Source organism: Cribrihabitans marinus, assembly GCF_900109035.1.
Classification (GTDB): Bacteria; Pseudomonadota; Alphaproteobacteria; order Rhodobacterales; family Rhodobacteraceae; genus Cribrihabitans; species Cribrihabitans marinus.
Window position 1 is genome coordinate 224,216 of sequence record NZ_FNYD01000007.1, and the last position, 44,401, is coordinate 268,616.

Consider the following 44,401-nt stretch of genomic DNA (forward strand, 5'->3'; position numbering starts at 1 on the left):
CGTGCCGTAGAGCAACACCTGGACCGCCTTGGCCAGAAGCACCTGCATCGAGGGCGAGATGTCCTCGTTGCGCTTGAGCGCGGTGCCGGTCGCCTGCGTGACCAATCGGGCGGTCGTCAGCAGAACGCCGATCAGCAGCGCCGCCTTGAGGATGCCCAGAATCGAGATATGCAGCGTGCCGATTTCCAGCGCGACGCCATCGAGGAACGAGGCCACGTCGTCCACCAGGTCCAGCGCCACCAGCGTGGCGTAGATCCACATCGACCACTTGAACAGCAGGCGCAGCGTGCCGTTGCGCACCAGCCGCGCCAGGAAGGCGATCAGCAGCCAGGCGGTGGCCAGGGTGGCCACCACGCCGATGATGTAGCTGCGCGAGGGCCAGGTCACCTGCTGCATCACCAGGTAGACCAGCCAGCACAGCACCATGAAATAGATCAGCGTCTGCCGCCTGAGGCATTGCACCAGGATACGCAGCCGCCATTTCGGCCAGCCCGCCCGGGCCCGCGCCCAATTCTCCCAGCGGGTCTCGGTCGCCTTTTTCAGCAGCCACGCCAGAACAAGAAGGCCCAGCACGATCAGCAACTGGTATTGCCGCCAGCCCGGCGTCAGGACCAGTTCGGCGATCCGGTCCGCGCGCTCCAGGAACGCCGCGATCACGTCCCAGATGGTCTCGGGCAACAGTTCTTCGGTCATTCGCGTGCCTCCCGGCCCCAAGAGACCGCTTTCCCGAAAGGATGGCAAGCACCGCACCCCATTCCCGCCTTGATCGGCAGGCGGCGGCGGGGTATCCCAACCGGCATGACAAACGCCCATACCCCGGATTTCGGACTGCAGGACCGTGCGCGGCTGCGCGAACGGTTCTACGGCGCCGCCCATTCGGTTCTGGCCCGCCCCTGAGGCGCGGCCACCCCTGAACAGCCAATCTCACAGCCCATCGGGAGAGGACCTCATGTCCCCCAAGACACTCTATGACAAGATCTGGGATGCCCATCTCGCGCATCAGGCCGAGGACGGCACCTGCCTTCTCTATATCGACCGCCATCTGGTGCACGAAGTGACCAGCCCGCAGGCCTTCGAGGGGCTGCGCATGGCCGGGCGCACGGTGCGCGCACCCGACAAGACCATCGCGGTGCCGGATCACAACGTGCCGACCACGCCGGGCCGCAACGACCCCGAGCAGATGCCCGAGGACAGCCGCATCCAGGTAGCCGCGCTGGACTCCAACGCGCGCGAGTTCGGCATCCACTACTACCCGGTCAGCGACATCCGCCAGGGCATCGTGCATATCGTCGGCCCCGAGCAGGGCTGGACATTGCCGGGCATGACCGTGGTCTGCGGCGACAGCCACACCGCCACCCACGGCGCGTTCGGTGCGCTGGCCCACGGCATCGGCACCTCCGAGGTCGAGCATGTGCTGGCCACCCAGACGCTGATCCAGCGCAAGGGCAAGAACATGAAGGTCGAGATCACCGGCCAGCTGCAGCCCGGCGTGACCGCCAAGGACATTACCCTTGCGGTCATCGGCGAGACCGGCACGGCCGGCGGCACCGGCTATGTGATCGAGTATTGCGGCGAGGCGATCCGGTCGCTGTCGATGGAAGGCCGCATGACCGTTTGCAACATGGCGATCGAGGGCGGCGCGCGCGCTGGCCTGATCGCGCCGGATGAGACCACGTTCGAGTATGTGAAGGGCCGCCCCCACGCGCCGAAAGGCGCCCAGTGGGAGGCCGCGCTGGCCTGGTGGAAGACGCTCTATTCCGACGACGACGCGCATTGGGACAAGGTCGTCACCATCCGCGGCGAGGACATCGCGCCGGTCGTGACCTGGGGCACCTCGCCCGAGGATGTGCTGCCGATCACCGGCACCGTGCCCAGCCCCGAGGATTACGAGGGCGGCAAGGTCGACGCGGTGCGGCGCTCGCTGGACTACATGGGCCTGAAATCCGGCACGCCGCTTTCCGAGATCGAGATCGACACGGTGTTCATCGGCTCCTGCACCAACGGACGGATCGAGGATCTGCGCGCGGCGGCAGAGATCCTGAAGGGCAAGAAGGTCAAAGACGGCCTGCGTGCCATGGTCGTGCCCGGCTCGGGCCTGGTGCGGGCCCAGGCCGAGGAAGAGGGTCTGGCCGACATCTTCAAGGAGGCCGGGTTCGAATGGCGGCTGGCGGGCTGTTCCATGTGCCTGGCCATGAACCCCGATCAGCTCAGCCCCGGCGAGCGTTGTGCCGCCACCTCGAACCGCAATTTCGAGGGCCGGCAGGGTCGTGGCGGACGGACCCACCTGCTCAGCCCCGCGATGGCGGCGGCGGCAGCGGTCACGGGACGTCTGACGGATGTGCGGGAACTGATGTAGGCTGCCGACATCTGTCGGATCTTCAAAGGAAAAAACCATGAGCGACTGGCTGAAACTGCTTCTTCTGGGACTCCTGTCCATTGTCTTCGGCGTAATTGTCCTGGCGGCGCCGGTCGTCGCCTCGGTGGCGATCACTGTCCTGACCGGCATCCTGCTGCTGATCAGCGGGGGCTTGCAGGCCATCGGCGGCTTCACTGTCGAGGGCGCCTTGAACAAGGTCCTGGGAATCGTGATGGGCCTGATCATGCTGTTTCTCGGCTGGTCGTTCCTGGCCCACCCGCTCGAGGGCACGCTGACGCTGGCCACGGTGGTGATGATCCTCTTTGCCGCGGGCGGCATCGCGCGGATCATCCTGTCCTTCCAGATGCGCGACACGCAGTTCTTCTGGCCGATGCTGATCTCGGGCGCTCTGTCGCTGCTTCTGGCGGGATACATTCTGGCCAATGCCGGCGCGGGTCTGGCGCTCAGCCTGCTGGGCATCCTGCTGGGCATCGAGATGCTGTTCAACGGCTTCGGGCTGGTCTTCGCGTCACTCTTCATGCGCAGCGCCTCGCGGTAGCGCGGGCGCCGCGCCTCAACCTCATCTGGCCGACACGGCCAATCGCCTGCGCATCGCAGGCCGGAAGCAGGAAAGCTCACATGGAAAAGTTCATCAAGCTCACAGGGGTCGCGGCGCCGATGCCGCTGGTCAATATCGACACCGACATGATCATCCCCAAGCAGTTCCTCAAGACGATCAAGCGCTCGGGACTGGGCATCAACCTGTTCGACGAGATGCGCTATGACGACAATGGCGACGAGATCCCCGATTTCGTCCTCAACAAGCCGCAATACCGCGATGCGCAGATCCTGGTGGCGGGCGACAATTTCGGCTGCGGCTCGTCGCGCGAACACGCACCCTGGGCGCTGCTGGATTTCGGCATCCGCTGCGTGATCTCGACCAGCTTTGCCGACATCTTCTACAACAACTGCTTCAAGAACGGCATCCTGCCCATCGTCCTGCCGCAAGAGGAGGTGGACAAACTGATGGACGACGCGGCGCGCGGCGCGAACGCGGTGCTGACCGTCGATCTGGAAAACCAGACGATCTCGGGCCCGGATGGCGGCACGATCGGGTTCGAAGTCGATTCGTTCCAGAAGCATTGCCTGCTGAACGGGCTCGACGATATCGGCCAGACTCTCGAAAAAGGCGCCGCCATCGACGCGTTCGAGGCCCAGGCCGCCCAGGCCCGCCCCTGGGTCTGAAATTTCCGTAGCGTCAAGTTTGGGTCGGCGGTTCTTCGCCGACCCGGCCTGTTTTGGGGCGGGCGGCATCCGATCCGCAAGATCTTGCGACAGCCTCTAAACCTGCCCCGACCCCGCGTTTTCAATGATGCAAGATCGCACCAGTTTCGCCATGTTTTCGCCTGAAATCAGGTATTTCGTGAGTCGACGACTTGAGCGAATGGCTGAATGACGGCACAAATGGGGCCAAAATGAGGCATTCGTCCCTGGGGGACGGGTTCAAGTTGGAACAAGGGTTCGGCGACGTACCGGCCTGTCCAGTTTGAAGGGATCGGACAGTGATTACACGGATCACGGGCGCAATATTGCGTGGTGTCTTGGTGGCCGCAATGGTTGCCACCCCGGCATTGTATTTGCCGGGCTACCTGACGAATTCGTCGGAGATCGTGGTGCTGATCGCGATCCTTGGCTTCATGCTGACATTCGCCGAATACAATTCGACCTTTCCCAGCTTCATCGAGTTCCGTGACGCGCCGCCGTTGAACCGCCTGCGGTTCATCGCGCTGATGTCGATCGTCACGATCCTGACGCTGATCGCCAAGCACGAGTTCGAGCCGACCAACGTGACTGCCCTGTTCGAGGGCTTCGGCCTGTTGCTCGCGCATGTGGCCGATTTCCCCTATTCGCCGGTGCGCCTGGTGCTCTTGATGCTGCCCGAGCACGCGCCCTTCGAACTGATTGCGATGGTGCGAACCGCCGCAAGCGTGGCCTATGTGATTGCCCTGTCGGCGATCCTGGCCTTCTGGTTCGCGGTTCGCGTGCGCGGCTGGCCGACCGGCAACGGCGCGTTCAACGTCTGGATCAACCTGCCGCTCTTCGACCCGACCACCGGCGGCGACGTGGTGGCGCGCTTGCAGCGCGACGGCCGTATCAACACGATCATGGGCGTCCTGCTGCCCTTCATGATCCCGGCCCTGGTCAAGCTCGGCTCGGGCCTGATCGACCCGATGCTGCTGCAGAACCCGCAGACCCTGATCTGGACCATCAGCGCCTGGGCCTTCGTGCCCGCCAGCATGGTCATGCGCGGCCTGGCGATGCTGCGGATCGCCGATCTGATCGAAGAGAAGCGCCGCCGCGCCTATGCCAACGCCGAGACGATGATGGTGGCATGATCCGCGCCCTGTGGCTTGCGCTTGCGCTGGCCACGACCGGCGCGCAGGCCGACACCATCCGCATCGCCAGCTTCAACGCCGAACTGCATCGCGACGGCCCGGGGCTGCTCCTGCGCGACATCCGGTCGGGCAAGGACGCCCAGGTCGAAGCGGTCCTCGAGGTGATAGCCGCGACCGACCCCGACATCCTCGCCCTGCAGGGCGTCGACTGGGATCTGGAGAGCCGCGCCCTCGGCGCCCTGGCAGAGCGGCTGGCCGAGGCCGGCACCGCCTATCCGCACCGCGTCGCCCGACAGCCCAACAGCGGGCTGGCCACCGAGCTGGACCTCGACGGTGACGGCCGGACCGGCGGGCCGGGCGATTCCCAGGGATGGGGCGAATTCACCGGGCGGAACGGCATCGCCCTGCTGTCGAAATACCCGATCGAGACCGATGCGATCCGCGATTTCTCGGAACTGCTGTGGCGCGACCTGCCGGGTGCGATGCTGCCCCAGCGGGATGGCGCGCCGTTCCCGTCGCCGGCGGCGCAGGCCGCGCAACGTCTGTCCTCGACCGGGCATTGGGTGGTTCCCATCGACCTGCCCGGCGGCCGGCTGCACCTGCTGACCTTCCAGGCCGGGCCGCCGGTCTTCGACGGCCCCGAAGACCGCAACGGCCTGCGCAACCGCGACGAGATCCGGTTCTGGCCGGTCTTTCTGGACGGCGCGTTCGGGCCGCCGCCCGAGAGCCGCTTCGTGATCGCCGGTGGCGCCAACCTGGACCCCTGGGACAGCGACGGGCACGGCGCGTCGATCCGTGACCTGCTGGCCGACCCCCGGCTGCAGGATCCGCGACCCCAAAGCCCCGGCGCCGCCCAGGCCGGATCACAGGGGCACCGTACGCCCGACGCGCTGGACACGGTGGACTGGCCTCGGCCGGGCCGGATGCGGGTGGATTACGTGCTGCCCTCGGCCGACTGGACTGTGGCGGCCGCGGGCGTCGTCTGGCCGGCCCCCGGCGAACCCGGGCATGACGCGGCGATCCGGGCCAGCCGGCATCGCCTGGTCTGGGTCGACCTGCGCGTGGATTGAACGCGATACGGGTAAGTTGGCGGAATCTGCGCCCCCTTGCGGCCGGTCGTCGTTGACCCCCCATGCGCCACGCGCTAGGGCGATGGCAACCCAACGCAAGGAGTCCCGCTGATGTCCAACCCCTCGCTCCTCATCCTGCCCGGCGACGGGATCGGCCCCGAGGTCATGGCCGAAGTGCGCAAGATCATCGACTGGTACGGTGCCAAGCGCGACCTGGCCTTCGACGTGAGCGAGGACCTGGTCGGCGGCGCGGCCTATGACGCGCATGGCACGCCGCTGCATGAGGACACGATGGCCCGCGCGCAGGGGGTGGACGCGGTGCTTCTGGGCGCAGTCGGCGGCCCGAAATATGACAACCTCGATTTCAGCGTGAAGCCCGAGCGCGGCCTGTTGCGTCTGCGCAAGGAGATGGATCTGTTCGCCAATCTGCGCCCGGCGCAGTGTTTCGACGCGCTGGCGGATTTCTCGTCGCTGAAGAAGGACGTTGTGGCCGGGCTCGACATCATGATCGTGCGCGAACTGACAAGCGGCATCTATTTCGGCGAGCCCCGGGGCATCATCGAGGAAGGCAACGAGCGGGTCGGCATCAACACCCAGCGCTATACCGAATCCGAGATCGACCGGGTGGCGCGGTCGGCCTTCGAGCTGGCGCGCAAGCGCGGCAACAAGGTCTGCTCGATGGAGAAGGCCAACGTGATGGAGTCGGGCATCCTGTGGCGCGAGGTGGTCCAGAAGGTGCATGACGAGGATTACGCGGATGTCGAGTTGAGCCACATGTATGCCGATGCCGGCGCCATGCAGCTCTGCCGCTGGCCCAAGCAGTTCGATGTGATCGTGACCGACAACCTGTTCGGTGACCTGCTGTCGGACGCCGCCGCCATGCTGACCGGCTCGCTTGGGATGCTGCCCTCGGCCAGCCTTGGCGCGCCGATGGCCAATGGCCGGCCCAAGGCACTCTACGAGCCGGTGCACGGCTCGGCCCCCGACATTGCCGGCCAGGGCAAGGCCAACCCCATCGCCTGCATCCTGAGCTTTGCGATGGCGCTGCGCTACAGCTTCGACCGCGGCGACGAGGCGACCCGCCTTGAAAAGGCGGTGGAGACGGTGCTGGCCGATGGCCTGCGCACGGCCGACCTGCTGGGCGAAGAGGGCGCGACCCCGGTATCGACCGGCGAGATGGGCGACGCTATCGTCGCGGCGCTTGACGCGAGCCTTTGAGGCACTGCCCCGGCGGCGGCGCGCCAGCCTCCGCCGGATCGCCACATGATGCCTTTACCCCGGCCGCGCGATCAGAAATGATGGCGCTAACACCATTCGATCGCAGCGGACATCCATGACCAGACCTCAGTCCTCCGGCAACCTGCAGGGGGCGCTTTTCGCGCTCCTGGGCTTCGGCATCTTCTCGACCCATGATGTCTTCATCAAGTTCCTCGGGAGCAGCTACTCGCCGATCCAGATCCTGTTCTTCTCGGGGCTTCTGGGCTTTCCCCTCGTGCTCCTGATGCTGATGAGCGACGCGACCAAGGGAACGCTGCGGCCGGTTCATCCCGGCTGGATGGCGCTGCGGTGCCTGGCGACCATGACCAGCGCGCTTGGCGCATTCTTCGCGTTCTCGACGCTGCCGCTGGCTCAGGTCTATGCGATCCTCTTCGCCTCGCCGCTGCTGATCACGGTCCTGTCCATCCCGATCCTGGGCGAGACGGTGCGCCTGCGCCGCTGGGCCGCCGTACTCGTCGGGTTGGTCGGGGTGCTGATCGTGCTGCGGCCCGGCCAGGCCGAGCTGACCTTCGGCCATCTCACGGCGCTGCTGGCGGCGATCGGCGGCGCCACCAACTCGGTCATCGTCCGCAAGATCGGTCGCGAGGAGCGGTCGGTGGTGATGATGGTCTATCCGATGCTGTCGACCTTCCTGGCGCTGGCACTGGCGCTGCCCTTCGTCTATCGGCCCATGCCGATCGCGGATTTCGGCGCGATGGCACTGATTGCGGTGCTGGCCTTCCTGGCGATGCTCTGCGTGATTCGCGCCTATCGCGCCGGAGAGGCGGTGATTGTGGCGCCCATGCAGTATTCCCAGATCCTCTGGGCCACGCTCTACGGCTATCTGTTCTTTGGCGAGCGCCTGGATGCGCCGACCGCCTGGGGGGCCGCCGTGGTGATCGCCAGCGGGCTCTATATCCTGTTCCGTGAAAGCCGCGGCACGGCCTCGCGCAACCGGCCCGTTCTGCGCACGCGGACGCGCGCCGGCGAGACCCTGCGCGTGGGCGCATTCCTCAAGCGCAACATCGGAGCCGACAGCCGAAACGGCGAGCCGGACGGGCCGGCAAAATGACGTTCCGCGCGGCAAATTTCCTGCGCATCGCTCTTGCCAAGCCGCCGGGTTGGAGTTAACCCAACCGTCACGGTCGGAGTGTAGCTCAGCCTGGTAGAGCACTGTCTTCGGGAGGCAGGGGTCGTGAGTTCGAATCTCGCCACTCCGACCAGATCATCCAGATATCCACGCGGGTCGGTCGATCAGGCAGCAACCGGCCTGTGGCAACGGCGCGATTTGCGCTAGGCTTGCCCCGAACGCAATTCGGCGGAAGGAGCGGCCCCATGCAATCACGCCTCAGGGATGGCGAACGCACGGTCGAGGCCCCGGCGTCCGACGATGCCGGGCTGCATTTCATCGGCCGCATCCGCACCCCCTGGACCCGACGCGCGGATTGCCCGCGGCAGGGGCGGCAGGACGGGCCCGATTGCCGGATCGAGCTGTTCGACCCGTGGGGCGATGCGCTTCTGGGGATCGAGGATTACGACCAGTTGGAAATCCTCTACTGGCTTGACCGGTCGCGGCGGGATCTGGTGATCCAGAACCCCAAGAACGACGGCAAGCGCTTCGTCGGCACCTTCGCCTTGCGCTCACCGCAGCGGCCGAACCCGATCGGCACAGCATCGGTCCGGCTGATGGGCGTCGAAGGCCATTGCCTGATCGTCCGCGGCCTCGACTGCCTCGACGGCACACCGCTGGTCGACATCAAGCCGGATCGTTGCGACTTCTCCCCCGAGGCGCCCTGGAAGGCAGCGGACCAGACGCCGCCGGAATGACCGGCGGGCCGACGCGGGGGTCTAGCGACCGTCCCGCACGTCAAGGTCATTCAGCAGGTCCAGCAGGGCCTCGTAGCGTTCGGCGCCCATGCGGTCGCGGATCTCGTCAAGCAGGGCCAGGCTGGTCTGGAGATTGTCGCGGATCACCTGCTCTCCCTGGTCCGAGATCCGCACGATCTGCTTGCGGCGGTCATCGGGGTCGGCCTGACGCTCGATCAGGTGCTTGCTTTCCAGCTTCTGCAGGATCCGCGTCAGGCTGGGCAGCAGCAGACAGGCCTGCTCGGCGATGCGGGTCGGATCTTGCGGCCCCTCTTCTTGCAGAACCCGCAGGACGCGCCATTGCTGCTCGGTGATTCCCACATCCGCCAGCATCGCGCGAATCGGCCCCATCACCCGCTCCCGCGCCCGCAGGAGCGCAATAGGGAGGGACCGGGAGGTGCGCGGCAAATCACTGGACATGCGCCATTTTCGCGGAATCATCGGGAACCCGCAACCGCCGCCGCGACGGGAGGGGATTGACAGGGTCCTAAAAACTTCACATGTTAAGTAAAGGAGGAGACGATGCCGCATGTGATCCTGGACTATTCGGCCAATATGGAAGAGCGGATCGACATGGGCGCCCTGTGCGACACACTGCGCCGGGCCGCGGCCGAAACCGGGGTCTTTCCGGCGGCGGGCATCCGGGTGCGGGCTTTGCGCGCAGATCACGTCTCGATCGCCGACGGACACCCGGCGCATGGCTATGTCGACATCTCTGTCCGCCTGCGGGCCGGGCGCGACCTGGAGACACGCAAACGGGCGACGGGGCATATCTTTGCCGCGGCCGAGGCCGCGCTGGAACCCGCGATGCGCCGACATCCCATCGCGCTGTCGCTGGAAATGCGCGACATCGACCCCGACCTGTCGCCCAAGACCGGAACCATCCGCGATCACCTAGGAAAGGGACCGCCCGATGACTGACCTGGCCACAAATCTTGACACGCTCGCGCGCCATCTCGACCGCTACCGCGGCGCGGGCATCGGCAACCTGATCGGCGGCGAAACCCGACCCGCCGGCCAGGGCGCGAGCTTTGAGACCCGCTCTCCGGTGGATGACAGCCTGATCTGCACCGTCGCCCGCAGCGATGCCCAGGATGTCGACGACGCCGCGCGCGCCGCGCAAGACGCCTTTGCCGGCTGGCGCGACATCGCCGCGACCGAGCGGCGGGCGATCCTGCACCGCATCGCCGACGGGATCGAGGCGCGTGCCGAGGAAATCGCACTGTGCGAATGCTGGGATACTGGCCAGGCGCTGCGGTTCATGTCCAAGGCGGCGCTGCGCGGGGCCGAGAACTTCCGGTTCTTCGCCGACCGCGCCCCCGCCGCCCGCGACGGGCAGGCGCTGCCGTCACCCACGTTGATGAACGTCACCACCCGCGTGCCCATCGGCCCGGTGGGCGTGATCACGCCCTGGAACACGCCGTTCATGCTGTCGACCTGGAAGATCGCCCCGGCGCTGGCCGCCGGCTGCACGGTGGTGCACAAACCGGCCGAGTTCTCGCCGCTCACCGCCCGCATCCTGGCCGAGATCGCGCATGAGGCCGGTCTGCCCCCCGGCGTGTGGAACCTGGTCAACGGGTTCGGTGAGGATGCCGGCCGCGCACTCACCGAACATCCAGCGATCCGCGCGATCGCCTTTGTCGGTGAATCCAAAACCGGCTCGATGATCATGAAACAGGGCGCCGATACGCTGAAGCGGGTGCATTTCGAACTGGGCGGCAAGAACCCGGTGATCGTGTTCGACGACGCCGATCTCGAGCGCGCGCTGGATGCGGCGATCTTCATGATCTACTCGCTGAACGGCGAGCGCTGCACCTCCTCCTCGCGCCTGCTGGTGCAGGAGAGCATCGCCGAGGACTTCGAGGCCAGGCTGACGGAAAGGGTCAACAACATCCGTGTCGGCCACCCGCTCGATCCCGATACAGAGGTCGGGCCGCTGATCCACAAGGTGCATTTCGACAAGGTCACGTCCTATTTCGACGCGGCCCGCGCAGATGGCGCGACAATTGCCGCCGGCGGCGATCGGGTCGGCGAGCAGGGCTGGTTCGTGCGCCCGACACTGTTCACCGGTGCGCGCAACAACATGAGGGTGGCCCAGGAAGAGATCTTCGGTCCGGTCCTCACCGCAATCCGGTTCCAGGACGAAGACGAGGCGCTGCACATCGCCAACGACACCGAATACGGCCTCACCGCCTATGTCTGGACCAACGACCTGACCCGCGCCTTGCGCTTTACCAACCGGCTCGAAGCAGGGATGATCTGGGTCAACAGCGAGAATGTCCGGCATCTGCCGACCCCCTTCGGCGGCGTCAAGGCCAGCGGCATCGGCCGTGACGGGGGCGACTGGTCATTCGAATTCCACATGGAGCAAAAGCACATCGGTCTGGCCAAGGGAAGACATCCGATCCCACGCCTCGGCGCCTGATCTTCCTCTCGCGTCAAATACCTCGGGGAGTGTGAGGGGCTGGCCCCTCACTCCCGCAGCCGGCCACCGACATCGAACCGAGGAGGTCCAGAATGCCCGTCCCGAAACCCAACCTCTACCCGCCCTTCAACATCGTCCGGCTGTCCCACGTGGAATACCGGGTGACCGACCTCGCCGCCTCGCGCGCCTTCTATGTCGACACGCTCGGGCTGCAGGTCACGCACGAGGATGACGACCGCATCTGCCTGCGCGCCATGGAAGAGCGCGGCCATCACTGCATCGTGCTGCAACGGGCCGACGCGGCAGATGTCGGCGTGTTGGGATTCAAGCTCTACGACGAACCGGACCTGGACCGGGCAGCCGAATTCTTCGCCGGGCGCGGTCTGCCGGTCGACTGGATCGAACGCCCGCATATGGGCCGCACCCTGCGCACCCGCGATCCCTGGGGCATCCCGCTGGAATTCTACGTCAAGATGGACCGCCTGCCGCCGATCCATCAGAAGTACGCGCTCTACAAGGGGGTCAAGCCGCTTCGGATCGACCATTTCAACATGTTCGCCTCGGATGTGGATGCCAGCGTCGCCTTCTATAACGACCTAGGCTTCCGGGTCACGGAATATACCGAGGATGACGAGAGCGGCCGGCTCTGGGCGGCGTGGATGCATCGCAAGGGAGGGGTGCATGACGTGGCCTTTACCAACGGGCTGGGACCGCGCCTGCACCACACCGCGTTCTGGGTGCCCAATCCGCTCAACATCATCGACCTGCTCGACCTGATGTCGACCACCGGCTATGTCGCCAATATCGAGCGTGGGCCGGGCCGGCACGGCATCTCCAACGCCTTCTTCCTCTATATCCGCGATCCCGACGGCCACCGGATCGAGATCTACTGCTCGGACTACCAGACCGTCGACCCGGACCTGGAGCCGATCAAGTGGTCGCTGACCGATCCGCAGCGCCAAACCCTGTGGGGCGCGCCGGCACCGCGCAGCTGGTTCGAGGAAGGCTCGGTCTTCGCCGGGGTCGAACCGGTGCCCAGCGCGCTCAAGGCGCAGCCCATCGTGGCCCCCTGAGGAGACGGCAGATGGATTGGGACGACTTCGCCGATTGGGGCCACCGGGTGACCGACTGGGCACGGGATTATCGCAAGACGGTCAGTGAGCGCCCGGTGCGGGCACGAACCGAACCCGGCGAGGTTCTGGATGCCTTGCCACAGGCGCCGCCAGAAGCACCCGAGCCGATGCAGGACATCTTCCGCGATTTCGAGGACATCGTGATGCCCGGCATCACCCATTGGCAGCATCCCCGGTTCTTTGCCTATTTCAGCGCCAATGCCGCCGCGCCCTCGGTGCTGGCCGAGTTCCTGACCGCCGCCATCTCACCGCAATGCATGTTGTGGCAGACCTCGCCGGCGGCGACCGAGATGGAAACCCGGATGATGCAATGGCTGGGCGGCGCCATCGGCCTGCCGGACGACTTTGCGGGCGTCATCCAGGACAGCGCGTCCTCGGCCACCCTGGCCGCGGTGCTGACCATGCGCGAGCGCGCGCTGGACTGGCAGGGCAACCGGGCGGGCCTGTCGGGTCAACCGCGGCTGCGGGTCTATTGCTCGTCCGAGGTTCACACATCGGTCGACCGCGCCATCTGGGTCGCCGGGATCGGGCAGGATAACCTGGTGCGCGTGCCGATCCGCGGCGATTGGCGAGGTATGGATCCGCGGGCGCTGGAGGACGCGATCAACGCCGACCACGACGCGGGTCACCGACCCGCCGGGCTGATCCTCAGCGTCGGCGCGACCGGAACCGGAGCGACCGACCCGGTTGCCGGCTGCCTGGAGGTGGCCGAACGCCACGGGCTCTATACCCATGTCGATGCCGCCTGGGCCGGGGCGGCGATGATCTGCCCCGAATTCCGCAGCTACTGGCAGGGCGTCGAACGCGCCGACAGCATCGTCTTCAACCCGCATAAATGGCTGGGCGCGCAGTTCGACTGCTCGGCGCATTTCCTGCGCGACCCGGATGACCTGGTGCGCACACTGGCGATCCAGCCGGAATACCTCAAGACCCACGGCAAGGATGGGATCGTCAACTATTCCGAATGGTCGGTTCCGCTGGGCCGCAGGTTCCGCGCGCTCAAGATCTGGTTCCTGATCCGCACCTACGGGCTGGAGGGTCTGCGCGACCGGCTGCGCAACCACGTCGCCTGGTCGCGCGCGCTGCATGACAGGCTGGCCGAGACGCCGGGCTTCGAGATCGTGACCCCGCCGATGTGGTCGCTCTGGACCTTCCGCTATCTGCCCGAGGGCGCGCGGGATCCGGATGCGCTGAACCTCGCGCTGGTCAACGCGATCAACGATGACGGGCGGATCTACCTGACCCAGACGCGGGTGGACGGCAAGCTGGTGATCCGGTTCCAGGCCGGGCAGTTCGACACCACCGAGGCGGATGTGATGTCCGCCCATGATGTGATATGCGAAATTGCAGGGAGGCTGGGGTGACACGCATCGCAAGCTATGTTTCGGGCGGGCAGGCCTTCTATGGCGCGGTGGCCGAGGGAGGGATGATCGCGCTTTCGCCCGCCTTTCATCAATGGCCGACCCTGCGCGAGGTGATCGAGGCGGGCGCGCTCTATGACCTGGCGGTGGCCGCGCGTGACAAGCCGGTCAGCCATCCCGACGGCAGTTTCGACTACACGATCCCGATCCCCGTCCCGGAAAAGATCATCTGTGTCGGCGTGAACTTCCCCGACCGCAATGCCGAGTACCGGGACGGGCAGGACGCGCCGCCCAACCCCTCGCTCTTCATCCGCTTCCCGCGCAGCTTCACCGGCCACGGCCAGCCGCTGATCCGGCCGCCCGAGACGCCGCAGCTGGATTACGAGGGCGAGATCGCCGTGGTGATCGGCAAGCTGGGCCGGCGCATTTCCGAGGACGCCGCCCATGACCACATCGCCGCCGTCACGCTCTGCAACGAGGGCACGCTGCGCGACTGGGTGCGGCATGCCAAATTCAACGTCACCCAGGGCAAGAACTGGGACCGATCGGGCGCGATGGGGCCGTATCTGGTGCCATTCACGGCAGCGGCGCAGCTCGACGACATTCGCCTGACGACGACAGTGAACGGCGAGCTGCGGCAGGACGACCGCACCTCGCGCATGATCTTTCCGATCCGGCGGCAGATCGCCTATATCTCGACCTTCACCACGCTGGTGCCCGGCGACATCATCGTCACCGGCACACCCACCGGCGCGGGCGCCCGTTTCGATCCGCCGCGGTTTTTGCAACCGGGCGACGAGATTGTGGTCGAGGCCGAGGGCATTGGCCAACTGGTCAACACGGTGGCCGACGAATGACGCCGGAGCAGCACGAGGCGGCCGCCGAGGCGTTGCACCGGGCCGAAGCCACGGGCCAGCAATGCCGGCTGCTGTCCCTGCAATATCCCGGCATGACATTGGACGACGCCTATGCGGTGCAGGCGGCCCTGGTGGCGCGCAAGCTGGCCGAGGGGCGGCGGCGGATCGGCTGGAAGATCGGGCTGACCAGCCGGGCAATGCAGGACGCGCTGGGCATCGACACGCCCGACAGCGGCGTGCTGCTGGACGACATGGCCTTCGCCTCGGGCGCCACGGTGCCGGCGGGCCGTTTCATCCAGCCACGGGTAGAGGCCGAGATCGCCTTTGTCATGCGCGCGCCCCTGGCGGGGGCCGACTGCACCCGCAAGGACGTGCTGGCGGCCACCGGGCATGTCGCCCCGGCGCTGGAAATCCTCGACACCCGGATTCTGCGCGCGGATCCCGACACCGGGCAGGCGCGCATCGTTACCGACACGATCAGCGACAATGCCGCCAATGCCGGCGTGGTTCTGGGGGCCGCGCGCCACGCGCCCGACGCCTTCGACCTGCGCTGGGTCGGAGCCATCGTCACCTGCGGCGGCACCGTCGAGGAGACCGGCCTCGGCGCGGGTGTGCTGAACGATCCCGTCACCTCGGTCCTGTGGCTGGCGCGGCGTCTGGCCGAATACGGGCAGGCGATCGAGGCCGGCGACATCGTCCTGTCCGGCTCGTTCATCCGCCCGATCGAGGCACCGCCGGGCACTGCCATCACCGCCGATTTCGGGCCCTTCGGCTCGGTCGCCGTCCAGTTCACCTGAGAGGTTCCCCATGCCCCCACCCACAAACCGTTTCAAACAGGCCCTGACCGAGGGCAAGCGCCAGATCGGCTGCTGGCTGAGCTTTGCCGACCCCACCGCCGCCGAGGTGATGGGCACCGCCGGGTTCGACTGGCTGGTGATCGACGGCGAGCATGCGGCCAACGACATCCGGTCGATCCGCGACCAGCTGATGGCGCTGGAAGCGTCGCCCTCGCATCCGGTGGTGCGGGTTCCCATCGGCGAGACCTGGATCATCAAGCAGGTGCTGGACGCCGGCGCGCAGACCGTGCTGGTGCCGATGGTGGACAGCGCCGAGCAGGCGCGCGAGCTCGTGCGCGCCTGCCGGTACCCGCCCTTCGGCACACGTGGCGTGGGGGCGGCGGCGGCCCGGGCCACCGGCTTCGGTGCGATCCCCGATTACGTGGCCACCGCAGATGACCAGATCTGCCTGCTGGTGCAGGTCGAAAGCCGCAAGGGCATCGACGCGCTGGACGAGATCCTGGAGATCGAGGGCATCGACGGGGTGTTCATCGGCCCCGCCGACCTGTCCACCGACATGGGCCTCAAGGGCGACAGCGCCGATGCTGCCGTCCAGGCGGTGATTGCCGATGCCCTGTCGCGCATCCGCGCGGCGGGCAAGGCGCCGGGCGTTCTGGGGCTGAACGATGCGGCAACGCAGGGCTACCTGGACATGGGCGCGCAGTTCCTTGCCGTGGGGATCGACCTGCTGATCCTGGCGCGCAACGCCCGCGCCCTGTCCGAGAAATGGATCAGGGCGCAGCCGACTTGAGCTGCGCGGCGGCGCGCGCATAGCCGCCCGCCGCCCCGTCGATCAGGTGCACATGGTCATCCTGCGTGACCGAGGGCACGAAACAGGTGATCATCGCCTCGTCCTGCTCGAACAGGCCGAACTGCACGGTTCCGTCGGCGTCGGCGCGTTCGAGAACCTCGGTGATTTCCGCGACCGAACCGGAATCGCAGTCCAGCGTCATCTTCAGCCCGTCGTCGAACTTGCGGAAATCGGCATTGCTGCTGACGGTCTTGGCGTAATGCACCGGATCGAAACCGCCCGCCTTCAGCCCGGTCTTGAAGAAGACCCAGGCGATCAGGTTCTCGACCAGCAACTGCACCTTGCGCCAGGCCAGCGACGACTTGCCCCGCGAGACATGTGCCTCGAGCTCCAGCCCCGGCGGCGGCCAACGTACGCCGGACCCCTGCGGCGGCAGGGGATGACCGCCCCGGTCCAGCCGTTCCGCCACCGCGACGATCCGGTCGGCCACCTCGGCATAGGCCTGCAGCGACGCACCCGGCGCAGGCTGCAGTACCAGCGACAGGATCACGCCGTTGCGCGAACGCGCGTTGTTCCAGCGGCAGGAGAGGCCCGTGAGGTCCGGCACCGATCCCGGCGCGGCAAGGGGCACGGCAAAACGCCCGGCCTTCATCTCGGCCTCGGACCAGGTCACGCCGCCACCGGCGAACATGGCATAGTCGAGCCCCGGCGCGGCCTGGTATCGGGCCACGCGCACATCCAGGCCTGCCGCCCGGATATCCGCCACCGGCACCTGCGCGGCCCGCAGGGTGACGCCGAATTCCTCCTGCGCCCAGCGCGCCATGATCCCAAGCACCTGCCGGGACGACTCGGCACGTTCCGGCCCGCAGGCAAAGACCGCTCCGTCGCCACCGAACACGAAGGGCAGGCCAGCCCGCCCATCCGCGTTGATCTGCGACGAGATCACCGCGGCGCCGATCACGTTGACCATCTTGTACCGCCCCTCGGCGATCAGCTCGGTCGAGCCCACGATGTCGGCGGCGCCGATCACCCAGCCATCGGGCAAGGGCACATAGCTTCCGTCGCGGGTCAGCGCGGCAAATGAGGCGATGCGCGGCAGCGACTCGTAAAAGCCGGCGTGCTCGGTATCATCGGACATGCGGCGGGCGGCCTTTCGAAATGCGGGTGCGTCCGCAGCATGTGCGCCATCCGCGCCTTGCGTCAAGCCGCCGGTCATGCAACGCAGCAGACGGGCAAAGATCCGGGGGACCCGCCAATGCAGGACGTGCGCGTCATCGCTCCGAACCTCAAGCGCCGCTTGTCGGGCGTCACCGCCACCATCGCGCGGCTGGTGCCCCTGCAGGCGCAGTGGATCGATATCGCCGCCACGGGCCCGGGCCTGCCCCGGGACATTCCGCATATCCCGCTCGCCGGGTTGCCTTTCCTGTCACGCGGGCCGCTGCGTGTCTGGCATGCGCGCCGCAACACCGAGATGCTGCTGGGGCTGATCCTGCGCCACGTGTTCCGGCTCAGGCTCAAGCTTCTGTTCACCAGCGCCTCGCAGCGCAGCCACAGCGGTTACACCAAGCGGCTGATCTCGCGGATGGACGCGGTAGTCGCCACCTCGCGCAAGACCGCCGGCTATCTCGACCGCGACGCCGATGTCATCATGCACGGCATCGACCTGCAGGGTTTCACGCCGCCCGAGGACAAGCCCACCCTGCGCCGTCAGCTGGACCTGCCCGAGGGGCTTCTGCTGGGCTGCTACGGGCGGATCCGCCACCAGAAGGGCACCGACGCCTTCGTAGAGGCGATGATCGGCCTGTGCGAAAGCCGCCCGGACGTGAGCGGCATCGTGATGGGACGAGCCACCGACAGCCACTCGGCCTTTCTCGAAGGGCTCAAGGCGCGGGTGGACGAGGCCGGGATGGGCAAACGCATCCTGTTCCGGCCCGAGGTCACGGTGGATCGCATCGCCGACTGGTACCGGGTGCTCGACCTCTTCGTCGCGCCGCAGCGGTGGGAGGGGTTCGGCCTCACCCCGCTCGAGGCGATGGCCTGCGGCGTGCCGGTGCTGGCCACCGATGTGGGGGCGTTTTCGGAAATCGTCACCAGCCCCGAGCTGGGCCGCGTGGTTCCGCCCGATGACATCCCCGCCCTGACCCGTGCCGCGCAGGAAATGCTGGCGGATGCCGACGCGCTGGCGCGTGCATCGCAGGCCGTGCGCGCCCATGTCGAGGCGCATTTCGACATCGAGGGCGAGGCGCAGGCCCTGGTGGCGCTCTATCGCCGGCTGCTGGACGAAAGCTGACGCCGATACCCGCAGCGCCCTGGCGGTGCCTGCGCTTACCCCTTTAATCCCGGCGCAATGGCGGCTATAGACGCGCGGCCTCAACATTGGAGTCGAGACATGGGTTATCGCGTCGTCATCGCAGGCGCCACGGGCAACGTGGGCCGCGAAATGCTGAACATCCTGGCCGAACGCCAGTTCCCGGTGGATGAGATCGCCGTCCTGGCAAGCCGCAGGTCGCTGGGCACCGAGGTAAGCTTTGGCGACAAGACCCTGACCACGCAGGATCTGGACGCCTTCGATTTCACCGGCTGGGACATGGCGCTTTTCGCCATCGGCTCGGACGCCACCAAGAAATACGCGCCCAAGGCCGCCGCCGCCGGCTGCGTGGTGATCGACAACAGCTCGCTCTACCGCTACGACGCCGACGTGCCGCTGATCGTGCCCGAGGTGAACCCGCAGGCGATCCACGGCTATGACAAGAAGAACATCATCGCCAACCCGAACTGCTCGACCGCACAGATGGTCGTGGCGCTGAAGCCGCTGCATGACCGCGCCCGGATCAAGCGCGTGGTGGTCTCGACCTACCAGTCGGTCTCGGGCTCGGGCAAGGAGGGGATCGACGAGCTCTGGGACCAGACCAAGTCGATCTACAATCCTACCGACGACAAGCCGGCCAAGAAGTTCACCAAGCAGATCGCCTTCAACGTGATCCCGCATATCGACGTGTTCATGGACAGCGGCGACACCAAGGAGGAATGGAAGATGGTCGCCGAGACCAAGAAGATCGTCGATCCGTCGATCAAGGTCACCGCGACCTGCGTCCGGGTGCCGGTCTTTGTCGGCCATTCCGAAGCGGTGAACATCGAGACCGAGGATTTCCTGGACGAGGACGAGGCGCGCGACATCCTGCGCGAGGCGCCCGGCATCATGGTGATCGACAAGCGCGAGGACGGCGGATACGTCACGCCGGTCGAATGCGTCGGCGATTTCGCCACTTTCGTCAGCCGCATCCGCCAGGATTCGACCATCGACAACGGCCTGAACCTGTGGTGCGTGAGCGACAACCTGCGCAAGGGCGCGGCGCTGAACGCGGTGCAGATCGCCGAGTTGCTGGGCCGCGAGGTTCTCAAGAAAGGTTGACCGCCAAGGTCCCGCCGCCGGCCCGGAGCCACGCGCATTCCGGGCCGGGGCCAATGCCCGCCCCTGCCCTGAGCTTGCTTTTGTGCGGCCCGCTTGCAACGCTGGCCGGAACAACAGCCAAGGCAGGTGCATCATGCGCAACCCCATCCTCGCGATTGCCTTACTGGCGCTGCAACCGGCCTATGCCGAGACCATCGCCGTCTCCAGCCGCGTCACCGAAGTGACGATGCACCCCGACAGTGCCGCCATCTTGCGGCGCGCCGAGGTGTCCTTGCCCGCCGGCCGTCACCGGCTGGTGCTGCAGGGCGTGCCCGCCTCGGCGGTTTCCGAAAGCCTGCGGGTCGAGGTGGAGGGCGCGCGTCAGACCGGTACGTTGCTGCGCCAGGATCGGGTCCCGCCCCGCGATGCGGATACGCCCGAGATCGACGCCGCACGCCAGCGCATAGAAGAGATCGAAGACCGGATCCGCGGCGTCGAGGATGATGCCCGCAGGGCCCGGCTGGCCGGCAGCGCAGCCGAGGCGTCCCTGACATTCCTGCGCGGGCTTGGCGAGAACGAGGGCCTGGCCGAGGCCGGCCCCGACACGCTGCGAGACATCGCCCGGATGATCCGCGACGAGGCCGGAGCGGCCGGGGCGGCGGCGCTGGATGCCGAGATCGCGGCGCGGCGGATCGAGGACCAGCTGAGCGACCTGCGCGACGAACTGAAGGCCGCGCAGCAGGCCCTTGCCGCGCTCACGGTCGAGGATGAGGACCGCCTGTTCATCGCAATCGAGGTCGACGCGCCAGAGGCGGCCGATGCCACCGTCACCTTGCGCTATCTCGTGCGCGGCGCAACCTATTGGACACCGGCCTATGACCTTCGGCTTGCCACTGGCGATGCGCCGTCGCTGACGCTGGAGCGGAGCGCGCTGGTGCGGCAGACCACCGGCGAGAACTGGACCGACGTGGCGCTGCACCTGTCGACTCTGGCCCCGGTCGGGCGGGCGGAGCCGAACGCATTGTTGCCCCTGCGCCTGCGGATCGGCCCACCCGAGGCCCCGGTGCGTCAGAGTCGGAGCCAGCCCGAATCCGACGGCCTCGCCTCACTGGTCGCCCCTGCGCTGGAGGCGCCCGCGCCGCCCCCACCGCTCTGGAAGGTCGCCGAGGGCCCGGGCGTCACCTACAGCTACGCCGTGCCGGTTTCGATCGCGTCCAGTGCCGACCTGCTGCGGCTGCGGCTCGACAGCCTGTCGCAACCGGCGCAGGAACGCGCCCTGGCGGTGCCCTTCCACGATCAGACCGCGTTTCACATGGCGCGTGTCGAGGACGGCTGGGGCGAGGAGCTTCTGCCCAGCCAATACGCCGCGCGCTATGTCGACGGGGTTCTGGTCGGCACGAGCGGGTTTCCCGGACTGGCCGCCGGCCAGGAGGCCGAGTTCGGCTTCGGCCCGATCGACGGGCTGCGCATCAAGCGCGACGTCCTGGACCAGAGCGAGGGCGACCGCGGCCTGATCAACCGCTCGAGCGAGCGGAACGAACGGGTCGAGATCGAGGTCGAGAACCTGACCGGGCGGGACTGGCCGCTGCGCGTGCTCGACCGTGTGCCCTATTCCGAGCAGGAAGACCTGGAAATCTGGTGGACCGCGTCGCCGCGGCCCGACGAAGATGATGTCGACAAGCAGCGCGGGATCCTGGCCTGGGACTTTGATCTGGGTACGGGCGACACGCGGACGATCCGCATCGACACCACCCTGACTTGGCCCGAGGGCATGGTTCTGCGCTGACCGATCCGGCCCGCCGCGGTAACACGAGGCGCGCGAATCGCACCCTGGAAAACTGCAACTGTGAGGCGAAGTCGCCGCCCGTTTCGAATCAGTTAAAACCCACATCAAATCCTGTGTTTCGCAGGTCGAAAAAATCGGGCCGACCGCCGGCAATAATGCGTCACACAGTAGACAATCATTTGTCAGAATTGTGATTTGCCGCTTTTCAGCCTCAAGAATGATCAATTCCCGCCTCAATCTGAGCCAAACCTTAACGGTGTTCGCAAACCGCATACTCAGGGAAAGGAGGCAGCGAATGACCACCAGTTCGCTTTCTCTCGATACCGGCAAAGTTGTGTCGGCTCCCGCTCCGGGAAACCCGGTGACGAAAACCGGCGCAACGCGGCGCCTGCCATCGCTCGCCTGTTCCGACCTGGACAGGATGTTCGAGCAGGCACAGAGCCGCGGCACCGGCTGACACATGCGGCGGCGCGGTTCCTGCCAGGGCCCGCCAAGACCGTGACGACGAAGCAAGACGCGGGCCAAGACCGCCCGGCACAAACAAAGGGGATGACCATGACCAGTATTCTGACATTCACACCGGGCACTCAGACCCGCCGCGCACCGGCCCCCAGGGCGATGACGCAGAACGTCGTTTCCATGGACGACTGGCGCAATGCCCCGCACCCGATCCGCACGCCGCACGGTGTCTTCTTCGTCACCAACGTCTGGGGGTCGTCCGGCGACGCCGCCTGAAACCCCTCTCTTTCGCCCTCACACCAATCCGAATCCAGGAGAACCAAAATGACCATCTCGCTCGCCGCCCAAGCCCGCAGCAACCGCCTCGCCGCACTGGCGCATCTGCGCACACTCCGCGAAAACGAAGGAGAAGGCGGCACCATCTGCGATCTGGCCGCCGCGCGCTCCAGCCGCAAGCCCACGCCGGTCTTCTTCTCGCGCCGCATGCAGGCAGAGCCGGAGCGGATGGCGGCCTGACCTCCGCGACAGCACCCGACAATCCGGCCACTCACACAGCCGAAACCGAAGGGGCAAGCCAGGCGCTTGCCCCTTCGCCGTGAAAGGCGGTCTAGACCGCGATGAACCGGCCGGCGTCGGGGTCGTAATACTCCAGCCCGCCTTCGCCGATATCCGTCCAAAGGCCATGCAGCGTCAGCGAGCCGTCGGCAACCGCATCGGCGACGAAGGGAAAGGTCATGAGGTTGTCGAGCGAGGCCAGCACCGCCTGGTGCTCGAAACTGCGGGCTTGCTGGGTCGCGTCCTCGATATCCGCAACCGAGTCGAATTTCGGTCGCAGGATGTCCATCCAGCGTCCCACGAAGCTCTCCTTGGCCTCCAGTTCGGGTGCCTTTCCCTTGCACATGTCGATGCAGCCCTGCACGCCACCGCATTGCGAATGGCCCAGCACGATCAGATGCGCCACCTTCAGCACGGTGACCGCGTATTCCACCGCGGCGCTGGTGCCGTGGTGATCGCCGTCCGGCTCGTAGGGCGGCACCAGGTTGGCGATGTTGCGGTGAATGAAGAATTCGCCCTGGTCGGCCCCGAAGATCGAGGTCACGTGGACCCGGCTGTCACAACAGGAAATCACCATTGCGCGTGGCCGTTGCCCCTCGGAGGCCAGCCGTCGATACCAGGTCTTGTTCTCTTGATAGGCCGTGGCCTTCCAGCCGTGATAGCGTTGCACCAGGTAGCTGGGCAAGGGTTGAGCAATCGTCATCCTGTCTGTCCCGTCTTTCCGTTCACAAGGCCTCACTAGTCCGGATTAGCCGCGAATTCGAGGCATAATGCCCCGCGCGGGCAACCTTTTGCAAACGCCGCCGCGCGCAGGATGCCCCGGTACCGTGGGGGTGCAAACAGCATTTGGGGTGAGACCGGTGGACAAGGTGACAGCAATCAAACACAGCGAATCCGTCCGGCTGGACCGAGACAGGCTGCGCGGCCTGTATCGACAAATGGGCGACTCGGGGGCCGAGGACGTGCTGTGCCGCGCGATCGAGGAACTGGCGGTGCGCCTGTCGAGCTGCGAGCGCCTCTGGCGCGAAGGCCGGCGCAAAGAGCTGCGCAAAGCCGCCCGGTCGCTGTCGGCGATCGCCGAACAGATCGGCATGACCGAGATCGTGCGTGTCGCCTCGGACACGGTCGGCGCAATCGACGGCGGCGACAGCGTGGCGACAGCGGCGACGCTCTTTCGACTGATCCGGGTCGGCGAGCGCTCGCTGACCGCGGTCTGGGATCTGCAGGACCTCTCGATCTGAGCGGCCGGGGGTTGCGGCCCCGGGCGCGGTCGCTACTCTGTGCGCAACTGACGACCCGGACGGAAAGACCCCATGAGTTTGAGCTTTGCCGACCCGCAAGAGGCCGCCTTGTCGTTACACGTGATCGCGCAACCGGATCTGCGGACATGGTGGGAAAGCCAGCCTGCCCCGGTGCGCCGCTGGGTCGAGGCCAGCGGTTTCACCGGCGCCATCGGGCAGGCCCTGCTGGTGCCCGACGCGGACGGCGCCCCCGCCCTGGCGCTCGCCGGTTACGGCACCCCGGCCAAACGCGCCCGCAAGCGCTTCGTCCTGGCCGCCGCGGCCGAGAAACTGCCCCAGGGCACCTACCGGCTGGCCGGCGGCGTCGCGGATGATGCGCTAGAGGCGGAGTGTTTCGGCTGGCTGATGACCGGTCATGTCTTCGACCGGTACAAGGCGCGCAAGGCCGGCACGGCGCGGCTGATCGCCCCGGACGGCATCGATGCCGCCCGGGTCGAGGCGATGGCGGCGGGCGAGGCGCTGATCCGCGACCTCATCGACACCCCGGCTCAGGACATGGGGCCCGATGCGCTGCAGCAGGCCACCGAGGCGCTGGCCGCAGAGTTCGGCGCGAGTTGCACGAGTGTCGCCGGCGACGACCTGCTGGCGCGCAACCTGCCGATGATCCACGCGGTCGGGCGCGCCTCGGACCGGGCGCCCCGGCTGATCGACATGACCTGGGGCACCGAGGGGCCGCGCCTGACGCTGGTCGGCAAGGGCGTGTGCTTCGACACCGGCGGGCTGGACCTGAAACCGGCCTCGGCGATGGGGCTGATGAAAAAGGACATGGGCGGCGCGGCCAACGTGCTGGGCCTCGCGCGGATGATCATGGCGCTGAACCTGCCGCTGCGGTTACAGGTGCTGATTCCGGCGGTCGAGAACGCGGTCGCGGGCAACGCTTTTCGGCCCGGCGATGTCCTGACCTCGCGCAAGGGCCTGACCGTCGAAATCAACAACACCGATGCCGAGGGGCGGCTGGTCCTGGCCGACGCGCTGGCGCTGGCCGACGAGGAGGACAGCGACCTGATCGTGTCGATGGCGACCCTGACCGGCGCCGCCAGGGTTGCCGTGGGTCCCGACCTCGCACCGTTCTACACCGATGACGAACCGGCTGCGGCGGCACTGGCCGAGGCTGCAGGTCCGGCCGCTGATCCGGTCTGGCGGATGCCGTTCCACACCCCCTACGAGGCGATGATCGAGCCCGACATCGCCGATCTGGACAACGCGCCTTCCGGCGGGTTCGCCGGCTCGATCACCGCGGCACTGTTTCTGCGCCGCTTCGTCGAACGCGCGCCCTATATGCATTTCGACATCTACGGCTGGAACCCCGCCAAGGCGCCGGGCCGGCCAAAGGGCGGAACCGGCCAGGGGCCGCGCGCGCTGCTGGGCGCCCTGCCGCGGATGCTGAAGCTGTGAGCGACCGGCGCCTCTCCCCCGTCAACGCCCGCGTCGCCGCGGCGCATCTTGCAGAGGCGCCCGCCGGTCTCGCGCGTGTGCCCGGCACGCCGCGCTGTGTGGCGCGCCCGGTTGTGGACCTGATGCGCGCACCCGGCGGCCCGCGCGACCGCCAGCTGCTCCTGGGCGAGGCGGTGGATGTCTACGAAGACCGCGACGGCTGGGCCTTCGTGCAATCGGGCCGGGATGGCTATGTCGGCTATGTCGAGACCACCGCGCTGGGGCCGGCCATCGACGCGGGCCATTGGGTCTGCGCGCCGGCCACCCATGCCTATGCCGCGGCGGACCTGAAATCACCCGAGCGCCTGGCGCTCAGCTTCGGCAGCCGGGTGCGCGTGACAGGCACCGCCGGCGGATTCGCAGAAACCGCGCAAGGACATATCCCCGAGGTGCACCTGGCGCCGGTCTCCCAGCGGCTGACCGACCCGGTGGCGGTGGCGGCGCTGTTTCTCGGCACGCCCTACCTGTGGGGCGGCAACAGCCGCGCGGGCATCGACTGCTCGGGTCTGGTGCAGGCCGCGCTTCTGGCCTGTGGCCGGGATTGTCCGGGCGACAGCGATCAGCAGGAGGCCGCGCTGGGCCGGGCGCTGCCCACGGGCAGCGCGCCGGAGCATGGGGACCTGCTGTTCTGGGCCGGCCATGTCGCCTGGGTCGCCGATCCCGAGACCATCCTGCATGCCAACGCCCATCACATGGCGGTTCAATACGAACCCCTGACACCGGCCATCGCCCGGATCCAGGCCCAGGGCGACGGTCCGGTCACATCACACCGCCGGCTCTGACCGGATCTTCATCTTTTTTACAAATACTCACGGCGCGCGGCCAGCCGCGGGCACTGCCGTCAATCGGGCTTCACCGCCCGGATCAGCTTGCGCTCGAGCACGCGCAGCACCGTGCGCAGGTCATGCCCGCGCTTGAGGATCTGCCCGTCCATTCCCACGACCGAATACATGCCCTGCCGCCCGCGCAGGCGGGGATGCTTCTCGATCCGGTAGAGCGGGTGCTCGGCAGTGCGCCGGAACACCGAAAAGACCGCCGTGTCGTGCAGGCTGGAAATACCGTAGTCACGCCATTCCCCGGCGGCCACCATGCGGCCATAGAGCGACAGGATGACGGACAGCTCGCGGCGGTCGAATGCGACCTGCATCTGGGCCGGACCCGTCGGCAACGGGCTGGGAGGCTGCATGTTCATACCGCCAAGCCTTGCCAGTTTTCGCCCGCAAATCAAGCCTTCACGCAACATGCGCCCTGCGGATGAGGCGCTGTGCCCACGCCGGTCAGGCAAAGCTGCCCTGGCAGAACCAGCCCGAGGACAGCGCCCCGCCATGCCCGTAGAACAGCCACAGCCGGTCGCCCTGCTCGGTCACCACCACCCAGTAGTCGCGCACGCCGCTGCGCCAGTTGGGATCGTCCAGCCACCATTCCGGCGCGATGCGCTCGGGGCCCGTGGCCTGCGCCAGCCGCCAGTCGCGCCCGCGCCAGCGGAACGCGCCGGGCACGGCGGGGCCGTCGGGGGCCGTCACCGGCTCGGGCGGCCACAGCAGCAACGGGCGCGGAACCGGCGGCGCGGGCCAGTCCGGCGCCGGGTCCGACCACGCGGCGGCCAGGGTCTGGGCGCTCTTTTCGGGGATGTGGGACGAGGCGGGGTGCCGGCGGGTGATCGCCTCCAGCCCGATCCGCGCGCCCAGCTTGCCGATCAGGTCGTCCAGCGCGGTGTTGCCCGCCAGCCGGTCGCGCACCACGCGCGCCGCCTCGGCATGGCCGGCGACGGTGCGGGCATGCACCGGCTCGGTGCGCACCGCCGCGATGCGCAGCATGTCGATGCCGAACCCCGCGTCGATCCCGTCCAGCTTCAGCTCCAGAAGCGGGCGGATGCGCTGCGGGTCGTGGCTGGGCCGGGCCAGCCCGGCCTGCACCACCTGCGCCGCCTGGTCGGTGCGGTGCGCCTCCAGCCGTAATTCCCGCGCCCCGCGCCCCTTCGCCTCCAGCCGCGCGCACAGCACCGGCAGGATCCGGTCGATCGCCGCCATCAGGTCGTCCCTGAGCCCGATCGGCTCGGGCAGGGTCATGCGGGCGGCGAAATGCGCGGTCGCGCGCGCCGGCGAGACCGGCTCGGGCGCGCTGCCCATGGCCTGGTCCAGCCGCAGCACCAGCCCCCGGCCGAACCGCCGCGCCAGCGCCGCGCGGGGCTGGCCCAGCAGATCGCCGATCCGGCGCAGGCCCAGCCGGCCGAGCTGTTCGGTCACCTGCCCCTCCAGCCGCAGCGCCGCGACCGGCAGGGGCGACAACGCGCCGTGGCACTGGCCCGGCGGTGCGATCCGCGCGCCGCCGCCGGCGGTCACCACCTGCGGCGCGGCCCCGCCCTTGGTCCAGTGCCGCCGCTTGGCGGCGCGCGACCGGGTGGCGCGGGCCTCCTGGTCCACCGCGTCGCCGCTGCGCGCCGGCGCCGCGCCCTGCCCGGCATAGCGCGCCAGGGCCCAGGCCGCGCCCAGCGTGTCGGCGATGCCCAGGCGCACCGTCAGCCCCAGATCGGTACAATCATCCGCCACCACCTGCACCAGCGCCGCCTCGCCGCCGAACAGATGCGCGCAGCCGCTCAGGTCGATCACCAGCCCGTCGGGCGGCTCTTCGGCAACCCAGGGGCTGAACTTGCCCGCCCAGCGCCTGAGCGCGGTCAGGAACGCCGCCTCGGCCGGGGCGTTGCGGGCGCGGGTGACCAGCCCGGCACACATGGCATGGGCGTCGCGCACCGGCTGCCCGACATACAGCCCCGCCCCCTCGGCCGCGGCATTGAGCGCGGTGATCGCCTGCAGGTTGGCCTGCTCGGCGACCACCGCCAGGGGGCCGGCCTCCAGCCCCCGCGCGTCACGCATCAACCGCTCCGCAGCGAGGCGGGGAAACCAGAGCGACAGGATTCGGCGGTTGGGCATCGGATTCGGCAGGTTTGTTCCTGATATGTTCCTACCCGGGAATCGCCGCCCGAGTCGAGTCGATCCCGCCGCAGGTGGCCCGGCGGACTGTCGGATTCGGCGCATGGAACGGCCCAAACAATGGTTGCAAAGCCCCTGCCCTTGACGCAGGCTCGGCGCAAAATTGACAAGGAGATCCCCGATGCGCACCCGTGCCGCCGTCGCCGTCGAGGCCGGCAAACCGCTCGAGATCATGGACGTGAACCTCGACGGCCCCCGCGCCGGCGAGGTCCTGGTCGAGATCAAGGCCACCGGCATCTGCCACACCGACGAATTCACCCTGTCCGGCGCCGATCCCGAGGGCCTGTTCCCGGCGATCCTGGGGCACGAGGGTGCGGGCGTGGTCGTCGAGGTGGGCGAGGGCGTGACCAGCCTGAAGCCCGGCGATCACGTGATCCCGCTCTACACCCCGGAATGCCGCGAATGCGACTACTGCCTGCACCCGCGCACCAACCTGTGCCAGGCGATCCGCGAAACCCAGGGCAAGGGCGTGATGCCTGACGGCACCTCGCGGTTCTCGACCCTCGATGGCGATCCGATCCTGCATTACATGGGCTGCTCGACCTTCTCCAATCATACGGTCCTGCCCGAAATCGCGCTGGCCAAGGTGCGCCCCGACGCGCCGTTCGACAAGATCTGCTATATCGGCTGCGGCGTGACCACCGGCATCGGCGCGGTGATCAACACCGCCAAGGTCGAGATCGGCAGCCGGGCCATCGTCTTCGGGCTGGGCGGCATCGGGCTGAACGTGATCCAGGGGCTGCGGCTGGCGGGTGCCGACCAGATCGTCGGCGTCGACCTGAACCCAGACAAGAAAGAGATGGCCGAACGCTTCGGCATGACCGATTTCGTCAATCCTTCTGAGGTCGAGGGCGATCTGGTGCCCTACCTGGTGAACCTGACCAAGGGCGGCGCGGATTACACGTTCGACGCCACCGGCAACGTTCAGGTGATGCGCGCGGCGCTGGAATCGGCCCACAAGGGCTGGGGCGAGAGCATCATCATCGGCGTGGCGCCTGCCGGTGCCGAGATCTCGACCCGGCCGTTCCAGCTGGTCACGGGCCGGGTCTGGCGCGGAACCGCGTTCGGCGGCGCGCGCGGGCGCACTGACGTACCCCGGATCGTCGACTGGTACATGGACGGCAAGATCGAGATCGACCCGATGATCACCCACACGCTGAAGCTCGACGACATCAACAAGGGGTTCGACCTGATGCATGCGGGCGAATCGATCCGCTCGGTCGTGGTCTACTGAACCCGCGGGGATGTCCGTGACGATCCGCGAGGCCGACCGCGCCCGCGACGCCGAAACCGTCTGGCAGATCCTGCGCCCTGCGGTCGAGGCCGGCGACACGTTCTGCGCCGATCCGCGGGGCGGCAAGGCCGGTGCGCTGGCCTATTTCTGGCCCGATACCGCGCGGGTCTGGATCGCCGAGGCGGACGGGGTCGCGCTTGGCTGCGCCTATCTGCGGGCGAACCAGACCGGCAATGGCGCGCATGTCTGCAACGCCGGCTATTGCACCAGCCACGCCGCGCAGGGCCGGGGCGTGGCGCGGGCGCTTCTGGAGCACTCGCTGGCGGAGGCGCGGCGGCAAGGGTTCCGCGCGATGCAATACAATTTCGTCGTCGAGACCAACACCCGCGCCATCGAGACCTGGCGCCGCGCCGGCTTTGACGTGGTCGGCCGGCTGCCCGGCGCGTTCCACCACCCCGAGCGGGGCTATGTGGATGCTCTGGTGATGTATCGCAGCCTCGTCTAGGGTCGCCGGAAAAAGGAGGCATCATGCCCGACGAAACCAACCTGCTGGCGGTCCTGATCGACGCCGACAACACCTCGCCGAAATACACCCGCGCCATATTCGAGGAAATCGCCTCGCTGGGCGAGGCGTCGGTGCGCCGCTGCTATGGCGATTTCTCCAGCCAGCAGATGACCGGGTGGAGCAAGGTGCAGGCCGAATTCGGCCTGGTCCCGCACCACCAGCCCGCCAATACCGTGGGCAAGAACGCCAGCGACATCGCGCTGGTGATCGACGCGATGGACCTGATGCATTCGGGGCGGTTCGACGGCTTCGTCCTGGTCAGTTCCGACAGCGACTTCACCCGGCTGGCCAGCCGCATCCGCGAGCAGGGGCTGGAGGTTTTCGGCATGGGCCAGATGAAGACGCCCGACGCCTTCCGCAAGGCCTGCAAGCGTTTCATCTTCCTGGAAAACATCGCTGGCCCCGAGGACGACTCGCAGGAACAGACAGGTGACCGGAAACCGGCCAAGCCCAAGGACCAGAAGATCCCCGCCGCCAAGCTGCGCGAGGCCCGCGACCTGGTCATCAAGGCGATGGATTCGATGGATCAGGAGGACGAGTGGTACACGCTGGGCAGCATCGGCCAGCGCCTGATCGCCGCCAACCCCGATTTCGACACCCGCAGCTATGGCACCCGCAAGCTGTCGGATCTGGTCGTGGCGCTCAAGATATTCGAGACCAAGCGCGGCGCCGGCAACCAGCTGATGGTGCGGCGCACCGACTAGGCTGCGTAGCGGGCCAGGAACATGTCCACGGCATGGCGGGCCACGCTGTCGATCTCACCTTGGGTGAACCGGTCGCGGATGCCGAACGCGGCCTGGTTCCACAGCTTGACCCGGCACAGTTCGGCAAATTGCTCGGCCGCCATCTCGGTATCCTCGATCCGCAGCTCTCCCTTGGCCACCGCCGTGTCCAGGTATTCCATCAGACGCGCCTGCCCGTTCTTCGGCCCGGCCTCGTAGAAGGCGCGGCCAAGTTCGGGAAAGCGGTCGCGTTCGGCGACGCAGATGCGGAACACCTGCTGCGCGAAATCCGACAGCAGGAACCCGGTCAACTCGGTCGCGGCCACCGTCAGCACCTCGCGCGCCGGCCGCGTCTCGTCGATCATCGACAGGATGCGTTCGGCCATCAGGTCGCATTCGGTCTGCGCCGCCTCGCGGAACAGCAACCGCTTGTCGGGAAAATAGCTGTAGAGCGTTGCCTTGGACACGCCGGCCACACGCGCGATATCGTCGACGCTGGCACCTTCGAACCCGTCGGCCATGAAGACCTTGCGCGCGCCCTTGAGTACCTGGTCGTATTTCCGCCCCTTGCGCGGGACGGCGGCGGGTTGCGTCATTCTGGCCCCTGACATGCTTTGCAATGTCAGAATATAAACTGACCTGTTCAGTTTCAACGGGATTCACGAAACGCCTTGCATCGCGATCCTCAGCCGCTAACTTAGAATCGTTCTAATATAGGTTCGGCCCATGCGCTTCTTGTCACAACGCAAGCATTTCAACGACCTGTCCGAGCAGGAGATCATCGCCCTGGCGATCTCGTCCGAAGAGGACGACGCGCGCATCTATCGCAGCTATGGCGAGATGCTTCGCGCCGATTTCCCGGCCACCGCCCGCATTTTCGACGGAATGGCCGAGGAGGAAGACTCGCATCGGGCGCGGCTGATCGCGCTGCATGAGGAACGGTTCGGGCCGGTGATCCCGCTGATCCGGCGCGAGCATGTCGCCGGATACTATGCGCGCCGGCCGGTCTGGCTGGTCGAGAATCTCGGCATCGACCGGATCCGCGCCGAGGCCGAGGCGATGGAGCGCGATGCCGAACGGTTCTACCTGGCCGCCGCGCGCCGGACCTCTGACGCCGCGACCCGCAAGCTGCTGGGCGATCTGGCCGCGGCCGAGGCCGGCCACCAGGCCACCGCATCCGCGCTGGAAGTAACCCATCTCGACGACGGCGCCCGCGACGACGAGGCCGCCGCCTCGCACCGGCAATTCGTGCTGACCTGGGTGCAGCCGGGCCTGGCGGGGCTGATGGACGGGTCGGTCTCGACCCTGGCGCCGATATTCGCCACCGCGTTCGCCACGCAGGACACCTGGACCACCTTCCTGGTCGGGCTGGCCGCCTCGATCGGTGCGGGCATCTCGATGGGCTTCACCGAGGCCGCCTCGGATGACGGCGAGATCTCGGGGCGCGGCTCGCCGATAAAGCGCGGGCTGGCCTCGGGCGTTATGACCACGCTGGGCGGGCTGGGCCACGCGCTGCCCTATCTGATCCCCGATTTCTGGACCGCAACGACGATTGCCATCGCCATCGTGTTCGTCGAGCTTTGGGCGATTGCCTGGATCCAGAACCGCTACATGGAGACCCCGTTCTTCCGCGCCGCGTTCCAGGTCGTGCTGGGCGGCGCCCTGGTGCTGGCCGCGGGTATCCTGATCGGCAGCGGCTAGGGAAAATCCCGTTGTGGTTCGGGAAAATCATGCTACCGAAACCACATGGCCGAGATCTTCCTGCGAACCCTGCCCTTCTTTGCGATCATTGGCCTGGGCTATTGGGCCGGGCGCGCGCGCTTCTTCACCGAAGAGGCGACGGCGTATCTGACCAAGTTCGTCTTCTACTTCGCCCTGTCGGCCATGCTGTTCCGGTTTTCCGCCAACCTGCCCTTTGCCGAGATCTTCAACGGGCGGCTGGTGATCGGCTATCTGGCCGGCACGATGGCGGTCTACCTGGTCGCAACTCTGGTGGCGATGCTGCGCGGGCTGGACGTGCAGACCACCGCGGTCGAGGCGCAATGCGCCGCCATCGGCAATGTCGGCTTTCTCGGTCTGCCGATGCTGGCGCTGCTGCTGGGCGAGGCGGCGATCGGGCCGGTGATGCTGGTGCTGACCGTGGATCTGGTGGTGTTCTCGTCGCTCATCGTGATCCTGATCAATGCCGGGCGCGACGGGCGGTTAAGGCTGGGCACCTTGCGCCTGATCGCGCTGGGGCTGGTGCGGAACCCGATGATCGTGTCGATCACGCTGGGCATGCTCTGGTCCTGGTTTCAGTTGCCGATCCCGGCGCCGATGAACGACTTCCTGTCGATCCTCGGCGGTGCCGCAACCCCCGGCGCGCTGTTCGCCATCGGCGCGTCGCTGGCCGGCAAGACGGCCGAGCGCGTGCGCATTGCCGGCTGGCTGAGCTTCTGCAAGCTTGTGCTGCACCCGGCGCTGGTGGCGCTGGCGGTGCTGGTCCTGTTGCCGATCGACGGGTTCTCGGCCACGGTGGTGATCGCCGCGGCGGCCCTGCCGGTGGCGGGCAATGTCTACATGCTGGCCGCGCATTACCGCGTCGCACCGCACCGGGCCTCGGCAGCGATCCTGCTGTCCACCGCCGCATCGATCCTGACCGTGCCGCTGGTCATCGCCTGGATCGAGACGCTCTGACACCACCCCGGGACAGGCCGCACCGATTTCGTTAGGCTTCCCCGGACCGCCCTTGCAGAAGCCGTGCCGCATCCCACATGCCTTCCGGACTTGATCGCCATATCCAGGAATTCGACGGCCAGAACATCACCGTACTGGCCGAGGCCCGGGTCGCCTGCGGGTCGGCCCCCGGCTATCTCGAAGAGCTGGTCGCGCTCTGCGCCGATCCGCGCGCCAGCGTGGCCGACGGCGCCACCTGGATCCTCAAGGCCGAGCTGGAGGACGGGCTGGCGCTGCCCCAGGAGATGACCGCGCGGCTTGTTGCCTCGCTGGGCGACCTGCCGTCCTGGCAGGCCCGGTTGCACCTGTGTCAGTCGGTCGAAGCGCTGGACCTGAGCGCGGATCAGGCCGAAACCGTCATCCGCTGGGCGCAGGCGCTGAGCAACCATGACCGCCCGTTCCTGCGCGCCTGGAGCCTGCATGTCATCGTAACGCTGGCCCGGCGCTTCGACAGCCACCGGGCCGAGGCGGAAGCGGCGCTTGCCGCCGCCGAGGCCGACCCGGCCGCATCCGTCCGCGCCCGCGCCAGACGGCTGCACTGAGCAGGGCAGCACTGGACGCCGCCGCCCAACGCCGATAGCGATAGGGCAACCGCATGAACCAAGGAGCCCGCCATGGAAACCCTCTCCGAGAACGCCTGCTTCGGCGGCGTGCAAGGCGTCTACCGTCACGCCTCCGCCGCCTGCAGCTGCGACATGACCTTCGGGCTGTTCCTACCGGCCGAGGCCGCCGACGGCCCGGTCCCGGTCCTGTGGTATCTCTCGGGGCTGACCTGCACCCACGAGAACGCGATGACAAAGGCCGCAGCACAGGGCTGGGCCGCCGAACAGGGGATCGCGCTGGTGTTTCCCGACACCTCGCCGCGCGGCGAGGACGTGGCCGACCACGACGATTACGACCTGGGCCAGGGTGCGGGATTCTATGTCAACGCCACGCAGGATCCCTGGGCGCCGCATTTCCGAATGTGGGACTACGTGGCCGAGGAGCTGCCGGCGCTGCTGGCCGCCGAGTTTGCCATCGATGGCGAGCGGCAGGCGATCACCGGTCATTCCATGGGCGGGCATGGCGCGTTGACGCTGGCGATGACCCTGCCGGGCCGCTACCGCTCGGTCTCGGCCTTTGCGCCGATCTGCAACCCGACCGGATCGGACTGGGGCCGCAAGCAGCTGTCGGCCTATCTGGGCAACGACGAGGGGGCCTGGGCGCGCCACGATGCGTCGGCGCTGATGCGCGAGACCGGGTTCGAAGGGCCGATCCTGATCGACACCGGCACCAAGGACCAGTTCATCGACCTGCTGCGCCCCGAGGCGCTGGCCACGGCCATCGCCGAACGCCGCCAGCAGGCGGTGATGCGGATGCAGCCGGGATACGACCACAGTTACTTCTTCGTCTCCTCCTTCATCGAGGATCACGTCGAGTTCCACGCCGAGCGCCTTTGGGCGTGAGCGGCGCGCTCTATATCGATGCCGATGCCTGCCCGGTGAAACCCGAGGCCGAGCGGGTCGCGACCCGGCACGGGCTGACGATGTTTCTGGTCTCGAATGGCGGTTTGCGCCCGCCTGCGAACTCGCTGGTGCAGACCGTGATCGTGTCCGAGGGCGCCGACGAGGCCGACAAGTGGATTGCCGATCGCTGCGGGCCCGGCGATGTCGTGGTGACCGCAGACATTCCGCTGGCCGCGCGCTGCCTCGAGGCGGGCGCGCGGGTGCTGCGCCATGACGGCGACGCCTTCACCCAGGCCGGCATCGGGCAGCAACTTGCAATGCGCGACCTGATGGCCGATCTGCGCGCCGCGAACCCGCTGGGCGCGGGCGGCGGCGGCAAGCCCTTTACAAAGGCCGACCGCAGCCGTTTTCTGGACGCGCTGGAACGCGAGGTGCGGGCGGCCGCCCGGGCCGGCTGACACCGCAGGACGGGGAGGGGCAATGACCATTCAGGCGGTGGTGTTCGACATCGGGAACGTGCTGATCGAATGGCAGCCCGAGCGCTTCTATGACCGCGTGATCGGGGCCGACCGGCGCCGCGCCATGTTCGCGCAGATCGACCTGCACGGCATGAACGACCTGGTGGATCGCGGGCGGCACTTCACCGAAACCGTCTATGACTGGGCCGAACGCCACCCCGAGTGGCGCGACGAGATCCGCATGTGGCATGACAACTGGATCGAGCTGGCCGCCCCCGAGATCCCGCGCTCGGTCCGCCTGTTGCGGGCGCTGCGCACCCGCGGCGTCCCGGTCTTCGCGCTGACCAATTTCGGCGTGCAGACCTTCGACCAGGCGATCCCGCATTACCCGTTTCTGGGCGAGTTCGACCGCAGCTATGTCTCGGGGCATCTGCAGGTGACCAAGCCCGACCCCGAGATCTATGCCCGCGTCGAGGCCGATTGCGGATTGCCGCCGCAGGCGCTTCTGTTCACCGACGACCGGGCCGAGAACATCGACGCCGCCGCCGCGCGCGGCTGGCGCACCCATCTGTTCGACGGCCCCGAGGGCTGGGCCGACCGGCTGGTCGCCGAAACCCTGTTGACCGAAAGCGAGGCCGCATGACCATTCCGATGATCCCCTTCGACGAAGGCGAAGCGCTGCTCGACTGGCTGGAGCTGACCGAGGCGCTGGCCGCCGGACACGACCTGCCCCGGGCCGAGATCGGTGACACCTTTCTCTACCGCGATCCCGACACGCTGCTGTCGCGGGCGGCATGGATCGACGGGCTGGGCATGGCGGTCAAGACGGCCACGCTGTTTCCGGGAAACTCCGAACATGGCGAACCGGTGGTCAACGGGTCGGTCAGCCTGTTCGACGACCGCAACGGCACGCTGGCCGCGCTGATCGACTTTCACCTGGTCACCAAGTGGAAGACAGCCGCCGACAGCCTGCTGGCCGCGCGCCGTCTGGCCGCGCCCGACAGCCGCGAGATCCTGATCGTGGGCGCCGGGACCGTGGGCCAGTCGCTGTGCGAAGCCTTCGCTGCGGGATTTCCCGACGCGCGGATCCGGCTGTGGAACCGCACCCGCGCCAAGGCCGAGGCGCTGGCGCGCAAGGTCGCGGCGGTCGAGCTGGCCGATGACCTGCCCCAGGCCGTCACCCGCGCCGACATCGTGGTCTGCGCCACCATGTCCACCGACCCGGTGATCCGGGGCGAATGGCTGCGGCCGGGCCAGCACCTGAACCTGATCGGCGCCTACCGGCCCGACATGCGCGAGGCCGACGATGCCGCCCTGCGCCGCGCCCGCATCTTCGTCGACAGCGTGGACACGACCGCCGACCATATCGGAGAGATCCGGATCCCGCTGGAGGCCGGCCTCATCACGCGGGAGGACCTGATTGCGGATTTCTACGACCTGGCGGCCTTTACCGCGAAGCCCGATGACATCACCCTGTTCAAGAATGGCGGCGGGGCGCATCTGGACCTGATGACCAGCCGGCATATCCTGGGCAAGTGGCAGGGCGCGACATGACCTGGCTGACCGTTGCAGTTCTGATCCTGGCGGCCCTCCTGGCCGCCTATCCCTTTGTCCGCGAAGCCCGGCGCAAGGTAATGACCGACACCGCGCGTCGGGCCGCGCCCGGGCGCCTGGCCAGGCTGTCGCGCGGCGTGACCCACTACCGTTGGCACGGACCCGCGCGCGGGCCGGTTGCGGTCTGCGTGCACGGGCTGACCACGCCCTCTTATGTCTTCGACGGGCTGGTCGAGGGGTTGGCGGCGCTGGGCTACCGGGTGCTGACCTACGACCTCTACGGGCGCGGCTGGTCGGACAGGCCGGCCGGCGATCAGGACGCGATCTTCTTCCTGGAGCAGCTTGAAGAGCTGCTGGCCGATCAGCGGGTCGGGGACGACCTGACGCTGGTCGGCTATTCCATGGGCGGTTCCATCGCCACATGCTTTGCCGCCGCCCATCCCGACAGGCTGCGCCAGCTGGTTCTGCTGGCGCCTGCCGGGGTCGGGAATACCGGCGACCGGCTGGCGGGCTTCGTGCGAAAGACGCCGATCCTGGGCGACTGGCTGATGCACATGACCTTTCCCGCCCGACACCGGCGCGGCACCGAGGCCGAGCGCGCCCTGCCGAGCGCGGTTCCCGACATCGTCGACCGCCAACAGGCCGAGCTGGACTGGCGCGGATTCGTGCCGGCGGTGCTGGCCAGCCTGCGCGGCATCCTCGGGCGGACGCTCGAATCCGAGCACCGGCGGATCCATACTGCCGGTGTTCCGGTGCTGGCGATCTGGGCGCGCAAGGACGACGTGATTCCGGTGGCACACATGGGAAGGCTGGCGGAATGGTCGCGCGCCGCCCGGCAGGAGGTGATCGAGGAGGCCGGCCACGGCCTGACCTACACCCATGCCGAAGAGGTGACGGCGATCCTCAGGGCGCGGCTGCGCGAAGGTCTGGAGTGAGCGGCCCGTCCGGCGGCAGCGGGCGCTCGCGGATCGGCAGGTGCACCAGCGCGCTGAACGCACCGACGCCCACGCCGACCCACCAGACCAGCGTGTAGTCGCCATAGATGTCATAGAGCCTGCCGCCCAGCCAGACGCCCAGGAAACCGCCGATTTGGTGGCTGAGAAACACGATGCCATAGAGCGTGCCCATGTAGCGCAGTCCGTAGATATAGGCCACGAGACCCGAGGTCAGCGGCACCGTCGCCAGCCAGAGCGACCCCATCACCACCGAAAAGACGATGACCGAACCCGGCGTGATCGGCATCAGGATGAAGGCACCGGCAGCCACGGTGCGGGCGGTGTAGATCCCGGCCAGCAGGTATTTGCGGGGATAGCGGCTGCCGGCCCAGCCCGCCGCCAGCGTACCCGCGATATTGGCCAACCCGATCAACGAGATCGCCACCGCCCCCAGCGCCGAGGTCGTTGTGATCCCCATCCCGTGCAGCAGGCCGCCCGGTGCGATCGGGCCGCTCATCTCGGTCACGAAGGCGGGGAAATGCGCGGTGATGAAGGCCAGCTGATAGCCACAGCTGAAGAAGCCCAGGAAGATCATCGCATAGCTCGGATCGCGAAAGGCCTTGACCAGGATCCGACCCATGCTCTCTTCCAGCTCGGCCTTGCCCGAGCGCACGGGCGCGCGCATCAGCGGCAGGGTCAGCACCAGGGCCAGGACGGCCGCGGCAAAGACCACGAAGACCTGCTGCCAGCTGAGGAACCGCATCAGGAACTCGGCGGCGGGGGCGCCGACAACCTGGCCCAGGCTGCCCGCGGCGGTGACGATCCCCAGCGCCATCGAGCGGTTGGCGTCAGACGCCGCGCGGCCCACCACCGCCAGCACGACGCCGAAGCCGGTGCCGGCAATACCGAACCCCACCAGCCAGGCGTAGAGCTGATGCGCCAGCGGCGTGGTGGAGGCGGCGGTCAGCACCATCCCGGCGGCATAGGTCAACGCCCCCAGCACGATCGCCTTTCGGTCGCCGATCTTCTCGGCGATGGCGGCAAAGATCGGCTGGCCGATCCCCCAGGCCAGGTTCTGGATGGCGATGGCCAGCGAGAATTCGGTCCTGAGCCAGCCGAATTCCTCGGCCACGGGGATCTGGAACACGCCGAAGGAGGCCCGCACCGCAAAGCTCACGGTGATGATGACGCAACTGACGATCAGGACCGGGGTGATCAGGCGGGTGTCACGGGTCATAGCGGGCCTCGCTTGGGATGCCGGAACCGTATGGGAGCCTGTCGCGCTGTCAATTCAAGCTTTCTGTGCCTTCGGATCAGCGGATTTGATGTGTCCGCGCGGCGCGTGGTGCTTTTCACCACGCCCGCGCCGCGCTAAGGCTGCGCCATGACCGAGGTGACAGACCTTTACGCCGCGCGCGTGGCCGATGGCACGTTGCAGGCCGATCCCGCCCAGGAGGCGGTTCTGCCCGAGTTCGAGCGCATCCGTTCTGCCCTGGCCGAGCCGGCCAAGCGCGGTCTGTTCCGCAAGGCGCCGCCACCGCCCGAGGGCCTCTATCTCTGGGGCGGGGTCGGGCGCGGCAAGTCCATGCTGATGGATCTGTTCGTCGAAACGCTGGGCGAGATCCCCAACCGCCGTGTACATTTCCACGCCTTCATGCAGGAGATCCACGCCCAACTGCACGAGGCCCGCCAGGGCAATGCCGAAGACGCGCTGGCCCCGGTGGCCGCCGGCGTGGCGCGGGACGTGCGGGTGCTGGCCTTCGACGAGATGCAGATCACCGACATCACCGACGCGATGATCGTCGGCCGCCTGTTCGAGGCGCTGTTCGACGCGGGCGTGGTGGTCGTGACCACCTCGAACCGGGTGCCCGACGATCTCTACAAAGACGGTCTGAACCGGCAGCTGTTCCTGCCCTTCATCCAACTCATCAAGGAACGCATGGTGGTGTGGGAGCTGACCTCGCCGACCGATTACCGCCAAGACCGGCTCGAGGGTGCGCAGGTCTATTTCACCCCCATCGGCCCCGAGGCGCGCGCGGCGATCCGCGCCGTCTGGACCGACCTGAGCGGCGGGGCGGCCGAACCTCTGCACCTGAAGGTCAAGGGCCGCGACGTGGTGCTGCCGGCCTTCCGCAACGGCGTGGCGCGGGCCAGCTTCTACGACCTGTGCGGCCGGATGCTGGGGCCGGCGGACTACCTGGCGGTGGCCGAGGCGGTGCGGGTCCTGGTGCTCGAGGACATTCCGCGCCTGTCGCGCAACAATTTCAACGAGGCCAAGCGCTTCGTCACCCTGATCGACGCGCTTTACGAGGCGCGGGTGCGGCTGATCTGTTCGGCCGCCGCCGAGCCCGAGATGCTCTATGTCGAGGGCGAGGGCACGTTCGAATTCGAACGCACCGCATCGCGCCTGCGCGAGATGATGGCCGCCGACTGGGGGCAGTGAGGGCGCAAGCTCAACCGGTCCAGTCCAGCACGACCTTTCCGCTCTGGCCGGACTTCATGGCAGCGAACCCTTGGGCGAAATCGGCCACGTCGAAACGGTGGGTGATGACCCGGCTCACGTCGAGCCCGTTCTGCAGCATGGCGATCATCTTGTACCAGGTCTCGAACATCTCGCGACCATAGACGCCCTTGATTGTGATCGCCTTGAACACGATGCGCGACCAGTCCACCGGCGACTTGCCCGGCGGGATGCCCAGCAGCGCGATCTTGCCGCCCATCACCAGCGCCTCGACCATCTGGTCCAGCGCCGCCTGGCTGCCGGACATCTCCAGGCCCACATCGAAGCCTTCCTTCATGCCGTGTTCGCGGATCACGTCATTGAGATCCTCGCGGCTGACATCCACGGTGCGCACCTTTGGCACCACATGCTGCGCCAGACTCAGGCGGTCCGGGTTGATGTCGGTGATCACCACGTGGCGCGCGCCGGCGTGCTTGGCGACGGCAGCGGCCATGATGCCGATCGGCCCGGCGCCGGTGATCAGCACATCCTCGCCCAGCAGATCGAAGCTGAGCGCGGTGTGCACCGCGTTGCCCAGCGGGTCGAGGATGGCGCCGATCTCGTCGGGGATGTCGTCGGGCAGCGGCACCACGTTGAAGGCCGGCAAGCGCAGGTATTCGGCGAAAGCCCCCTGTTCGTTCACGCCGATCCCGCGCGTGCCGGGGTCCAGGTGGAACTTGCCGGCGCGCGACTGGCGGCTGTCGGTGCCGATCAGATGCCCCTCGCCGGAACAGCGCTGGCCGATCTTGAGACCTGTCACGTCGCGGCCGATCTCGACGATCTCGCCGGCAAACTCGTGCCCGGTGATCAGCGGCACCGGCACGGTGTGTGACGCCCACTCGTCCCAGTTCCAGATATGGATGTCGGTGCCGCAGATGCCGGTCTTCCTGACCTTGATCAGCACGTCGTCGGGGCCGATCTCGGGCACTGGCGCCTGCACCATCCAAAGCCCCTCTTCGGGTTTGGATTTCTCCAGGGCGGTCATGGTGTTCTTCATGGGTTCCTCCGCGCCCCGGGCTTGACCCGGGGCCTCACAAAAGTCCCGGTCCGGGAGGTCCCGGGTCAAGCCCGGGACGGGTTTCAAATCACGCCGACGGCCTTGCCGGCCACTTCGAAGGCGGCCAGCGCCCGGTCCAGTTCGTTCCGGGTGAGTGCCGCATTCATCTGGGTGCGGATGCGCGCCTTGCCGCGCGGCACCACCGGAAAGAAGAAGCCCGAGACATAGACCCCCTCGTCGAACAGCCGCGCCGCCATGTCCTGCGCCAGCTGCGCCTCGCCCAGCATGACCGGGATGATCGGGTGTTCGCCGGGCAGCAGGTCGAAGCCCAGGCGCTCCAGCCCCGCCCGCCAGTAGCGGGCGTTCTCGAAGAGTTGCGCGCGCAGGGCATCGCCCTCCTCGACCAGCCGGATTGCCTCGATCCCGGCGGAGACAACGGCAGGCGGCAGCGAGTTGGAGAACAGATAGGGCCGCGCCCGCTGCCGCAGAAGGTCGATCACTGGCTGCGGCCCGGCGATATAACCGCCGATTGCCCCCCCGAGTGCCTTGCCCAGCGTCCCTGTCAGGATGTCCACATCGACACCGAAATGATCCGGCGTGCCCGCGCCGCGCGGTCCCATGAAGCCGGTGGCGTGGCAGTCGTCGACCATGACGATGGCATCATATTCCTGCGCCAGCCGGGTGATCTGCGGCAGGTTGGCCAGGTAGCCATCCATGCTGAATACCCCGTCGGTCGCGATCATGATGTGCCGCGCCCCGTCCTCGCGCGCCTGTTTCAGCCAGGCCTCCAGGTCGTTCATGTCGTTGTTGAGATAGCGATAGCGTTTCGCCTTGCACAGCCGCACCCCGTCGATGATCGAGGCGTGGTTAAGGCTGTCGGAAATGATCGCGTCCTCGGGCCCCAGCAGCGGTTCGAACAGACCGCCATTGGCGTCGAAACAGGCCGCGAAAAGGATCGCGTCATCCTTGCCCAGAAACGCCGCCAGCTTCTGTTCCATCTCGCGGTGGATGTCCTGCGTGCCGCAGATGAAGCGCACGCTGGCCATGCCGTATCCGTGATCGTCCATCGCCCCCTTGGCCGCGGCGATCAGGTCGGTATGGTCGGCCAGGCCGAGATAGTTGTTGGCGCACAGGTTGATGACCTGCCGGTCGCCGACGCTGATCTCGCCCCGCTGCGGCGAGGTGATCAGACGCTCGCGCTTGTACAGCCCTTCCGCGTCGATCTGGGTCAGCGTGTCGGTGATATGCGTCAGAAACGCTTGGGACATGATCCGGACTCCTCTGTCGAGTCGGACCTCTAGCATAACGGATGGGATTCCCAAATAGAGGATTGCCGTTATACAGGATTTTTTTCCGGCAAGCTGGATTCCGCTTGTCTGGGGGCAGTCAAAGCAAAGGCCGCCCCGGTGTGCCAAGCCCCTTGCCAATTGTGTTGAAGCTCCCTGCCTCGCACCCGATGCATCATGGCTTTCAAAAGGAAGTTGCCCGCGCAGAATTATGCAAGGACGCCATCGCTCCGAATGCCGGTAGTGCGGGACTTCGCCGTCGCCGATCCTATTCTCACTTGTAACTGCCTGTATCCCAAAGCTTTCATATGTTGAGGCGCCGAGATCGCAGAAAGCAGACGTTAAATGCATTGGCCGCGACTGGTTACAACGCGGAACGGTGCGGCCGTTCACGACAAACGCAATTCAAATATCAAAGTTCGCTTGCGATAAGACTCAGCGCCTTTGCCCGGTCTCCGGCATGTTTACCAGTGCGCGCGAGTTGTACGGCGATGCGCTCGGCCTCGGCATATTTCGCCGCCTCGGCCAGCGAACCGGCGATATCCCTCAACGCCCAAGACTGGTGATTGCCCTCAATCTGCACAGCGATACGCTCGGCCTCGGTAAATTGACCCGACTGGGCCAGCGACCCCGCGATCCGGTACAAGGCCCAGGCCCGTTTAGAGCGACCCAAGCGACGCTCGGGCTGCACAACGATGCGTTCGGCTTCCGACCAAAACCGCGTTGCCTCGGCCAATTGCCCTGCCGCGGCCCGTGTCTTGGCGATATGGCTCAACGCTGAAGCTCGGGCCTCGGTGCGCTTGATCTTCGTGAGGGAACGCTCCGCCGCCGACCAAAGCCGCGTTGCTTCGGCCATATTCTCCGCCCCGGCCTGTGCCCCGGCGATCACCTGCAGCTCCGAAGCCCGGTTAATGGCAGACTCGGGCTGCACAACGATGCGTTCGGCTTCCGACCAAAACCGCTTTGCCTCGGCCAATTGCCCCACTTTGGCACGCGCCTCTGCGATATCGCTCAACGGCATGGCTCGGGAAGGGACATAGCGACTGGTTTGTACGATCTGCGCGGCCACGCGCTCCGTCTCGGTAAACAGACAATCGCGAGGCGGGAGGCCATCGCAAAGGCTGACAACGTGGCCGGCGGCGGCGGCGATCGGCCCGTCCTGCAATTGCGCTGCGGGATGCGCTTCGAGTTCGCCAAGACTGTCCGCCTCCGGATACGCCGCCAAGGCGCGGGTGACGACGGCGTCTGCCTCGCGCAAGAGCAAGTAGGCGCGAAGTGCGCTCGACCGATCTGTCGGCGCGGTCTGCCGTGCCTCCTCTAGGAGCTCCGTGACAGTCTCAATGACCGCATTGACCTCAGCGGTATGTTGGGCCGCCTCGGTTTCCCCGTCCGAGTCCGCAAAGACAGGTGCGCCCAGTAGGCAAAGCGTAAGTACGGCAATAAGGAGCTTCATGATATACTTGCTGGCAATATCCGGGAAAATTTTTTTTATTCGCTACCATCCTGCTCGTAAATGGCAAACACCTGCAAAATAGCAGCGACTTCCAATGAATTGATCTTATTGTTTGTCGCGGTCGCCTCGAAGGTCCGCTTTCGGGAAACATGTATGAACTGCCTTCCCCTGCAAGTGATTTTTCGATGCGCCGCTGACCCTGCTTCTATGTATTCGGTCTTTCTTTGGAACCATTTGATTTGCCCCTGACCAAGATGGGAAGTCGCGCGTCCTGTGTCTCGTTAGCTCATCGGCACTTTACGGGCCATGCTCC

At 67.2% G+C, this 44,401-nt stretch carries 48 protein-coding genes and 1 tRNA gene (1 of these 49 only partly in view); 38 read left to right on the plus strand and 11 right to left on the minus strand.

The features are described 5' to 3' along the window. Nucleotides 1-693, minus strand: the 5' portion of a protein-coding gene (locus BMX57_RS13325) for a mechanosensitive ion channel family protein (RefSeq protein WP_092367857.1). It extends 651 nt beyond the left edge of the window; 693 of the gene's 1,344 nt are visible here — the first part of the coding sequence; the start codon lies at nt 691-693; its stop codon lies beyond the left edge, outside the window. A gap of 105 nt (nt 694-798) precedes the next feature. Between BMX57_RS13325 and BMX57_RS13330 the strand changes: the two genes are divergently transcribed. The 10 genes from BMX57_RS13330 (at nt 799) to tsaA (ending at nt 8,906) form a co-directional block, all read left to right on the plus strand. Continuing rightward, nucleotides 799-897, plus strand: a complete 99-nt coding sequence (locus BMX57_RS13330; RefSeq protein WP_092367860.1) for an isopropylmalate isomerase — start codon at nt 799-801, stop codon at nt 895-897. A 52-nt stretch (nt 898-949) separates the two neighbouring features. Next, nucleotides 950-2,356: a 3-isopropylmalate dehydratase large subunit gene (gene leuC / locus BMX57_RS13335; protein WP_092367863.1), complete on the plus strand. Its 1,407-nt coding sequence runs from the start codon at nt 950-952 to the stop codon at nt 2,354-2,356. A 37-nt stretch (nt 2,357-2,393) separates the two neighbouring features. Then, nucleotides 2,394-2,915, plus strand: coding sequence for an HdeD family acid-resistance protein (locus tag BMX57_RS13340; protein WP_092367866.1), 522 nt, complete (start codon nt 2,394-2,396; stop codon nt 2,913-2,915). Nucleotides 2,916-2,995: 80 nt separating this feature from the next. Next, entirely contained in the window at nt 2,996-3,601 is a 606-nt protein-coding gene (gene leuD / locus BMX57_RS13345; RefSeq protein WP_092367869.1) for a 3-isopropylmalate dehydratase small subunit, read from the plus strand. A 368-nt stretch (nt 3,602-3,969) separates the two neighbouring features. Further along, nucleotides 3,970-4,752 carry a hypothetical protein gene (locus BMX57_RS13350; RefSeq protein ID WP_229724244.1) on the plus strand — a complete coding sequence of 261 codons (783 nt, stop codon included), beginning with the start codon at nt 3,970-3,972 and terminating at the stop codon, nt 4,750-4,752. After that, nucleotides 4,749-5,822, plus strand: coding sequence for an endonuclease/exonuclease/phosphatase family protein (locus BMX57_RS13355; RefSeq protein WP_092367875.1), 1,074 nt, complete (start codon nt 4,749-4,751; stop codon nt 5,820-5,822). The genes BMX57_RS13350 and BMX57_RS13355 overlap by 4 nt, the downstream gene beginning before the upstream one ends. 111 nt (nt 5,823-5,933) lie before the next feature. Further along, complete coding sequence (gene leuB / locus BMX57_RS13360; protein WP_092367878.1) at nt 5,934-7,040, plus strand: 3-isopropylmalate dehydrogenase; 1,107 nt, start codon at nt 5,934-5,936, stop codon at nt 7,038-7,040. A 115-nt stretch (nt 7,041-7,155) separates the two neighbouring features. Next, nucleotides 7,156-8,151, plus strand: a complete 996-nt coding sequence (locus BMX57_RS13365; RefSeq protein WP_092367881.1) for a DMT family transporter — start codon at nt 7,156-7,158, stop codon at nt 8,149-8,151. Nucleotides 8,152-8,225: 74 nt separating this feature from the next. After that, nucleotides 8,226-8,302 (plus strand) — tRNA-Pro (locus BMX57_RS13370). Between the two features lie 112 nt (nt 8,303-8,414). Then, the gene (gene tsaA, locus BMX57_RS13375; RefSeq protein WP_092367884.1) at nt 8,415-8,906 is read left to right on the plus strand and encodes a tRNA (N6-threonylcarbamoyladenosine(37)-N6)-methyltransferase TrmO; all 492 of its coding nucleotides are present in this window, start codon (nt 8,415-8,417) and stop codon (nt 8,904-8,906) included. Between the two features lie 21 nt (nt 8,907-8,927). Here tsaA and hpaR read toward each other — a convergent pair whose 3' ends face one another. Next, the gene (gene hpaR / locus BMX57_RS13380) at nt 8,928-9,365 is read right to left on the minus strand and encodes a homoprotocatechuate degradation operon regulator HpaR (protein ID WP_092367887.1); all 438 of its coding nucleotides are present in this window, start codon (nt 9,363-9,365) and stop codon (nt 8,928-8,930) included. Nucleotides 9,366-9,467: 102 nt separating this feature from the next. Here hpaR and BMX57_RS13385 point away from each other — a divergent pair, with 102 nt between their 5' ends. The 7 genes from BMX57_RS13385 to BMX57_RS13415 all read left to right on the plus strand — a co-directional run bounded on the left by BMX57_RS13385 (nt 9,468) and on the right by BMX57_RS13415 (nt 16,308). Continuing rightward, a complete protein-coding gene (locus BMX57_RS13385) occupies nt 9,468-9,866 on the plus strand; it encodes a 5-carboxymethyl-2-hydroxymuconate Delta-isomerase (RefSeq protein ID WP_092367890.1) in 399 nt (132 codons plus the stop codon). Then, nucleotides 9,859-11,370, plus strand: coding sequence for a 5-carboxymethyl-2-hydroxymuconate semialdehyde dehydrogenase (hpaE, locus tag BMX57_RS13390; RefSeq protein ID WP_092367893.1), 1,512 nt, complete (start codon nt 9,859-9,861; stop codon nt 11,368-11,370). Before BMX57_RS13385 ends, hpaE begins: the two co-directional genes overlap by 8 nt. Nucleotides 11,371-11,462: 92 nt before the next feature. Continuing rightward, entirely contained in the window at nt 11,463-12,443 is a 981-nt protein-coding gene (gene hpaD, locus BMX57_RS13395) for a 3,4-dihydroxyphenylacetate 2,3-dioxygenase (protein WP_092367896.1), read from the plus strand. An 11-nt stretch (nt 12,444-12,454) separates the two neighbouring features. Continuing rightward, nucleotides 12,455-13,867, plus strand: a complete 1,413-nt coding sequence (locus tag BMX57_RS13400; protein WP_092367899.1) for a pyridoxal phosphate-dependent decarboxylase family protein — start codon at nt 12,455-12,457, stop codon at nt 13,865-13,867. A gap of 5 nt (nt 13,868-13,872) precedes the next feature. After that, on the plus strand, nt 13,873-14,721 hold the full coding sequence (locus BMX57_RS13405; RefSeq protein WP_425304917.1) for a fumarylacetoacetate hydrolase family protein: 849 nt from the start codon (nt 13,873-13,875) through the stop codon (nt 14,719-14,721). Next, nucleotides 14,718-15,518 carry a 2-oxo-hept-4-ene-1,7-dioate hydratase gene (hpaH, locus tag BMX57_RS13410; protein WP_092367905.1) on the plus strand — a complete coding sequence of 267 codons (801 nt, stop codon included), beginning with the start codon at nt 14,718-14,720 and terminating at the stop codon, nt 15,516-15,518. Before BMX57_RS13405 ends, hpaH begins: the two co-directional genes overlap by 4 nt. A gap of 10 nt (nt 15,519-15,528) precedes the next feature. Then, nucleotides 15,529-16,308 carry an HpcH/HpaI aldolase family protein gene (locus BMX57_RS13415; RefSeq protein ID WP_092367908.1) on the plus strand — a complete coding sequence of 260 codons (780 nt, stop codon included), beginning with the start codon at nt 15,529-15,531 and terminating at the stop codon, nt 16,306-16,308. Here the strand turns inward: BMX57_RS13415 and BMX57_RS13420 are convergent. Next, nucleotides 16,289-17,446, minus strand: a complete 1,158-nt coding sequence (locus tag BMX57_RS13420) for a DUF3095 domain-containing protein (RefSeq protein WP_092368011.1) — start codon at nt 17,444-17,446, stop codon at nt 16,289-16,291. The genes BMX57_RS13415 and BMX57_RS13420 overlap by 20 nt on opposite strands. A gap of 117 nt (nt 17,447-17,563) precedes the next feature. Between BMX57_RS13420 and BMX57_RS13425 the strand changes: the two genes are divergently transcribed. The 6 genes from BMX57_RS13425 to BMX57_RS13445 all read left to right on the plus strand — a co-directional run bounded on the left by BMX57_RS13425 (nt 17,564) and on the right by BMX57_RS13445 (nt 22,460). Next, complete coding sequence (locus BMX57_RS13425) at nt 17,564-18,598, plus strand: glycosyltransferase family 4 protein (RefSeq protein ID WP_092367911.1); 1,035 nt, start codon at nt 17,564-17,566, stop codon at nt 18,596-18,598. 99 nt (nt 18,599-18,697) lie between these two features. Further along, nucleotides 18,698-19,720: an aspartate-semialdehyde dehydrogenase gene (locus BMX57_RS13430; RefSeq protein ID WP_092367914.1), complete on the plus strand. Its 1,023-nt coding sequence runs from the start codon at nt 18,698-18,700 to the stop codon at nt 19,718-19,720. A gap of 133 nt (nt 19,721-19,853) precedes the next feature. Then, nucleotides 19,854-21,485: a DUF4139 domain-containing protein gene (locus BMX57_RS13435; protein ID WP_092367917.1), complete on the plus strand. Its 1,632-nt coding sequence runs from the start codon at nt 19,854-19,856 to the stop codon at nt 21,483-21,485. A 295-nt stretch (nt 21,486-21,780) separates the two neighbouring features. Then, nucleotides 21,781-21,942, plus strand: a complete 162-nt coding sequence (locus BMX57_RS20690; RefSeq protein ID WP_177175458.1) for a hypothetical protein — start codon at nt 21,781-21,783, stop codon at nt 21,940-21,942. A gap of 98 nt (nt 21,943-22,040) precedes the next feature. Beyond that, on the plus strand, nt 22,041-22,220 hold the full coding sequence (locus BMX57_RS20430) for a hypothetical protein (protein WP_143057920.1): 180 nt from the start codon (nt 22,041-22,043) through the stop codon (nt 22,218-22,220). A 48-nt stretch (nt 22,221-22,268) separates the two neighbouring features. Beyond that, complete coding sequence (locus BMX57_RS13445) at nt 22,269-22,460, plus strand: hypothetical protein (protein ID WP_092367923.1); 192 nt, start codon at nt 22,269-22,271, stop codon at nt 22,458-22,460. A gap of 91 nt (nt 22,461-22,551) precedes the next feature. On the opposite strand, the gene BMX57_RS13450 is transcribed toward BMX57_RS13445, so the two are convergent. Continuing rightward, a complete protein-coding gene (locus tag BMX57_RS13450; RefSeq protein ID WP_092367926.1) occupies nt 22,552-23,202 on the minus strand; it encodes a carbonic anhydrase in 651 nt (216 codons plus the stop codon). Between the two features lie 148 nt (nt 23,203-23,350). Here BMX57_RS13450 and BMX57_RS13455 point away from each other — a divergent pair, with 148 nt between their 5' ends. The 3 genes from BMX57_RS13455 (at nt 23,351) to BMX57_RS13465 (ending at nt 26,016) form a co-directional block, all read left to right on the plus strand. Beyond that, nucleotides 23,351-23,740: a hypothetical protein gene (locus BMX57_RS13455; protein ID WP_092367929.1), complete on the plus strand. Its 390-nt coding sequence runs from the start codon at nt 23,351-23,353 to the stop codon at nt 23,738-23,740. Nucleotides 23,741-23,812: 72 nt separating this feature from the next. Further along, the gene (locus BMX57_RS13460; RefSeq protein WP_092367932.1) at nt 23,813-25,195 is read left to right on the plus strand and encodes a leucyl aminopeptidase family protein; all 1,383 of its coding nucleotides are present in this window, start codon (nt 23,813-23,815) and stop codon (nt 25,193-25,195) included. Further along, nucleotides 25,192-26,016: a C40 family peptidase gene (locus BMX57_RS13465; protein ID WP_177175459.1), complete on the plus strand. Its 825-nt coding sequence runs from the start codon at nt 25,192-25,194 to the stop codon at nt 26,014-26,016. The genes BMX57_RS13460 and BMX57_RS13465 overlap by 4 nt, the downstream gene beginning before the upstream one ends. A 59-nt stretch (nt 26,017-26,075) precedes the next feature. On the opposite strand, the gene BMX57_RS13470 is transcribed toward BMX57_RS13465, so the two are convergent. Continuing rightward, the gene (locus BMX57_RS13470; protein WP_092367935.1) at nt 26,076-26,426 is read right to left on the minus strand and encodes a DUF2794 domain-containing protein; all 351 of its coding nucleotides are present in this window, start codon (nt 26,424-26,426) and stop codon (nt 26,076-26,078) included. Between the two features lie 85 nt (nt 26,427-26,511). Next, nucleotides 26,512-28,164, minus strand: coding sequence for a Y-family DNA polymerase (locus tag BMX57_RS13475; protein ID WP_092367938.1), 1,653 nt, complete (start codon nt 28,162-28,164; stop codon nt 26,512-26,514). A 181-nt stretch (nt 28,165-28,345) separates the two neighbouring features. Between BMX57_RS13475 and BMX57_RS13480 the strand changes: the two genes are divergently transcribed. Genes BMX57_RS13480 through BMX57_RS13490 form a run of 3 tightly spaced genes read left to right on the plus strand, consistent with a single transcriptional unit; the run spans nt 28,346 to nt 30,727 of the window. Then, entirely contained in the window at nt 28,346-29,458 is a 1,113-nt protein-coding gene (locus BMX57_RS13480; protein WP_092367941.1) for an S-(hydroxymethyl)glutathione dehydrogenase/class III alcohol dehydrogenase, read from the plus strand. Nucleotides 29,459-29,468: 10 nt separating this feature from the next. Beyond that, a complete protein-coding gene (locus tag BMX57_RS13485) occupies nt 29,469-29,963 on the plus strand; it encodes a GNAT family N-acetyltransferase (protein ID WP_218142424.1) in 495 nt (164 codons plus the stop codon). 23 nt (nt 29,964-29,986) lie between these two features. Beyond that, nucleotides 29,987-30,727, plus strand: a complete 741-nt coding sequence (locus tag BMX57_RS13490) for an NYN domain-containing protein (RefSeq protein WP_092367944.1) — start codon at nt 29,987-29,989, stop codon at nt 30,725-30,727. Here BMX57_RS13490 and BMX57_RS13495 read toward each other — a convergent pair. Further along, nucleotides 30,724-31,341, minus strand: a complete 618-nt coding sequence (locus BMX57_RS13495; protein WP_092367947.1) for a TetR/AcrR family transcriptional regulator — start codon at nt 31,339-31,341, stop codon at nt 30,724-30,726. The genes BMX57_RS13490 and BMX57_RS13495 overlap by 4 nt on opposite strands. A gap of 130 nt (nt 31,342-31,471) precedes the next feature. Here BMX57_RS13495 and mbfA point away from each other — a divergent pair, with 130 nt between their 5' ends. From mbfA to BMX57_RS13535, 8 genes are all read left to right on the plus strand, one after another. Next, nucleotides 31,472-32,446 (plus strand): iron exporter MbfA, encoded by a 975-nt coding sequence (gene mbfA / locus BMX57_RS13500; protein ID WP_092367951.1) that lies wholly within the window; start codon nt 31,472-31,474, stop codon nt 32,444-32,446. 45 nt (nt 32,447-32,491) lie between these two features. Further along, on the plus strand, nt 32,492-33,421 hold the full coding sequence (locus tag BMX57_RS13505; RefSeq protein WP_092367954.1) for an AEC family transporter: 930 nt from the start codon (nt 32,492-32,494) through the stop codon (nt 33,419-33,421). Between the two features lie 77 nt (nt 33,422-33,498). Continuing rightward, nucleotides 33,499-34,002, plus strand: coding sequence for a hypothetical protein (locus BMX57_RS13510; RefSeq protein WP_092367957.1), 504 nt, complete (start codon nt 33,499-33,501; stop codon nt 34,000-34,002). Nucleotides 34,003-34,074: 72 nt separating this feature from the next. Continuing rightward, nucleotides 34,075-34,905 carry an S-formylglutathione hydrolase gene (fghA, locus tag BMX57_RS13515; RefSeq protein ID WP_092367960.1) on the plus strand — a complete coding sequence of 277 codons (831 nt, stop codon included), beginning with the start codon at nt 34,075-34,077 and terminating at the stop codon, nt 34,903-34,905. Further along, nucleotides 34,902-35,363 (plus strand): YaiI/YqxD family protein, encoded by a 462-nt coding sequence (locus BMX57_RS13520; protein WP_092368020.1) that lies wholly within the window; start codon nt 34,902-34,904, stop codon nt 35,361-35,363. Before fghA ends, BMX57_RS13520 begins: the two co-directional genes overlap by 4 nt. 22 nt (nt 35,364-35,385) lie before the next feature. Next, nucleotides 35,386-36,006, plus strand: coding sequence for an HAD family hydrolase (locus BMX57_RS13525; protein WP_092367963.1), 621 nt, complete (start codon nt 35,386-35,388; stop codon nt 36,004-36,006). Next, entirely contained in the window at nt 36,003-36,917 is a 915-nt protein-coding gene (locus tag BMX57_RS13530; RefSeq protein WP_092367966.1) for an ornithine cyclodeaminase family protein, read from the plus strand. The genes BMX57_RS13525 and BMX57_RS13530 overlap by 4 nt, the downstream gene beginning before the upstream one ends. Then, the gene (locus tag BMX57_RS13535; protein ID WP_092367969.1) at nt 36,914-37,852 is read left to right on the plus strand and encodes an alpha/beta fold hydrolase; all 939 of its coding nucleotides are present in this window, start codon (nt 36,914-36,916) and stop codon (nt 37,850-37,852) included. Before BMX57_RS13530 ends, BMX57_RS13535 begins: the two co-directional genes overlap by 4 nt. Here the strand turns inward: BMX57_RS13535 and BMX57_RS13540 are convergent. Then, on the minus strand, nt 37,821-39,089 hold the full coding sequence (locus tag BMX57_RS13540) for an MFS transporter (RefSeq protein ID WP_092367972.1): 1,269 nt from the start codon (nt 39,087-39,089) through the stop codon (nt 37,821-37,823). The genes BMX57_RS13535 and BMX57_RS13540 overlap by 32 nt on opposite strands. Nucleotides 39,090-39,236: 147 nt before the next feature. On the opposite strand from BMX57_RS13540, the gene zapE reads away from it, so the two are divergent. Next, entirely contained in the window at nt 39,237-40,295 is a 1,059-nt protein-coding gene (gene zapE / locus BMX57_RS13545; protein ID WP_092367975.1) for a cell division protein ZapE, read from the plus strand. Between the two features lie 10 nt (nt 40,296-40,305). Here the strand turns inward: zapE and tdh are convergent, their stop codons facing one another. The 3 genes from tdh to BMX57_RS13560 form a co-directional block, all read right to left on the minus strand. Beyond that, nucleotides 40,306-41,337 (minus strand): L-threonine 3-dehydrogenase, encoded by a 1,032-nt coding sequence (gene tdh / locus BMX57_RS13550; protein WP_092368022.1) that lies wholly within the window; start codon nt 41,335-41,337, stop codon nt 40,306-40,308. Between the two features lie 95 nt (nt 41,338-41,432). After that, nucleotides 41,433-42,617, minus strand: a complete 1,185-nt coding sequence (locus BMX57_RS13555) for a glycine C-acetyltransferase (protein WP_092367978.1) — start codon at nt 42,615-42,617, stop codon at nt 41,433-41,435. 430 nt (nt 42,618-43,047) lie between these two features. Further along, complete coding sequence (locus BMX57_RS13560) at nt 43,048-44,088, minus strand: hypothetical protein (protein WP_092367981.1); 1,041 nt, start codon at nt 44,086-44,088, stop codon at nt 43,048-43,050. Between the last annotated feature and the right edge of the window lie 313 nt (nt 44,089-44,401).

What these genes read in the sequence shown, in the direction of transcription:
- BMX57_RS13330 (WP_092367860.1), top strand. Translation starts at nt 799, where the DNA reads ATGACAAACGCCCATACCCCGGATTTCGGACTGCAGGACCGTGCGCGG.
- leuC (WP_092367863.1), top strand. Translation starts at nt 950, where the DNA reads ATGTCCCCCAAGACACTCTATGACAAGATCTGGGATGCCCATCTCGCG.
- BMX57_RS13340 (WP_092367866.1), top strand. Translation starts at nt 2,394, where the DNA reads ATGAGCGACTGGCTGAAACTGCTTCTTCTGGGACTCCTGTCCATTGTC.
- leuD (WP_092367869.1), top strand. Translation starts at nt 2,996, where the DNA reads ATGGAAAAGTTCATCAAGCTCACAGGGGTCGCGGCGCCGATGCCGCTG.
- BMX57_RS13350 (WP_229724244.1), top strand. Translation starts at nt 3,970, where the DNA reads ATGGTTGCCACCCCGGCATTGTATTTGCCGGGCTACCTGACGAATTCG.
- BMX57_RS13355 (WP_092367875.1), top strand. Translation starts at nt 4,749, where the DNA reads ATGATCCGCGCCCTGTGGCTTGCGCTTGCGCTGGCCACGACCGGCGCG.
- leuB (WP_092367878.1), top strand. Translation starts at nt 5,934, where the DNA reads ATGTCCAACCCCTCGCTCCTCATCCTGCCCGGCGACGGGATCGGCCCC.
- BMX57_RS13365 (WP_092367881.1), top strand. Translation starts at nt 7,156, where the DNA reads ATGACCAGACCTCAGTCCTCCGGCAACCTGCAGGGGGCGCTTTTCGCG.
- tsaA (WP_092367884.1), top strand. Translation starts at nt 8,415, where the DNA reads ATGCAATCACGCCTCAGGGATGGCGAACGCACGGTCGAGGCCCCGGCG.
- hpaR (WP_092367887.1), bottom strand. Translation starts at nt 9,365, where the DNA reads ATGTCCAGTGATTTGCCGCGCACCTCCCGGTCCCTCCCTATTGCGCTC.
- BMX57_RS13385 (WP_092367890.1), top strand. Translation starts at nt 9,468, where the DNA reads ATGCCGCATGTGATCCTGGACTATTCGGCCAATATGGAAGAGCGGATC.
- hpaE (WP_092367893.1), top strand. Translation starts at nt 9,859, where the DNA reads ATGACTGACCTGGCCACAAATCTTGACACGCTCGCGCGCCATCTCGAC.
- hpaD (WP_092367896.1), top strand. Translation starts at nt 11,463, where the DNA reads ATGCCCGTCCCGAAACCCAACCTCTACCCGCCCTTCAACATCGTCCGG.
- BMX57_RS13400 (WP_092367899.1), top strand. Translation starts at nt 12,455, where the DNA reads ATGGATTGGGACGACTTCGCCGATTGGGGCCACCGGGTGACCGACTGG.
- hpaH (WP_092367905.1), top strand. Translation starts at nt 14,718, where the DNA reads ATGACGCCGGAGCAGCACGAGGCGGCCGCCGAGGCGTTGCACCGGGCC.
- BMX57_RS13415 (WP_092367908.1), top strand. Translation starts at nt 15,529, where the DNA reads ATGCCCCCACCCACAAACCGTTTCAAACAGGCCCTGACCGAGGGCAAG.
- BMX57_RS13420 (WP_092368011.1), bottom strand. Translation starts at nt 17,446, where the DNA reads ATGTCCGATGATACCGAGCACGCCGGCTTTTACGAGTCGCTGCCGCGC.
- BMX57_RS13425 (WP_092367911.1), top strand. Translation starts at nt 17,564, where the DNA reads ATGCAGGACGTGCGCGTCATCGCTCCGAACCTCAAGCGCCGCTTGTCG.
- BMX57_RS13430 (WP_092367914.1), top strand. Translation starts at nt 18,698, where the DNA reads ATGGGTTATCGCGTCGTCATCGCAGGCGCCACGGGCAACGTGGGCCGC.
- BMX57_RS13435 (WP_092367917.1), top strand. Translation starts at nt 19,854, where the DNA reads ATGCGCAACCCCATCCTCGCGATTGCCTTACTGGCGCTGCAACCGGCC.
- BMX57_RS20690 (WP_177175458.1), top strand. Translation starts at nt 21,781, where the DNA reads ATGACCACCAGTTCGCTTTCTCTCGATACCGGCAAAGTTGTGTCGGCT.
- BMX57_RS20430 (WP_143057920.1), top strand. Translation starts at nt 22,041, where the DNA reads ATGACCAGTATTCTGACATTCACACCGGGCACTCAGACCCGCCGCGCA.
- BMX57_RS13445 (WP_092367923.1), top strand. Translation starts at nt 22,269, where the DNA reads ATGACCATCTCGCTCGCCGCCCAAGCCCGCAGCAACCGCCTCGCCGCA.
- BMX57_RS13450 (WP_092367926.1), bottom strand. Translation starts at nt 23,202, where the DNA reads ATGACGATTGCTCAACCCTTGCCCAGCTACCTGGTGCAACGCTATCAC.
- BMX57_RS13460 (WP_092367932.1), top strand. Translation starts at nt 23,813, where the DNA reads ATGAGTTTGAGCTTTGCCGACCCGCAAGAGGCCGCCTTGTCGTTACAC.
- BMX57_RS13470 (WP_092367935.1), bottom strand. Translation starts at nt 26,426, where the DNA reads ATGAACATGCAGCCTCCCAGCCCGTTGCCGACGGGTCCGGCCCAGATG.
- BMX57_RS13475 (WP_092367938.1), bottom strand. Translation starts at nt 28,164, where the DNA reads ATGCCCAACCGCCGAATCCTGTCGCTCTGGTTTCCCCGCCTCGCTGCG.
- BMX57_RS13480 (WP_092367941.1), top strand. Translation starts at nt 28,346, where the DNA reads ATGCGCACCCGTGCCGCCGTCGCCGTCGAGGCCGGCAAACCGCTCGAG.
- BMX57_RS13485 (WP_218142424.1), top strand. Translation starts at nt 29,469, where the DNA reads ATGTCCGTGACGATCCGCGAGGCCGACCGCGCCCGCGACGCCGAAACC.
- BMX57_RS13490 (WP_092367944.1), top strand. Translation starts at nt 29,987, where the DNA reads ATGCCCGACGAAACCAACCTGCTGGCGGTCCTGATCGACGCCGACAAC.
- BMX57_RS13495 (WP_092367947.1), bottom strand. Translation starts at nt 31,341, where the DNA reads ATGACGCAACCCGCCGCCGTCCCGCGCAAGGGGCGGAAATACGACCAG.
- mbfA (WP_092367951.1), top strand. Translation starts at nt 31,472, where the DNA reads ATGCGCTTCTTGTCACAACGCAAGCATTTCAACGACCTGTCCGAGCAG.
- BMX57_RS13505 (WP_092367954.1), top strand. Translation starts at nt 32,492, where the DNA reads ATGGCCGAGATCTTCCTGCGAACCCTGCCCTTCTTTGCGATCATTGGC.
- BMX57_RS13510 (WP_092367957.1), top strand. Translation starts at nt 33,499, where the DNA reads ATGCCTTCCGGACTTGATCGCCATATCCAGGAATTCGACGGCCAGAAC.
- fghA (WP_092367960.1), top strand. Translation starts at nt 34,075, where the DNA reads ATGGAAACCCTCTCCGAGAACGCCTGCTTCGGCGGCGTGCAAGGCGTC.
- BMX57_RS13525 (WP_092367963.1), top strand. Translation starts at nt 35,386, where the DNA reads ATGACCATTCAGGCGGTGGTGTTCGACATCGGGAACGTGCTGATCGAA.
- BMX57_RS13530 (WP_092367966.1), top strand. Translation starts at nt 36,003, where the DNA reads ATGACCATTCCGATGATCCCCTTCGACGAAGGCGAAGCGCTGCTCGAC.
- BMX57_RS13535 (WP_092367969.1), top strand. Translation starts at nt 36,914, where the DNA reads ATGACCTGGCTGACCGTTGCAGTTCTGATCCTGGCGGCCCTCCTGGCC.
- BMX57_RS13540 (WP_092367972.1), bottom strand. Translation starts at nt 39,089, where the DNA reads ATGACCCGTGACACCCGCCTGATCACCCCGGTCCTGATCGTCAGTTGC.
- zapE (WP_092367975.1), top strand. Translation starts at nt 39,237, where the DNA reads ATGACCGAGGTGACAGACCTTTACGCCGCGCGCGTGGCCGATGGCACG.
- tdh (WP_092368022.1), bottom strand. Translation starts at nt 41,337, where the DNA reads ATGACCGCCCTGGAGAAATCCAAACCCGAAGAGGGGCTTTGGATGGTG.
- BMX57_RS13555 (WP_092367978.1), bottom strand. Translation starts at nt 42,617, where the DNA reads ATGTCCCAAGCGTTTCTGACGCATATCACCGACACGCTGACCCAGATC.
- BMX57_RS13560 (WP_092367981.1), bottom strand. Translation starts at nt 44,088, where the DNA reads ATGAAGCTCCTTATTGCCGTACTTACGCTTTGCCTACTGGGCGCACCT.